Genomic DNA, 57,005 nt, shown 5'->3' with positions numbered 1-57,005 from the left:
GTTGCCAATGCCCAGGCGGCCGCCGCGGCCTTGAAGGGCGCCGACATGGTGGTCGGCCTGGCCAGCCACCGCACGGATGCCCTGCTGGATCTGGCCCATGTGCTGCTGCCCATGGCGCCCTTTACCGAGACCTCTGGCAGCTTTGTCAACGCTGACGGCACGCTGCAAAGCTTCGTCGGCGTGGTGCCCCCGCAAGGCGAGGCACGCCCTGGCTGGAAGGTCCTGCGCGTGCTCGGCAATCAGCTTGGGCTGCCCGGCTTTGACTTCGAATCCAGCGAGCAGGTTCGTGCGACGCTGAACCTCGAAGTCAAGCCGGCCGCTGCTGCGGCGCTCCAGGCGCCCGCGCAAGCCGACATGTCCTCGCTGGTGCGGCTGAACGAGCTGCCGCTCTACGCAAGCGACATGTTGGTGCGTCAGGCGGCAAGCCTGCAGAGCACCCGCGAGGCGCGAGAGTCCGCCACGGTGCAACTGCCGGCCGCACTCTTCGCCCAACTGGGTCTGAAGGACGGTGAGATGGTGCGCGTCAGCCAGGGGCAGGGTTCGGCCCTGCTGCCGGCCCGCTGCAATGCCCAGCTTGCCGAGGGCGTCGTGCGCATTGGCGGCGGCCTGGCCGAGACCATGACCCTGGGTGCCGGCTTCGCAGCCGTCGCCGTGGAGAAGGCCTGATGATCGACCAACTCTATGCACTGGGTACTCAGTACCTCGGCGGCTTCTGGCCGGTGGTCTGGAGCCTGCTGAAGATCGTCGCCGTGGTGGCGCCGCTAATGCTGTTCGTGGCCTATCTGACGCTGTGGGAGCGCAAGGGCATCGCGCTGTCGCAGCTGCGCCCAGGTCCGAACCGTGTGGGCCCCTACGGCCTGCTGACGCCGATCGCCGATGCGGTCAAGCTGATCTTCAAGGAGGTCATCCTCCCTGCCGCGTCGAACAAGGGCCTCTTCTTCCTCGGCCCCATCATGACCATCATGCCGGCGCTGGCTGCCTGGGCCGTGGTGCCCTTCGGGCCCGAGGCGGCGGTGGCCAATGTCAATGCCGGCCTGCTGTTCCTGATGGCCATCATGTCGATGGAGGTCTACGGCGTGATCATTGCCGGCTGGGCCTCGAACTCGAAGTACGCCTTCCTGGGTGCGATGCGCGCATCGGCGCAGATGGTGAGCTACGAGATCGCCATGGGCTTCGCCCTGGTGGTGGTGCTGATGGTCAGCGGCTCGCTGAACATGACCGACATTGTCATGGGCCAGGCCAAGGGCATGTTTGCCGAGAAAGGCCTGAACTTCCTGAGCTGGAACTGGCTCCCCCTGCTGCCGATCTTCATCGTCTACTTCATCTCCGGTCTGGCCGAAACCAACCGCCATCCCTTCGACGTGGTCGAAGGTGAGTCAGAGATCGTGGCCGGTCACATGATCGAGTACTCGGGCATGAGCTTCGCCATGTTCTTCCTGGCCGAGTACGCCAACATGATCCTGGTTTCGGTGCTAGCCGTGACCATGTTCCTGGGTGGCTGGGCAGCGCCCGTGAGCTGGAGCCTGTTCGGCCTGCAGACGCCGGAATTCATCCAGTCGACGATGGCCCTGTGGAACTGGTTGTGGCTGTTTGCCAAGACTTTCGTGGTGGTGACCTTCTTCCTCTGGGTGCGCGCTTCGTTCCCGCGCTTCCGTTACGACCAGATCATGCGTCTGGGCTGGAAGATCTTCATCCCGATCACCCTGGTCTGGCTCGTCGTGGTGGGGCTGTGGATCCAGTCCCCCTGGAACATCTGGAAATGAGGGCCTGAGCAGTGCGCGCACTCATCGATTTCATCAAGAGCTTCATGCTCATCGAGCTGTTCAAGGGCATGGCCCTGACCGGACGGCACTTCCTGGCTCCCAATATCACCATCCAGTTCCCGGAGGAAAAGACGCCGCTGAGCCCGCGCTTCCGGGGCCTGCATGCGCTGCGTCGCTACGAGAACGGTGAAGAGCGTTGCATTGCCTGCAAGCTCTGCGAAGCCGTTTGCCCGGCGATGGCCATCACGATCGAGAGCGATGTGCGCGCCGACGGCTCGCGCCGCACGACGCGCTACGACATCGACCTGACCAAGTGCATCTTCTGCGGCTTCTGCGAAGAGAGCTGCCCGGTGGACTCGATCGTCGAGACGCCGATCTTCGAGTACCACGGCGAAAAGCGCGGTGACCTGTACTTCACCAAAGAGATGCTGCTGGCCGTGGGCGACCGCTACGAGCCCCTGATCGCCAAGACCAAGGAGGCGGACGCCAAGTACCGCTGAGGTACGCAGGCGCACACACCATGAACACGACCACCGCGCTGTTCTATCTGTTCTCCGTCGTGCTGCTGGGCGCGAGCTTTCGCGTCATCACCGCGAAGTCCACCGTCCACGCCGCGCTGTTCCTCGTGCTGGCCTTCTTCAACGCCTCCTGCATCTGGATGCTGCTGAAGGCCGAGTTCCTGGCCATCACGCTGGTGCTCGTCTACGTCGGCGCCGTGATGGTGCTGTTCCTGTTCGTCGTCATGATGCTCGACGTGCACACCGACAAGGTGCGCACGGGCTTCTGGAAGCATCTGCCGCTGGCGGCCTTCATTGGCGTGCTCGTGGCGCTGGAGATGGCCGCCGTGCTGCTCGGCGGCTTCCAAGTGCAGGAGGCGGCTCCGCTCAGTGCCGAGGCCATCCGCCTGGGCAACTCGAAGATGCTCGGCATTGCCATCTACACCGACTACCTGTACCCGCTGCAGATCGCGGCCGTGCTGCTGCTTGTGGGCATCATCGCCGCCATCGCGCTGACCCTGCGTGAGCGCAAGGACTCGCGCTGGCAGGACCCGGGCCAGCAGGTGCGCGTCAAGGCGAAGGACCGGGTGCGCCTGGTCAAGATGGAGGCCGTCAAGCCCGCGCCGGCCCAAGAACCCCAAGGAGGCGCCTGATGGGTGCGCTGACTCTCGGCCATTTCCTGACGCTGGGCGGATTCCTGTTCGCCCTGTCGGTGATCGGCATCTTCATGAACCGCAAGAACCTGATCGTGCTGCTGATGGCCATCGAGCTGATGCTGCTGGCGGTCAACCTGAACTTCGTTGCCTTCTCGCATTACTTGGGCGACATGGCAGGGCAGGTGTTCGTGTTCTTCATCCTCACCGTCGCGGCGGCCGAATCGGCCATCGGCCTGGCCATCCTGGTCGTGCTGTTCCGCAATCGCAGCTCGATCCGCGTGGATGAGCTCGACGCCTTGAAGGGTTGACGGAATGACTCCGAGTTTGAACCCCAATCTGCTGCTCTGGGTGCCGCTGGCACCGCTGATCGGTTGCATCCTGGCTGGCTTGTTCGGCAAGAGCATCGGCCGCCGCGGCGCGCACATGGTCACCATCCTCGGCGTGGCCATCGCAGCCGTGATCTCGCTGATGACGCTGAAGGCCGTGGCCGTCGATGGTGCGCGCTTCAGCGGCACGATCTACGAATGGATGGTCGTCGGTGGCCTGAAGATGGAGATCGGCTTCCTGGTCGATGGCCTGACGGCCATGATGATGGTGGTCGTGACCTCGGTGTCGCTGATGGTGCACATCTACACCATCGGCTACATGCACGAGGACCCTGGCTATCAGCGCTTCTTCAGCTACATCTCGCTATTCACCTTCAGCATGCTGATGCTGGTGATGAGCAACAACCTGCTGCAGCTGTTCTTCGGCTGGGAAGCGGTGGGTCTGGTCTCGTACCTGCTGATCGGCTTCTGGTACACCAAGCCCACGGCGATCTTCGCCAACATGAAGGCCTTCCTGGTCAACCGCGTGGGTGACTTCGGCTTCATCCTGGGCATCGGCCTGCTGGTGGCGTACGCCGGTTCGCTGAACTACGCCGAGATCTTCGCCAAGAAGAACGAGCTGGCGCAGATCCAGTTCAGCATGCCGCTGTGGGGCGACCACTGGATGCTGATCACCGTGGCCTGCATCTGCCTGTTCATCGGTGCGATGGGCAAGAGCGCGCAGTTCCCGCTGCACGTCTGGCTGCCCGATTCGATGGAAGGCCCGACGCCGATTTCGGCGCTGATTCACGCCGCCACCATGGTGACGGCGGGCATCTTCATGGTGGCGCGCATGTCGCCGCTGTTCGAGCTCTCCGACACCGCGCTGAACGTGGTGCTGGTGGTCGGCTCGATCACCGCGCTGTTCATGGGCTTCCTGGGCATCATCCAAAACGACATCAAGCGCGTGGTTGCCTATTCCACGCTGAGTCAGCTCGGCTACATGACGGTGGCGCTGGGTGTGTCGGCTTACTCGGTGGCCGTGTTCCATCTGATGACCCATGCCTTCTTCAAGGCTCTGCTGTTCCTTGCCGCTGGCTCGGTCATCATCGGCATGCACCACGATCAGGACATCCGCAACATGGGTGGTCTGAAGAAGTACATGCCGATCACCTGGATCACCAGCCTGATCGGTTCGCTGGCCCTGATCGGCACGCCCTTCCTCTCGGGCTTCTACTCGAAGGACAGCATCATCCTGGCAGTCGGCGGCTCCAACCTGCCGGGCGCCACCTTCGCGCAGATCGCGGTCACCGTGGGCGTGTTCGTCACCGCCTTCTATTCCTTCCGCATGTACTTCCTGGTCTTCCACGGCCCGGAGCGTTTCGGCCAGGCCCACCATGGGCATGACGCTCACCACGCGGACGCTGACCACCACCATGGCCTGGCGCCGGGCGAGAAGCCGCACGAGACCCCCTGGGTGGTCTGGGTGCCTCTGGTGGCGCTCGCCATTCCCTCCCTGGTGGTGGGTGGCCTGACCCTGGTGCCGATGCTGCAGGGCGACTTCTTCAAGGACGCCATCACCATCAATGGCGAACTGCACAAGGGTCTGGCCCATGTGCTGCCGCATGTCGAGCATGGCGCCATCGCCATGGGCTTGCACGCCTTCGTCAGCCTGCCGTTCTGGCTGGCGGTGGCGGGCGTGGCGATGGCCTACTGGTTCTACATCCTGCAGCCGGCCATCCCGGCGGCGATCGCGCGCGCCCTGCGCCCGCTGATCACAGTGATGGAGAACAAGTACTACATGGACTGGATCAACGAGCAGATCTTTGCCCGCGCCGCGCGCGGTCTGGGTGTGGGTCTGTGGAAGGGCGGTGATGCCGGTCTGATCGACGGTGTCCTGATCAACGGCTCGGCCAAGCTGGTCGGCCTGCTGGCGCGAGTCATGCGCTTGGCGCAGAGCGGCCACCTGACGGCGTACGCCTTCGCCATGATCCTGGGCGTCGTGGGCCTGATGAGCTGGAAGCTCTGGCCCACGATCGAGCCCCAGCTGCGGGCCGTGATGTCCCAGCTGTCGGGCCAGTGAAGCCGGAGAACAAGAAATGCAATGGTTGAGTCTTTCGATCTGGCTGCCCGTGGTGTGCGGCGCCTTGCTGCTCACCTTGGGCAAGCCGCAGCAGGCTGGCCTGGTGCGCTGGCTGGCGCTGCTGGCGGCGCTGGTCAGCTTTGCGGTCACGCTGCCGCTGATCACGGGTTTTGACGTCGGCAGCGCCGCGCTGCAGTTCACCGAGAGTCATCTCTGGATCGAGCGCTTCAATGTGCGCTACGCCCTGGGCGTGGACGGCATCTCGGTCTGGTTCGTGCTGCTCACCGCCTTCATCACCATCATCGTGGTGGTGGCGGGCTGGGAAGTCATCGAGGAGCGCGTCAACCAGTACATGGGCGCCTTCCTGATCCTCTCCGGCCTGATGGTGGGCGTGTTCGCGGCTGTGGACGGCCTGCTGTTCTACGTGTTCTTCGAAGCCACGCTGATCCCGATGTACCTGATCATCGGCGTGTGGGGCGGGCCGCGGCGCGTGTACGCGGCCTTTAAGTTCTTCCTCTACACCCTGGCCGGCTCACTGCTGATGCTGCTGGCCCTGCTGTACCTGTACTTCCAAAGCGCCAAGGTCACCGGCGTGGGCAGCTTCGACATCCTGGCTTGGCACCAGCTGCCGCTGCCGATGAACGCGCAGACCCTGCTGTTCTTCGCCTTCTTCGCCGCCTTTGCGGTGAAGGTGCCGATGTGGCCGGTGCACACCTGGTTGCCGGATGCCCACGTCGAGGCGCCGACCGGTGGCTCCGTGGTGCTGGCCGCCATCATGCTGAAGCTGGGGGCGTACGGCTTCCTGCGCTTCTCGATGCCGATCACGCCGGATGCCGCGCATGCCTACGCACCCTTCGTCATTGCCCTGTCGCTGATCGCCGTGATCTACGTCGGCCTGGTGGCGATGGTGCAAAAGGACATGAAGAAGCTGGTGGCCTATTCATCAGTGGCCCATATGGGCTTCGTGACCCTGGGCTTCTTCATCTTCAACCCGCTGGGTGTGGCCGGCGGCCTGGTGCAGATGATTGCGCACGGCTTCGTCTCGGGCGCCATGTTCCTGTGCATCGGGGTGCTGTACGACCGCGTGCATTCGCGTGAGATCGCCGACTATGGCGGTGTCGTCAACACCATGCCGAAGTTCGCTGCCTTTGCCGTGCTGTTCGCCATGGCCAACTGCGGCTTGCCGGGCACCGCAGGCTTCATTGGCGAGTGGATGGTGATCCTGGGCGCGGTGCAGATGAACTTCTGGATCGGTGCTCTGGCGGCCACGGCCCTGATCTTCGGCGCCGCCTATTCGCTTTGGATGGTCAAGCGCGTGTACTTCGGCGCGGTGGCCAACGACAACGTGAAGCAACTGACCGACTTGAACTCGCGCGAGTTCTGGATGCTGGGCACGCTGGCCATCGCCGTCATCGCCATGGGCGTCTACCCCAAGCCGTTCACCGATGTGATGAACGCCTCGGTGGACCAGCTGCTGCGGCATGTGGCGGTCTCCAAACTGCAGTAAGCGGCCAAGGACAAGAAGATGACGTACATGAACTGGTCCGCCCTGACGCCCGAGCTGCTGCTGCTCGGCATGGCCTTGGTGGTTTCGATGGTCGACCTGTGGGTCAAGGATCCGGGCCGACGCCCGACCTACTGGCTCAGCCAGCTGACCCTGCTGATGGTGGCCGGCCTGCACCTGTGGAAGTTCCACAAGGGCTACAGCGTCGTGGCCATGCAGGGCCTGGTGGGAACCGACCCGCTCAGCCACCTGCTCGCCGGTCTGTCGGCGCTGGTCACCGCCGGCGTGCTGCTGCTGTCACGCCCCTATGCCCAGGCTCGCGAGATGCTGCGTGGGGAGCTGTTCACGCTCAGCCTCTTCATGCTGCTCGGCGTGTGCATCATGGTCTCGGCGCGTCACTTCCTGGTGATCTACCTCGGCCTGGAGCTGATGAGCCTGTCGCTTTACGCGCTGGTGGCGCTGCGGCGTGACCATGCCGTCAGCACCGAAGCTGCGATGAAGTACTTCGTGCTGGGCGCGCTGGCCTCGGGCTTCCTGCTGTACGGCCTGTCCATGATGTACGGCGCCACAGGTTCGCTCTCGATTCCGCAGGTCTATCTGGCGCTTTCCAGCGGCCAGGTGAACCAGGGCGTGCTGGTGTTCGGCCTGGTGTTCATCGTCGCCGGCCTGGCCTTCAAGCTCGGCGCCGCGCCCTTCCATATGTGGGTGCCCGACGTTTACCAGGGCGCGCCGACGGCGGTGACCCTGTTGATCGGTACTGCGCCCAAACTGGCCGCCTTCGCCATCACCCTGCGCCTGCTGGTCGAGGGACTGTTCACGCTGGCGGTGGATTGGCAACAGATGCTGCTGGTGCTGTCGGTGATGTCGATGATCGTCGGCAACGTCGTGGCGATTGCGCAGACCAACATCAAGCGCATGCTGGCCTACTCCACCATCGCTCAGATGGGCTTCATGCTGCTGGGTCTGGCCAGCGGTGTGGTCAAGGGCGACGCCCTGCCGGCCGCCAGCGCCTACAGCTCCTCGCTGTTCTACGCGGTGACCTATGTGTTCACCACCCTGGGCAGCTTCGGCATGGTGATGCTGCTGGCCCGCCAGGGCCACGAGGCTGAACAGCTGCAGGACTTCGCGGGCCTGTCCCAGCGCAGCCCCTGGTATGCGCTGGTGATGACGCTGCTGATCCTGTCGCTGGCCGGCATCCCGCCGACGGTGGGCTTCTACGCCAAGCTCTCGGTGCTGCAGGCCATGATCGCTACGCAGGAGCCGCTGTACTTCCAGCTGGCCGTTCTGGCGGTGCTGCTCTCGCTGGTGGGCGCCTACTACTACCTGCGCGTCATCAAGCTGATGTGGTTTGATGCCCCGGCCGAGCGCCAGGCCATCCAGGCACCCTGGGATGTGCGCGCACTGCTGAGCTTCAACGGTGCGGCCGTGCTGGCGCTGGGCATCCTGCCGGCGGGCCTGATGGAGGCCTGCAAGCAGGCCATCGTCGGCTCGCTCGCCTGAGGCCATGGGCCAAGGGGTGTGGGGCAGCGGCCTGCTGCTGCTCTTGCTGCTGGCCGCCAACGCCCCGTTCCTGAGCCCGCGCGTGCTGCTGCTCGGGCCGCTGCGCCCCACACGCGGCTTTGGGCTGCGCCTGCTGGAGCTGCTGTTGCTGGGTGCGGTGTGGCTGGTGGCTGCGTTAGCACTGGAGGCCTACCAGGGCCAGCGCCATCCGCAGGGCTGGACCTTCTACGCCGTGCTGCTGTGCCTGCTGCTGACCTTTGCGTTCCCAGGCTTTGTCTGGCGTTACTTGCGCCGCCAGCGCGATGCCAACGCCTGAGCTGACCGAGCACGAGCTGCGCAGCGAAACCGTCTATGCGGGCGGCTTTCTTCAGGTGCGGCGCGACCTCGTCCGTCTGCCCGATGGGCAGCAAGCGGCGCGCGAGTACATCGTGCACCCGGGTGCGGTGATGATCGTGCCGCTGCTCGACAACGGCCGCCTGCTGCTGGAGCGGCAGTTCCGCTACCCCTTGCGCCGCGTCATGCTGGAATTTCCGGCCGGCAAGCTCGATCCCGGCGAAGACCCGCTGCTGTGTGCCCGCCGCGAGCTGCGCGAAGAGACCGGCTACCGCGCTCGCGAGTGGGCCTATGCCGGCGTGCTGCACAACGCCATCGCCTACTCCACCGAAGGCATCGAGATCTTTTTCGCGCGGGGGCTGCAGGCTGGCGAACGAGACCTCGACGAGGGCGAGTTCTTGGAGCTCTGCGAGCTCAGCCCCGCCGAACTGGACCTGGCGTGCGCGCGGGGCGAAGTCACCGATGCCAAGACCCTGATCGGCATGCAATGGCTGCAACGCTGGCAGGCCGGCGCCTGGCCCCTGCACTGGAGTGGCGATGTGGGTGGCTGAGCTGGCCTGCCTTCATGGCCATGACTTCGAGGGCTGGTTCGGCTCGCGTGAGGACTTCGAGGCCCAGCGGGGCCGCGGCCTGGTGCAGTGCCCGACCTGTGGCAGCGCGCAGCTGCAGCGGCGGCTCAGTGCACCGCGGCTGAACTTGGGCGCCGTGGCCGCAGAGCCGGCACCGGCGCAGCCAGCGGTCGCCCCCAGCCCTGAAACCCTGCTGCGCGAACTGGTGGCGGCGGTGCGCGCCGCCAGCGAGGATGTGGGCGTCGGCTTTGCTGCGGAGGCCCGGCGCATCCACCAGGGCCGTGCCCCCGAGCGCGCCATCCGCGGCCAGGCCACAGCGGACGAATTCGTCGCTTTGCAGGACGAGGGCATCGCCGTTTGGCCCTTGCCGGCACTGGGCAGCGACGGCCCGGCGCACTGAACGTCTGGGGTCTGGTGGCCCCGCAAGGGCGGCATGCCCCCACCATTCGTCGCCGCTGGAAACGCTTCGCGGCGTGATTTCCTCAGCCCGTCCATGAGCTTCGGCGCGCTGCGGCCTGCGACGGTAAGCTGCCAGGCTTTCCGGTCCTCGCACCGCAACCTCCGCCTGATAAGCCCATGCCCATGTCGCTGCGCGCCCATCCCACCCTGGTCCTCACCACGCTTGCTCTGGCCGCCCTTTTGGGGCTCAGTGCCTGCCAGCGGCCGGAAGCCAAGAGCAAGGACAAGGCCGACGCCAAGCCGGCGCTGCTGATCGCTCCTGAGGACCTGCGTCAGGTGGGCTCCAGCGGCCTCGTCGGCGCCCCGGTGTTGACCGGCTCCGTGCAGGCCGCGCGCCGCGCCGACCTACGTGCCGAGGTGGCCGCCGTGGTGCTGCAAGTGGCCAAGGACAACGGCGAGCCGGTGCGCCAGGGCGACGTCATCGTGCGCCTGGACAGCACCGCCATCCGCGACAACCTCACCAGCGCCGAGGAGGCGCTGCGTGCCAGCACGCAGAGCTTCGAGCAGACCGAGCGTGTGTTGCAGCGCCAGAAGACCCTGAACCAGCAGGGCATGACCTCGATGCAGGCCCTCGAAGACGCCGAGCTGCGCCGCAATGCCGCGCAGTCCGATCTGGCCGCTGCCAAGGCGCGCGTCGTCAGCGCGCGCCAACAGCTCACCCGCACCGAGGTCCGGGCCCCCTTCGACGGCGTGGTCAGCGAGCGCAAGGTTTCGGTCGGCGACACGGTCCAGGTCGGTCGCGAGATCGTCAAGGTCATCGACCCACGCTCGATGCGTTTCGAGGGTCAGGTGAGTGCCGACCGCATGGGAGAGATCAAGGTGGGGCAGGCGGTGGCCCTGCGGGTCAACGGCGTGGCCGAGGGCGAATTCAAGGGCCGCATCGAGCGCATTGACGCGGCGGCCAATGCCACCACCCGCCAGGTGGAGGTGATCGCCCGCTTCGAAGACCCGGCCAGCGCACCCAAGGTCGCCGGCCTGTATGCCGAGGGCCGCGTCGATACCGGTCTGCAGACCGCGCTGGTGCTGCCCGAAGGCAGCATCGTGCGCCAGGGCGACGAGGCCCATGTCTGGCAGATCGATGGCACCAAGCTCAAGAAGACCGCTGTGCAGCTGGGCGAGCGCGATGCGCGCCGCGGCGAGGTGGTCATCAAGACGGGGCTGAAAGCCGGGGACCAGGTGCTGCGCAGTCCGGTGGGCAGTCTCAACGACGGTCAGCCCGTGCAGCGGGTGGCCGCCGGAGGCGCCGCCTCGGGTGTGCGCACCGCCGTGGTCAAGCCCTGATCGGACCGGGAGACCCTGATGTTCCTTTCCAACTTCAGTATCAAGAAGCCGGTCGCGACCATCGTGCTGATCATCGGCATGATGTTCCTGGGCCTGCTCGCGCTCTCGAAGCTGCGCGTCAACCAGTTCCCGGACATCGAACAGCCGCTGCTGGCCGTCAACATCACTTACCCCGGTGCCTCGCCGGACACCGCCGAGCGCGAGGTGCTGAACCGCATCGAGAAGGCGCTGAACGCCATCTCCGGTGTGGACCGCACCCAGGCCACGGCGTATGAGGGCGGCGCCCGCATCGTGATCTTCTTCGACTTCTCGAAGAACATGATCGAGGCGGCGGACGAGGTGCGTAACGCCATCGCCTCGGTGCGCCACAAGCTGCCAGTCGAGATTCGCGAACCCGTCATCACCCGCATCGACCCCGGTGCCCAGCCCATCCTGCAACTGGCGCTGACGAGCACCAGCCTGAGCCACGCCGAGCTCTCGCGCCTGGCCGAGGACAAGCTGGCCGAGCGCTTCCGCGGCATCGCCGGCGTGGCGGTGGTGAACGTGAACGGCGCGCTGCGGCGTGAACTCTCGGTGCTGTTGCGTGCCGAGAAGCTGCGCGAGTACGGCGTCTCCGTCACCGAGGTGGTGGCGGCCGTGCGCGCCCAGAACACCACCGCCCCGGTGGGCAAGGTGCGTGGCGAGCTGGAAGACCAGAGCATCCGCCTGGTGGGCCGCATCGAATCGCCGGCCGAGTTCGAGCAGATGGTCATCAAGCGCCGCGGTACTGAAGTGGTGCGCCTGGGCCAGGTGGCGGCGGTGCAGGACGGCTTTGCTGAGCTGACTGGCTTCAGCCTGCGCGATGGCAAGCCCAATGTCGGCCTCTCCATCACCCGCTCGCGCGAGGCCTCGACGGTGACGGTGGCCAACGAAGCGCGCAAGCTGGTGGCTGAGATCCAGAAGGAGTTGCCGGCCGGCACCCTGCTGGAAGTGACGCAGGACGGCGGCAAGGACGCCGAGAACAGCCTCAACAACGTCATCCACGCCCTCGTGTTCGGCGCCGGCCTGACGGTGTTCGTGGTCTACGTCTTCCTGAACAGCTGGCGCTCGACGTTGATTACCGCGCTTTCGTTGCCTACCTCGGTGCTGGCCGCCTTCATCGCGGTCTGGATCATGGGCTTCTCGCTCAACTTCATGAGCCTGCTGGGCCTCAGCCTGGCGATCGGTGTGCTGATCGACGACGCCATCGTGGTGCGGGAAAACATCGTGCGCCACATGGAACGGGGTTCGGACCGCATGACCTCGGCACGCGAGGGCACGGCAGAGATCGGCATGGCCGTTGCCGCCACCACCTTCGCCATCGTGGCGGTGTTCGTGCCCGTGGCCTTCATGGGCTCGGGCCCGGGCCAGTGGTTCAAGCCCTTCGCGCTCACCGTGGTGGCCTCGGTGCTGGTCTCGCTTCTGATCAGCTTCACGCTCGACCCGATGCTCTCGGCCTACTGGGGCGACCCCCCGGGCTACCACCATGCTCCCAAGAAGGGCATCTCGCGCCAGCTGCAGCGCTTCAATGACTGGTTCGACCGTGTGGCCGACGGCTACGGCCGTGTGATTGCCTGGGCGCTGCACCATCGCAAGTGGATGGCCGCGATCGCTTTCGCCAGTTTCGTCGGCGCGATTTTCCTGCAGGGCAAGTTTGGCGGCTCGTCCTTCCTGCCTGCGGGCGATGCCGGCTTCTTGGCCATCGACGTGCGCACGCCGGCTTCCAGCAGCCTGGAGTACGGCAAGCGCAAGCTGGAGGCGGCGGCCACGCTGGCGCGCGCCATGCCCGAAACCCAGCACACCAGCTCCTACCCGAATGCCACCGGCGGCCGCGTCTATGTGGACATCGGCAAGAGCACCGAGCGCAAGCGCAGCGCCGGTGACGTTGCAGCCGACCTGCGCGAGAAACTGACCCAGCTGGTGGGCGCCGAGTACGTGGTGCTGGACGACCTGAACAACGGCGCGCAAAAGCCCGTGCAGATCCGCTTCTACGGCACCGACACCCGCAAGCTGCAGGAAATCACCAGCGGCTTCATGCAGCAGATGCGCACCATCAAGGGCGCGGTGGACATCGGCTATTCCGAGCAGGACCCGCAGCAGGAGCTGCAGATCGAGCTGGACCGCGGCCTGGCCAACCAGCTCGGCATCTCGGTGGCGGATGCCGCCCAGGCGCTGCGCGTGGCTTTCGCCGGCGTGGAGGTGGGCGACTGGGTGGACCCGGCCGGCGAGACCCGTGACGTGGCCGTGCGCCTGCACCCCGAAGACCGTGTGGACGCCGCCAACATCGAGCGCCTGCCGATCGCCGTGGGCGGCAGCAACCGCATGGTGCCGCTGGACCAGATCGCCACCATCCGCATGGGCAAGGGCCCCTCGCAGATCCAGCACGCCGACGGCAAGCGCATGATCACCGTCAGCGCCAATGCCCAGGGCCGCTCGCCTGGCGAAATCACCGCCGAGGCCAAGAAGATGGCCGAGAAGATCGTCTTCCCGCCCGGCTTCGGCATCGAGCTCGCCGGTTCGGCACGCGACCAGCAAGTGGTGTTCACCGCGATGGTCACGGCGCTCTTCAGCGGCGTGGGCCTGATGTACTTCGTGCTGGTGATCCAGTTCAACAGCTTCACCGCACCGCTGGGTGTGATGCTCTCGCTGCCGCTGTCGCTCATCGGCGTGGTGATCGCGCTGCTGCTCACCAAGGGCACGCTGAACCTGATGAGCCTGATCGGCGTCATCATGCTGATGGGCCTGGTGGCCAAGAACGCCATCCTGCTGCTGGATGCCACACGCCAGGAGGAGCAGGCGGGCATCGACCGCGAGGAGGCGCTGATGCACGCCGGGCGCAAGCGCTTCCGGCCCATCCTGATGACCACCTTCGCGCTCATCGCCGGCATGCTGCCGGTGGCCATCGGCATCGGTGAGGGCGGCGAGTTTTACCGCCCGATGGCGGTGGCCATCATCGGCGGCACCATCACCTCCACGGTGCTGACCCTGCTGGTGGTGCCGAGCTTCTACGACAGCATCGAGATCGCGCGCGATCGCATGCTGGCCAAGTTCAAGCGCCGCGTGCCGCGCTGGACGGTGCTGGGCGCCTTCCTGATGACGCTGGTCGAAGCCGTGCTGACGCTGCTGCTGGTGCGCTTCGCCTGGCGCATGCTGGCCAAGCTGCTCGGCCTGGTGCTGCGCGGCCGCCGGCCGCGCGCTACAGAACCCGCCCTGGGTTGAGCCGGTTCGCCGGATCAAGCGCCTGCTTGATCCGGCGCATCAGGTCCAGCGCCAGCGGGTCCAGCCGCTGCGCCAGCTCGGCCCGGCGCAGCCGGCCGATGCCGTGCTCGGCGCTGAAGCTGCCGCCGAACTCGGCCACGCAATCGAACACCAGGGCGTTCAGTGCCGGTTCCTGTGCCTGGAAGTCGGCCAGGCTCTGGCCCGGGGGCGGGGCTACGTTGAAATGCAGGTTGCCGTCGCCCAGATGCCCGAACACCACCGGCCGGGCCCCCGCGAACGCGCGCGCGATGCGCGCCTCGCACGCGGCCACGAAATCGGCGATGCGATCGAGCGGCAGGGCAATGTCGTGCTTGAGGTTGCCGCCGGCGCGGGTCTGCGCGCCCGGAATGGCCTCGCGCAGGGCCCACAGGGCCTGCGCCTGCGCCTCGTTGTGGGCCAGCACGGCGTCCTGAGCCCAGCCCTCGGCCAGCGCAAGGGCCAGCCAGGCCTCGAACTCGGCCCGGGCCTCCGCTTCGGTGCGGTGGCTGGACAACTCCACCAGCAGCGCCCAGGGGCATGCGGGCAGGGGCAGGCTGTCCAGCAGCTGCTGGCTTGCCTGGCTCATGGCCTCGAAGCCGCTCAGGCCGTCGCCCAGCGCCATGCGGGCGCTTTGCAGCAATTGCATCGCCGCGGGCAAATCGGGCACCGCCAGCCAGGCCGCCAGCCGGCTGCGCGGCAGGGCTTGCAGCTTGATGACCGCCGCGGTGATGACACCCAGCGTGCCCTCACTGCCGATGAAGAGGTCGCGCAGGTTCAGGCCGCGATGGTCCTTGCGCAGGCCGTCCAGGTCGCTCCACAGGCCGCCGTCGGCCGTCACCACTTCCAGCCCGAGGCAGAGGTCGCGTGCATTGCCCCAGCGCAGCACCTGGGTGCCGCCGGCATTGGTGGCCAGATTGCCGCCCAAGGTGCAGCTGCCCTCGGCCGCCAGACTCAGCGGCAGCAGCAGGCCTTGCGCGGCGCAGGCCTGCTGCAAGGGCTGCAGCAGCGCGCCGGCCTCGGCGCACAGGGTGGCGTTGACGAGGCTGATGGCGCGGATGCGATCAAGCCGCCGCAGGCTCAGCACGAGCTCGCGGCCGCTGTCGTCGGGCGTCGAGCCTTCGACGAGGCCAGTGTTGCCCCCCTGGGGCACCAGGGCCAGGCCTTCGCGCGTGGCGGCGCGCAGCATGGCCTGCACCTCGGCCACCGAACGCGGGCGCAGCACCGCCAGGGCGCGGCCCGGGGCGCGGCGCCGCCAGTCGCATTCGAAGGGCGCAGCGTCCGCGCCGGCCAGCACCTGCTCGGTGCCGAACTCGCTCCGCAGCCGCGCCAACACCTCGGTCATGCGGACTTCGCGGCCTTCAGGCGCTGGCGGATCTGCACCGTGCAGGCGCTGAACAGCGCCACGGCCAGGGCCACTTCGGCCCAGCCCAGCCAGGCTTCGGCACCACGGCCGCTGGGGCCGCGCACCAGGCCCTCGGTGGCGTAGAGCCAGACCAGCAGGCTGGTCCAGCGGTAGGTGTAGAGGCGATAGCGCCACAGGCCGGGCAGGGCGGGCAGCAGGGGCAGGGCCTTGAGCGCCAGCCAGCCCTGGCCGGTGGGCTGCAGCCACAGCTCCCAGGCCAGGCACAGGCCGATGAGCAGGACGCAGAACAGCAGGGCGGCGGCTCGGCTGGCCCGCTCGGCGGGGCTCGGAAGGGTGCGCGGGGTGGACATCCCGCCAGTGTAGGGAGGGCCATCACTACACTCGGCCCCCCTATGCAGCTGAGCCCTTCTTTTGCCGCCCTGCGCCGCCATGCCTGGCTGCGCATGCTGCTGAGCAGCTGGCGCGATCTGCGCCGCTGGCCCTGGCGTGAATCGGCCGCCGGCCTGCAGGCACGCTTCACCGAGCTGCGCCTTGGCGTCACGGCCGGCAGCCTGACCTTCACCACGCTGATCTCGCTGGTGCCGCTGCTGGTGCTGATGCTGGCCCTGTTCACCGCCTTCCCGATGTTCTCGGGCTTCCAGAAGGCGCTGGAGCAGTACTTCCTGGCCAATCTGGTGCCCGACACCATCGCCCGCCCGGTGCTGCGCACGCTCACGCAGTTCGCCAGCAAGGCCAAGGGCCTGGGCACCGTGGGGGCGGGCGTGCTGGGGCTCACCGCCATCGCCCTGATGCTGACCATCGACCGCACGCTCAACGCCATCTGGCGCGTGCGGCGTCCGCGGCCCATTGCGCAGCGCGTGCTCGTCTACTGGGCCACGCTGACGCTGGGGCCGCTGGCCCTGGGTGCCAGCCTGACGCTGACCAGCTACGCCCTCTCGGCCAGCCAGGGCCTGGTGGAGCGCCTGCCGGGTGGGTTCGAGACCCTGCTGGACTTCATCCAGTTCGGCGTGCTCACGGCCGCCGTGGCCGGCCTGTTCCATTTCGTGCCCAACACCCATGTGCGCTGGCGCCATGCGTTGCTGGGGGCGCTGTTCGTGGCCGGCGCCTTCAGCGTGGCCAAGCTGGGCCTGGCCTGGTGGATCAAGCAGGTGCCCACCTATGCCACTCTGTACGGGGCCTTTGCCACGCTGCCGATCTTTCTGATCTGGATGTACCTGGGCTGGGTGATCGTGCTGCTGGGGGCGCTGATTGCTGCGAACGCGCCGGGCCTGACGCAAGGCCTGATGCAGCGCGCACCGGCGCCCGGCCTGGAGTTGGAGCTGGCACTGCGCGTGCTGGGCGAACTGTGGCTGCGCCAGCGCCGCGGTGCGGCCGGCGCCAGCAAGCTCGCGCTGGCCCAGGGCCTGCGCATCGAACCCCTGCAACTGGAACCGGTGCTGGAGACCCTGCTGCGCCTGGATTGGATCGGCCGCCTGGAAGAGGAGGGCGCGCAGCGCCTGGTGCTGCTGCGCAACCCGCAGGAAACCCTGGCCGCACCGTTGCTGCAGGCCCTGCTGGTGGGGCGCAGCCCGGCCACGCTGGGGCTTTGGCGGGCCAGCGGCTGGGAAGAGCTGAGCGTGGCGCAACTGCTGGCCGGGAACGCGCCGCGCTGAGGCATGGCGAACGGCGCGGGTGGGGGCGCACGGCTCTAATGCCACGGCCCTGGAGCCCGCCGATGACCACCACTGCCTTCGTTCCCGCCGACCAACTGCCCGCCACCGCCTTGCACGAGGCCTTCGGCCAGGCCTTTTCCGACTACCTGATCGGGCCCTTCCAGCTCAGCCTGGCGCAATGGCCGGGCTTTCTGGCCCGCCAGGCGGTGGATCTGAGCCTGAGCCGGGTGGCATTGGACGCCGCGGGCCAGCCGCTCGCCTTTGCCTTCGTGGCGCCGCGCAGCGGGCGCTGGCGCCTGGCCACCATGGGTGCCACGCCGGCCGCCCGCGGCACGGGCGCCGCACCGGCGCTGCTGGACGACTTCATCCAGCGCGCCCGCGCCGCCGGCCTGCAGGCCGTGGAGTTGGAAGTGTTTGCGCAGAACGAGCGCGCCGTGCGCCTGTACCAGTCGCGCGGGTTCGAGACGGTGCACGAACTGCTCGGCTTCGAGCGCGCCGCATCCGGCGCGGCGGCACAGGCCTCCGGCTTCGATGCCCTGTCGCGCGAGCAGGCCCTGCAGTGGCTGCGCACGCATGAGCCCGCCGACTTGCCCTTGCAGGTCAGCGCCACGGTGCTGGAACGCCACCCGAGCGCCTGGACGGCCTGGCAGACGGGCCAGGCCCAGCTGGTGTGGGCCGAGGCGGGCGAACGCCTGCAAATCCTCAGCCTGGTGGACCTGGACCCCGCTCAGGCCGATGCCGAGCGCCTGGTGGCGGCCCTGGCCGCGGCCGAGCCGGCGCGAGCCTTGTTCGTGCCGCAGTTGCAGCGGATGGACCTGGGCGGCGCGGCCTTGCGGCGGCTGGGTTTCGAGAGCCCGGCGCTCTGCCAATGGCTGATGCGCCGGCCGCTGGGCGATTGAGCCCTGAGCCCGCCTATTCCGCCTATTCCTCCAGGTAGCGCTGGTAGATCGCCCGCAGCCGCCCGCTGGTGCGCAGCTGCTTCAGGCCGGCATTGAAGTCGTCGCGGATCTTGGGGTCGCGGAAGACCGGGCGGTAGTCATCGGCCTTTGGGGTGGTGAAGCGGTGCTCGTCCACCGGCAGCACGGCCTGACCCTGCTTGCGCACCTGCAGGCTGAAGTACCGAAAGATGTGCCGGTCGCTCAGCACCACATCCACGCGGCCGGCCATCAGCATGCGCACCTGGGTGGCCTGGTCGTTGACCTCGCGGTACAGCCCGGCCTGCTGCACCGGCCCCAACCATTCCGGAAAGCGCTTCGCGGCGCCCTGGAAGGACACCACGCTGAGGCCCTTCAGATCGGCGGGCGTGCGGATCTTGCGTTGCAGCTGGCGGAGCGTGAAGAACACGTTGTCGTAGACCACCGCGGTGTCGCCGTAGTGGCCACCGAAGGGGCGCAGGTCTTCGCCCAGATCGGTCATGGCGGCGTCCACCTCGCCGCTCTTGAAGGCCATGGGCACTCGGGCGAAGGCGTAGTACACGGGCTTGAGCTGGTGGCCGCGCAGGGCCAGGGCCTCGCGGTAGGTTTCGATCTCGATGCCGGAGTCGGTGGAGGGGAAGCTGAAGGGCGGGATCTTTTCACCGAAGGCCATGCGCAGCTCGGCCGCCGCCGCGGGGCCGGCCGGGCCGAGGAGGGCGCTCAGCAGCAAGGCGAGCAGGGACAGGCGTTGGAGCATGGCGCGAGGCTAACGCAGTGCCGCCGACAGGGTACTCAGGGCTCCAATTCGGCCACCAGCGGGCAGTGGTCCGAGAGCCCCAGCTCCACCTGGCCCTGGGCGTTCGGCCGGGTTTCGCCAGCGGCGCCCAGCGCCAGCTTGTGCGCGCCGTCACCCTTCAGCGCACCCGCCACGACGATGTGATCGAGCCCCACCGGGTTGCGGCAGCCCAGGGTGGCGCGGAGCTGGCCGTATTCCTGCCGGTCCAGCAAGCGGGTCTTGGCCAGGGCGCAGGCGGGCTGGCCCGTGCATTCGGCCGACAGCAGGCGCAAGGCCTGGGGCTGGCCGTCGTTCAGTTCGCGCCACAGATTGCGCACCTTCACATCAGGCCCATGCGGCGCCGCGGCGCTGCCGCCGGCGCTGCGGGCCGGCAGCTCGGCGGCCTCGCTGGCCTCATGGCCGAGGTTGCGGTTGAAGTCGCCCAGCAGCACCAGGCCGTCCGTACCCTGGCTCTGGCGTTCCAGCCAGGCTTCCAGTGGCGCCACCTGCTCCTGCAGGCTCTGGCAATGGGGGTTGGGGCCGTCCAGCTGGCCACGCGCCTCGCTGGCCGCGGCCGGGAACAGCGGGTTGTTCGCGTCCAGCGCGGACACGCAGGAGGACTTCAGGTGCACGGTCAGGAAGCGCAGGGTCTTGCCGCCGGTCTGCAGGCTCAGGGCGAGCCCGGGGCGCACCTGATCGGCCATGGTGCGCTGTGGCAGGGCCAGGCTCCAATCCACCTCGCAACGCCCCGTGCCAAGCTTGCGCTTCCAGGCAAAGGCCAGGCGCTGCACCTTGTGGCCCTCGTAGCTGCAGACCTCGTAGGCCTCGCCCACCAGCTCGCGCACGGCCGCTGCGCCGCTCACTTCCTGAAAGGCGATCACATCGGCGTCCAGCTTCTCGGCCAGCACGGTGCGCAGGCGCTCGCGGCGCTGTTCGTCCTGCTCCGACGTGACGGCGACGGCCTGGCGGTTGTGCTGGTAGGTGTCGCAAGGGGGCAGGGCGCCGATGTCCCAGTCGATCGGTGCATTGCGGCCCCAGGGCAGCTTCCAGCCCGGTTGGGTGTCGGCGCCGGCCGCGGCAGCGGGCTTCCAGCGGCCACCTTCCAGCTTGAAGGGGGCGGAGCAGGCGGCGCGCCACTGGACGGCGAGCTCGCGATCCAGGTGCCAGCCCAGGTTCCAGGTGGCCACTTTCAGGGGGGCGGCCTGGGCCGTGTGGGCGGTAGTAGCCAGCAGCAGGGTGGAGATCAGGAGTCGCATCAGTCGGTCTTCAGCAGGTCGTAAAGGGTGCGGGCCACCACCTGGGTGGCTCGGCGCAGGTCGTTCAGGTCCAGATGTTCGTCGGCGCGCTTGGCATTGCTTTCCAGCACGGTGCGCGGGCCGGCGCCGTAGATGACGGCGGGCACGCCCGCGGCGCCGTACAGGCGCACATCGGTGTAGAGCGGTGTGCCGCATTCGGGGATGTCTTCGCCCAGCACCTCTCGGCCATGGCGCTGGATGGCCTGCACCAGCGGGGCATTGCGGGCATCGGGCTGCAGGCTGTGCGCCAGCAGCAGGCGGCGGATGCTCAGCTTGATCTTGGGATGGTGGGTGCGCACATTGGTCTCGATCAGATGGCGCAGCCCCTTCTCGACCTCGGTCGGGTCTTCCTCGGGGATCATGCGGCGATCCAGCTTGAGCGTGACCTTGCCGGGCACCACATTGGTGTTCGTGCCGCCCTCGATGCGCCCTACGTTCAGGTAGGGATGGGTGATGCCTGGGACCTCGGAGCGGATCAGCTTGAGCGAGGCGTTGTCGGCGTACAGCGCGTGCAGCAGGTCGGTGGCGGCCTGCAGGGCGTCGATGCCGGTGTGCGGGTAGGCCGCGTGGCTGGCCAGGCCGGTGAGCGTCACCTCCAGCTGCAGGCAGCCGTTGTGGGCAGTGACGACCTGGTAGCTGAAGCCGGCGGCGATCAGGTAGTCGGGCTTCGTCAGACCCTGGCGCAACAGCCAGCCGGGGCCGAGCTCGCCGCCGAACTCCTCGTCATAGGTGAAATGCAGCTCCGCGCCGCCCCGCAGCGGCAGGCCCAGGGCTTCGAGCGCGCGCAAGGCGAAGGTGTAGGTGGCGAAGTCGCTCTTGCTGACAGCGGCGGCACGGCCGAAGAGCTGGCCGTCCACCACCGCGCCGCCGTAGGGGTCCTGGCTCCAGCCCTCGCCGGGCGGTACCACGTCGCCATGCGCATTCAGGGCCACCACCGGGCCGCTGGCGTTGAAACGCCGCCGCACGATCAGGTTGGTGATGCTCTGCAAGCCCTGCGCCTGCACCTCGGCCGCGGGCACGGGGTGGGCCTCGCAGGGCAGGCCCATGGCGGTCAGCAGCTCGGCGGTGCGCTCGGCGTGCGGGGCGTTGTTCCCTGGCGGTGTGTCGGTCGGCACGCGCACCAGCTCCTGCAGGAATCGCACCTGCTCGTCGAAATGCGCGGCAATCCAGGCGTCCAGCCTTGCGTAGGCCGTCATAGGTTCTCCAGCAGGTGCTGCAGGGCGTCCACGGCCAGTTGGGCGTCGTGGGCGGTGATGGTTTCGAGCGGGTTGTGGCTGATGCCGGCGTTGCCGCCGCGCACGAACAGCATGGCCTGGGGCAGCAGCTCGTGCATCTTCATGGCGTCGTGCCCGGCGCCGCTGGGCAGGCGGAACACCGGCAGGCCCAGCGCGGCCACGGCGGCTTCCCAGCGGGCCATCCAGTCGGGGTGGCTGGGGGCGGCGTCGGCGCTCAGCGTGGGGCGCAGGGTGTACTGCAGGCCGCGGCGCTGGCAATTGGCGTCCAGGGCCTGCAGCACCTCGTCGCGCAGGCGGTCGCGCACGGCGTCGCGCGGCGCGCGCAGGTCCAGGCTGAAGCGGCAGCGCCCCGGCACCACGTTGATGGAGCCGGCGGGCACTTCGAGCTGGCCCACGGTGCCCACAGCCTCGGGCAGGGCGGCGGCGATGCGTTCGACCTGCAGCACCAGCTCGGCCACGGCCACCGCGGCATCGCGGCGTGCCGCGCCCATGGGCGTGGTGCCCGCGTGGCTGGCCACGCCCAGCACCTCGCCGGTGTAGCGGTGGCTGCCGTTGATGGAGCTCACCACACCGAGCGGCAGGTTCATGGCGTCGAGCACCGGGCCTTGCTCGATGTGGATCTCGACGAAGCCCAGGTACTGCGCCGGCTCACGCCGCAGGGCCTCAATCGAAGCCAGGGTGCCAGGCAGACCGGCCGCCTGCATGGCCTGGCGCAGCGTCAGGCCCGCGGCGTCCTGCTGCTCCAGCCAGCCCGGCTCGAAGCGGCCGACCAGCGCGCTGCTGGCCAGGAAGGTGGCGGGAAAGCGCTGACCTTCTTCCTCGGCAAAGCCCACCACCTCCAGCCCATGGCGCGGGCGCCAGCCCTTGGCCGCCCAGGCCTGAACCAGGGCCATGGGGGCCAGGATGCCGAGGCGGCCGTCGTAGCGGCCGCCGTTGCGCACGGTGTCGTAGTGGCTGCCGGTCAGCACGCGCGGGGCGCTGCGGTCCTGCCCGTGATAGACCCCGACCACATTGCCCACGGCATCCAGGCTCACTTCGTCAAAGCCGGTGGCGCGCATCCAGTCCTGCAGGTCCTGCGCGCAGGCGCGGTGCGCGGGGGTCAGGTAGGTGACGGTCAGTGCATCGGGGGCATCGCTGTGGCGGGCCAGGGCCTCGGCCCAGTCCCATACCTGCTCGCCGGCGGGCAGTGCTTCGTGGAACTTCTCGGCCAGACGCAGTTCGGCAATGCGGTGGATCTGGCGCAAGCACTCGTGGAACTCGTCCTCGGCGTGCGCATGCAGGCGGCGCTCGAAGGTGTCGATGATCTGGCGGCGCGTCAGGCCGGTGCCGCGCGGCCCGCGCACGGCCAGGATGAAGGGCCAGCCGAAGCGCTGGTTGTAATCGGCGTTGAGGCGCTGCAGGGTGTCGAACTCTGCCGGGCTGCAATGCGTCAGTCCGGCGCGCGCCTGTTCGCCGGTGCTCTCGGCCGTGAGCGCGCCGGCCACCATGGCCTTGCCGGCCAGCTCGGGGTGGGCACGAATCAGGCCCCGCTGCGCCTCGCGGCTGGCGGCGGCGAGCACTTCGGCGCAGGCGCGCTTGAAGGCGGCGAGGCTGACGAAGGGGCGGCGCTGCAGGGCTTGCTCGACGATCCAGGGCGAGTGCTCGTACAGCCCGCCCAGCTGCGCCAGCAGCTCGGGAAGCGGCGCCTGGTTCAGGGTGTTCAGGTCCATGTGAAGGCCTTGCTGGCGTCGAAGGGGTGCTGCTGCTTCCAATGCCGTGCGATGTCGATGCGGCGCGCGATCCACACCTGCTCGTGTGCCTGCACATGGTCCAGAAAGCGCTGCAGCGCGCGCATGCGGCCCGGGCGGCCGAGCAGCCGGCAATGCAGGCCCACGCTCATCATGGAAGGCTGCTCGGCGCCTTCGGCGTAGTGCACATCGAAGGCGTCGCGCAGGTATTGGAAAAAGGGCTCGCCGTGGCTGAAGCCCTGGGGCAGGGCGAAGCGCATGTCGTTGCAGTCCAGCGTGTAGGGCACCACCAGATGCGGCGTCAGCTCGCCGCTGGACTTGCGCACCTGCAGCCAGAAGGGCAGGTCGTCGCCGTAGTAGTCGCTGTCGTATTCGAAGCCGCCATGCTCCACCACCAGGCGGCGGGTGTTGGGGCTGTCGCGCCCGGTGTACCAGCCGGCGGGGGGCTGGCCGGTCAGGCGCGTGATGGCCTCCACCGCCTGCAGCAGGTGGGCGCGCTCGGTGGCCTCGTCGATGCCCTGGTAGTGGATCCAGCGCCAGCCGTGCGAGGCGATCTCGTGCCCCAGTTCGACGAAGGCGGCGGTCACCTCCGGGCAGCGCTCCAGCGCCATGCCGACGCCGAAGACGGTGAGCGGCAGGCCGCGCCGCTCGAACTCGCGCAGGATGCGCCAGACGCCCACGCGCGCGCCGTACTCGTAGATGCCCTCCATGCTCAGGTGGCGCGCCGGGTAGGCGGCCGGGTTGAACAGCTCGGAGAGGAACTGCTCGCTGCCGGCATCGCCATGCAGCACCGAGTTCTCGCCGCCTTCCTCGAAGTTCAGCACGAACTGCAGGGCCACGCGGGCCTGGTTGGGCCAGTGCGGGTGGGGTGGGGTGCGGCCGTAGCCGCGCAGGTCACGCGGGTAGCTCATGGTGGCGTTCAGGCAGCGATGCGCAGGGCGGTGGCCAAGTCCACGGTGCGCGGGTGCAGTTGCAGGTTGCGCTCCACATTGCCCAGGTGCTCCTGCATCAGGCGCGTGGCGGTCTTGGCGTCGCCTTGCTCGATGGCGTCGACGATGGCCACATGTTCCTCGGCGGAATGCTCCGCCGAGTGCGAGCTCTGGTACATCAGCGCGATCAAGGAGCAGCGCGCCAGCAGGTCGGCCAGCAGGTCCGCCAGCACCTCGTTGCCGAGCAGGCGCGCCATCAGCACGTGGAACTCGGCGAGCAGGCGGGTGCGGCCCGTCACATCGCCGCGCGCCAGGGCCTCGGCCTCGCGGCGCAGGTGTTCACGCAGGGCCTGCACCTGAGCGGGCGCGATGGATTTGCAGAGCTGCCGCACCAGCTGCAGCTCGATCATCTGCCGCACCTCGAAGACCTGGCGGGCTTCGTCCACGCTGGGCTCGGCCACAAAGGCGCCACGGGCGGGTTGCAGCTTCACCAGATGGTCGCGGCTGAGCTGGTTCAAGGCCTGACGCACCAGGGTGCGCGAGACCTGGAACAGGTCGGCGAGCTGCTGTTCCACCAGCTTGGTGCCCGGCATCAGGCGGCGCTCGACGATGGCGGCGGTGATGGCGTCAACGATGCGCTGGGTGGCGCTGGCCGGTTCGGACATGGCGGGCGGGACTGTGCGTGTATGCTTGAGTGTATACAGTTTGCACGAACCGTCATGGGCCACCTTTCCACCCACGTGCTCGACACCGCCCACGGCTGCCCGGCTGCCGGCATGGCGGTGACGCTGCAGCGCATCCTGCCTGAGGGCGGGGTCGAGACCTGCCAGCGTTTTCACCTGAATGCCGATGGCCGGGCCGACGGCCCGCTGCTCAGCGGCGAGGCCCTGCAGGCCGGGCGCTGGCGTCTGTGCTTCGAGGTGGCGGCCTACTTCCGCGCCCGCGGCGTGGCGCTCCCAGAGCCGCCTTTCATCGATGTGGTGAACCTCGACTTCGGCATCGCCGATGTGCAGTCCAAGTACCACGTCCCCTTGCTGGTGAGCCCCTGGTCCTATTCCACCTACCGGGGCAGCTGATGGATTGGGCATACCTGCTCGACTGGGCCAATCTGCTGCTGCGCTGGGCCCATGTCATCACCGCCATCGCCTGGATCGGCTCGTCCTTCTACTTCGTCTTCCTGGACTCCAGCCTGACCAAGCCGACGGCGCCCGATCTGCAGGCCAAGGGCGTGGACGGCGAGATCTGGGCCGTGCACGGCGGCGGCTTCTACAACCCGCAGAAGTACCTGGTGGCGCCCAAGGCCCTGCCCGAGAAGCTGCACTGGTTCTTCTGGGAAAGCTACTCCACCTGGCTGACCGGTTTTGCGCTGTTCACGGTGCTCTATCTGTTCAACGCCAGCAGCTTCCTGATCGACCCGCGCGTGCATGCCTGGGGCAGTCCCGGCCTGGCGGTGGGCGCGGCGCTGGGTTTCCTGTTCGCGTTCTGGCTGATCTACGACTTGCTGTGCCGCTGGCTGGGCGAACAGGACGGCAAGGTGGGCGGCGACCTGAAGGTGGGCGTGGCGCTCTTCGCGGTGGTGGTGGCGGCCAGCTGGGCGGCCTGCCAGCTGTTTGCGGGACGGGCGGCCTTTCTGATCGTCGGCGCCATGCTGGCCACGGCCATGAGTGCCAATGTGCTGGTCTGGATCATTCCCGGCCAGCGCAAGGTGATTGCGCAGATGAAGGCCGGAGAAAAGGTCGACCCGCTGCACGGCCAGCGCGCCAAGCAGCGCAGCGTGCACAACACCTACTTCACGCTGCCGGTGCTGGTGGCCATGCTCAGCAACCACTACGGCTTCCTCTACCAGGGCGCGCAGAACTGGTTGGTGCTGGTGGCGCTGATGCTGGCGGGCGCCTTGATCCGCCACAGCTTCGTGGCGCGCCACAAGGCCCTGGTGGAAGGGCGCCGCGTGCCCTGGGAGCAGGCTGGGGTGGGTGTGGCATTGCTGCTGGGTCTGGCCATCTGGCTGGCGCCCGCCGCGCGGCCGGTGGCCACGGCGCCGGCGCCGGCGGCCGTCAGCCTGGCCCAGGTGCAGGCGGTGCTGCAGCAACGCTGCGTGCTCTGCCATGGCGAGACGGTGCAGAACAAGGGCGTGGCCCTGCACACGCCTGCGCTGATTCACCAGCATGCGCAAGGGGTCTATCAACAGGCGGTGGTGGCGCGGGCGATGCCGCTCAACAATGCCACCCAGATGACGGATGAGGAACGGGCGCTGATCCAGCGCTGGTTCGAGGCGGGGGCGAAATGACGATGCAGCAACCCGTGGCGCGACCGGTGCGCTTCTGGCACCGCGGCCAGACCGTGGCGGTGCAGCCCTCCAGCAGCACCCGCACCGTGCTGGAGTGGCTGCGTGAAGACATCCGCTGCACCGGCACCAAGGAAGGTTGCGCCGAGGGCGATTGCGGGGCCTGCACCGTGGTGCTTGGGGAGCTGGACAGCGCGGGCAAGCTGCAGCTCAAGCCCGTCAACGCCTGCATCCAGTTCCTGCCCACGCTGGATGGCAAGGCGCTGTTCACGGTGGAAGACCTTGGCGGTGCCCACCCCGTTCAGAAGGCAATGGTGGATTGCCATAGCTCGCAGTGCGGCTTCTGCACGCCGGGCATCGTGATGTCCTTGTGGAACGTCTGGGAGGCGATGCCAGACCGAAAGCCCAGCCGCCAGGACTTGAGCGATGCGCTGGCCGGCAATCTGTGCCGCTGCACCGGCTACCGCTCGATCCTGGACGCTGGCGAGCGCAGCTTTGAGGGGCCGGCGCCGCGCCTGGACCGTGCGCCGATCGAAGCCGCGCTGCAGGCGCTGGCGCAGGAGCCCGCCTTGGTGAACGGCGGCTTCCACGCCCCGCGCAGCGTCTCCGAGCTGGCTGCCCTGCGCACGGCCAAGCCGCAGGCGCGTCTGCTGGCGGGCAGTACCGATGTGGGCTTGTGGGTCACCAAGCAGTTCAAGGACTTGGGCGAGGTGATCTACCTGGGTCAGGTGTCGGAGTTGAAGACGGTGCTGACCCACATGGGCAGACTGCACATCGGTGCCGGGGTGTCTCTGGACGACGCCTGGGCCGCCTTGGCGGCGCGCTGGCCGCAGCTCAAGGAGATGGGCCTGCGCTTTGCCTCGCCGCCGATCCGCTCGGTGGGCACCCTGGGCGGCAACGTGGCCAACGGCTCGCCCATCGGCGATGGCGCCCCGGTGTTGATGGCCCTGGATGCCACCGTTGCACTGCAACAGGGCGAGGTGGTGCGAGACCTGCCGCTGCGCGAGTTCTACCTGGACTACATGAAGAACGCGCTGCAGCCGGGCGAGTTCCTGCGCGCGCTTTCGGTGCCTCTGGAGCAGCCCGAGCATCTGCGCGCCTACAAGATCAGCAAGCGCTTTGACAGCGACATCTCCTCGGTCTGCGGCGCGTTCGCCTTGCAACTGGACGGCGAGCGCGTGTCCGCGGTGCGTCTGGCCTGGGGCGGGCTGGCCGCCACCGTCAAGCGCGCGGCCGCGGCCGAGGCCGCGCTGCGGGGCCAGCCCTGGAACGAAGCGTCCCTGCAGGCCGCGCAGGCCGCGCTGGCGCAGGACTTCAAGCCGCTGAGCGACATGCGGGCCTCCGCCGGCTACCGCCTGCAGGTGGCGCAAAACCTGCTGCGCCGCTTCTGGCTGGAGACCCGCGCGCAGGACCCGCTGCCGGCTGCGCAACTGTCTGTGTGGAGCCCGCGATGAACAAGCCCGTCGAGGCAATCCCGCAGGCGCTGGTGGGCAGCGCCCGCGCGCACGAGTCGGCGCACCTGCATGTGGCTGGCGCGGCGCCCTATACCGATGACATTCCCGAGCGCGCCGGCACCCTGCACGCCGCGCTGGGTCTCTCGCCGCTGGCGCATGGCCGGCTGCTGAGAGTGGACCTGACGGCCATCCGCGCGCTGCCCGGCGTGGTGGACGCCTTTGCCGCCGCCGACCTGCCCGGCGTGAACGACTGCGGGCCGCTCTTGAAGGACGACCCGATCCTGGCCGAGGGCGAACTGCGCTACCGCGGCCAGCCGGTGTTCGCCGTGGTGGCGCGCACCCGCGACGCCGCCCGCCGCGCGGCGGCCCGCGCCAAAGAGTTCATCGAGGCCGAGCCGCTGCCCGCGCTGCTGACGGCCCTGGAGGCCCATGCGGCGGGCCAGTACGTGATCCCGCCGATGCACCTGGCGCGGGGCGACGCGCGCGCGGCCATCGCGCAGGCCCCGCACCACATCCAGCTGCAGTTCGAGCTGGGCGGGCAGGAGCAGTTCTACCTGGAGGGCCAGATCAGCTACGCCGTGCCGGAAGAGGACGGTGGCATGACCCTGTTCTGCTCCACCCAGCACCCGAGCGAGATGCAGCACCTGGTGGCGCACGCGCTGCACCGCCCCTCGCACGCAGTGCAGGTGGTGTGCCGCCGCATGGGCGGCGGCTTCGGCGGCAAGGAGTCGCAGTCCGCGCTGTTTGCCTGTGTCGCGGCGGTGGCGGCGCACCGAAGCAAGGCGCCGGTCAAGCTGCGGCTGGACCGGGACGACGATTTCCTCATCACCGGCCGCCGCCACGGTTTCTGGTTCGAGGTGGAGGCGGGGTTTGACGACGCCGGCCGCATCCTTGGCGTGGAAGCCACGCTGCTGTCCAACGCCGGCCATTCGGCGGACCTCTCCGGCCCGGTGCTGACGCGCGCGCTCTGCCATTTCGACAACGCCTACTGGTTGCCGGCGGTCAGCCTGCACGGGTTTGCGGCCAAGACGAACACGCAGAGCAACACCGCGTTTCGCGGCTTTGGCGGCCCGCAGGGCGCGTTTGCCGTGGAGATGTTGATCGACGCCATCGCGCGCCGGCTGCACCAGGACGCGCTGGCCGTGCGCCGCGCCAACCTCTACACCGAAGGCCAGTGCACCCCCTACGGCCAGCCGGTGGAGGACTTCTGCCTGCCTGAGCTGATCGGCGAGCTGGAGCAAACCAGCGCCTATGCCGAGCGCCGCGCGGCCGTGGATGCCTTCAACGCCGCCAGCCCGGTGCTGAAGAAAGGCCTGGCGCTCACGCCGTGCAAGTTCGGCATCTCCTTCAACGTGGTGCACCTGAACCAGGCCGGCGCCCTGGTGCACGTCTACAGCGACGGCTCGGTGCTGGTGAACCACGGCGGCACCGAGATGGGCCAGGGCCTGAACACCAAGGTCGCCATGGTGGTGGCGCAGGAACTCGGCCTGCCGCTGGAGCGTGTGCGCTGCAGCGCCACCGACACCCAGAAGATTGCCAACACCTCGGCCACGGCCGCCAGCACGGGTTCGGACCTGAACGGCAAGGCCGCCCAGGCCGCCGCACGCACGGTGCGCGAGCGCCTGGCGCAGCTGGCGGCGGACGGCTGGGGCTGCGCCCCCGGCGCGGTCGAGTTCGCGCAGGGTCAGGTGCGCGCGGCCGGCCAGTCCATCGCCTGGGAGGCCCTGGTGCAACAGGCCTACCACGCCCGCGTGCAGCTGTGGAGCGACGGCTTCTACGCCACCCCCGGCCTGTCCTGGGACCGCGCCAGGCTGCAGGGCAAGCCGTTCTACTACTTCGCCCACGGCGCGGCGGTGGCCGAGGTGCTGGTGGACACGCTGACCGGCGAGTACCGCCTGCTGCGCGCCGACCTGTTGCACGACGTCGGCCAGTCCCTCAACCCGGCGCTGGACATCGGCCAGGTCGAGGGGGCCTTCATCCAGGGCATGGGCTGGCTGACGATGGAAGAGCTGGTCTGGCAGCCGATGGATGGCTCGCCCAAGGCGGGTCTGCTGATGACCCACGCCCCCAGCACCTACAAGATCCCGACCGCCAACGACTGCCCGCCCGCGTTTCACACCCGGCTGTTCGGCCGCCCGAACGCCAAGGACAGCATCCACCGCAGCAAGGCGGTGGGCGAGCCGCCGCTGCTGCTGCCGTTCTCGGTGTTCTTCGCCATCAAGGACGCCGTGGCCGCCGCCACCGGACGCGAGCCGCCGCTGATGGCACCGGCCACGCCCGAAGCCGTGCTGAAGGCCCTGAACAGCCCATGACCCTGCCGCTGGCGCTGCAAGCCGCTGCCCTGCAGTGGCGGGACCAAGGCCGCGCCGGCATGGTGGTGGAAGTGCAGTCACACCAGGGCTCGGTGCCGCGCGAGGCCGGCACGCGCATGCTGGTGGCAGCGGATGCCGTGCTGGGCACCATCGGCGGCGGGCACCTGGAGCTGCAGGCCATTGAGCGGGCGCGCCAGCTGCTGGCGCAAGGGCAGCGCGCTGAACAGCGCCTGGCATTGGGGCCCAGCTTGGGCCAGTGTTGCGGCGGGGCGCTGGTGCTGAGTTATCAGCCGTTGGCGCAGAGCGCGCCCGAGACCTGGTCGCTGCCCGCGCCGCGCTTCCTGCTCGACCTGTACGGCGCCGGCCATGTGGGGCGTGCCATCGTGCGCCTGCTGGCCGGCATCGATTGCCGGGTGCGCTGGCTGGACGAGCGCGCGTCGGAGTTCCCCGCCGAGCCACTGCCGCCCCACATCACCCCGCTGTGCAGCGAGGGCCTGCCGCACGAGCTGGCCGCCACGCCCGCCGGTGCCGGCGTGCTGATCCTGACCCACAGCCATGACCTCGACCTGGCCCTCACCGAGGCGGCGCTGGCCCGCGACGACCTGCCCTGGGTCGGCCTGATCGGTTCCGCCACCAAGCGCGCCCGCTTCCTGCACCGACTCGAAAGCAAGGGCTTGCGCCCCGAACAGCTGGCGCGGTTGTGCTGCCCCATCGGCCTGCCCGGCATCGCCGGCAAGGAACCCGAGGTGATCGCCGTCGCCGTCGTCGCCCAACTTCTGCAACTCTCGTCCACCGGAGACCTCAATGGACATCTTTGACTACGACAACATCCAGCTGCTGCCGCGCCAGTGCCGGGTGAACAGCCGCAGCGAGTGCGACCCCTCGATCGAGTTCGGTCCGCGCCGCTTCAAGATCCCGGCCGTGCCGGCGAACATGAAGACGGTCATCGACGAGCCGATCGCGCGCTATCTGGCGGCGAACGAGTACTTCTACGTCATGCACCGCTTCGACCTGGACACCGTGGCCTTCGCGCGCCGCATGCGCGAAGCCGGGCTCTACGTCTCCATCAGCCTGGGCGTGCAGAAGGCGGACGACGCCATCGTCGAGCAGCTCGCGGCCGAGGGCCTGGGCGCCGACTACATCACCATCGACATCGCCCATGGCCACAGCGACGCCGTGCAGCGCCAGATCGCCCACATCAAGCAGCGCCTGCCGCAGGCCTTCGTGATTGCTGGCAATGTGGGCACGCCCGAGGCCGTGCTGGACCTGGAGCGCTGGGGCGCGGACGCCACCAAGGTCGGCATCGGCCCCGGCAAGGTCTGCATCACGCGCATGAAGACGGGCTTCGGCACCGGTGGTTGGCAGCTCAGCGCGGTGAAGTGGTGCGCGCGCGTGGCGAGCAAGCCCATCGTGGCCGATGGCGGCATCCGCCACCATGGCGACATCGCCAAGAGCATCCGCTTCGGCGCCAGCATGGTGATGATCGGCTCGCTGTTTGCCGGGCACGAGGAAAGCCCGGGCGAGACGGTGATCGAGGGTGGCCAGCGCTACAAGGCGTACTTCGGCTCGGCCTCGGACTTCAACAAGGGCGAGCGCCGCCATGTGGAGGGCAAGCGCATCCTCGAACCCATCAAGGGCCACCTGGCCGACACCCTGGTGGAGATGCGCGAGGACCTGCAGAGCTCCATCAGCTACGCGGGCGGCAAGAGCCTGATGGACCTGCGCAAGGTCAACTACGTCATCCTGGGTGGCAACAACGCCGGCGAGCACCTGTTCATGTAGAGCCGGCGCGCCAGTGGCCCGTTCGAGCCATGGCGCAAGCGGGGGAAGCTGACTAAGCTGCGGCAGCGCGCTGGTGCCGCGCGCTGTCGGAGAACCCCATGCGATTGCCCGCCGTGCTTGCGCTGTGTTGGTGCCTGGCCTTGGCTGGGCCCGCCCGTGCCGATGCCCGCCTGAGCGAGGCCGAGCGCCTGCGCGAGGCCGGCGCCCTGATCCAGGCCGAAGGCCTGCTGCGCGAGACGCCTCCTACCGATCCCAGTCTGCTGCGCCGTTGGCGCCTGAGCCAGGCTTTGGTGGCCTTGCAGCTGCGCCGCGCGGACGAAGCCGAGGCGCTGCTGGACCCTTTGCTCACCGAGGCCCGCGGCGACGAGCGCGCACTGCTGCTGTTGGCCCAGGGGCAGCTGGCCGAGCAGCGCGGCCAGCGGGACGCCGCGCTGGAAAGCTACGGCGCCGTGGAGCTGATTCCCGGCGCCGGCGTGGCCCTGCAGCAGCGTGCCTGGCTGCACAAGGCGCGGCTCAGCGGCAAGAGCGAAGAGGTGCTGGATGGGCTCGCGGCGCTGGAGCCGCAACTGAACGAGCCGGGTCTGCAGCTGGAGCTCGGCCGCCTGGCCCAGCGCTTCGGCCTGGAGCCCATGGCCTACCGGGCCTTCGAGCGCAGCCTGATGCAGAGCCAAGACCCACGCCTGCGCGCGGCGGCGCTGGACGGCCAGGCCGGCCTGTACGAAGCCGCCGGGCGCCGCGACGAAGCCCGCACGCTGACCCTGCACGCGCTGGAACAGCTCAAGGACCTGGATGCCGCCCAGAGCGCGGAGATGGGCGTGCGCCTGCAGTTCCGCCTGGCCCGGCTGAACAAGGAAAACCCTGCGGCCGCCCTGGCGGCCTACCAGCGCGCCGTCAGCCAGCTGGAGGCGCTGCGCGCTGACTGGCCGCTGGAAGAGGCCGACGGTCAATCCAGCCAGCTCACGCTGTTCCAGCCGCTCTACCTGGGCCTGGTGGACGGCCTGCTGCAGCAGGCCCGCGCGCGCCAGCAAGACCAGGACCTGCTGCGCCGCGCCCGAGACGCGCTGGAGCAGCTGCGCCAGGCCGAGATCCAGGACTACCTGGGCGATCGCTGCGAGGTCGACGCGCTCAAGGGTGGCCAATCCCAGGCCCTGCCCAGCGGCAGTGCGGCCATCTACCCCGTGCTGCTGGATGACCGCCTGGAGCTGCTGGTCGAGGACAGCCGCGGCCTGGCCTTGTTCCGCAGCACGGTGCCGCCGGGCGAGGTGCGCCAGGCCGCCACCCTGCTGGCGCGCCAGCTGCGGGAGCGCACGCCGGGCTTCGAACCCGCAGCGCGCCGGCTCTACCAGGCCCTGCTGCAGCCCCTGGAAGGCTGGCTGGCTGAGCGGGGCGTGGGCAGCCTCGTCTGGGTCAGCGACGGACCCTTGCGCCTCATCCCCATGGGGGTTCTTCACGACGGCCAGCGCTTCGCGCTGGAGCGCTGGACGCACGCCAGCACCCTGGGCCTGAGCATGACCAACACCCAGGCGCCGGGGCTGCACACGCGGCCCGGTGCCCTGCTGGCGGGCACGTCCGAGTTCGGGCCGGTGGTGCAGCGCCTGGCCGGCGAGGCCTGGGCGCAATCGATGACGCGCGCCCTGGTGCCCGCCGGTCAGGCCCCGGAAACCGTGTCTCGCGAACTGCAGGAGCGCCGCCTAGCCGACGCGCTGCGCCTGCCTGGTGTGGGTGTGGAGCTGGACCGACTGGGCGACCTGGTGGGCGGCCGCACGCTGCGCGAAGCCGCCTTCACCGTGCAGGGCTTCGGCACGGCCATGCAGGCCGGCAGCCCGCGCGTGGTGCACCTGGCCTCGCACGGGCTGTTCGGCGGTTCGGCCGCCACCAGCTACCTGCTCGCTTACGACGACCTGCTGACCCTTGGCAACCTGCAGACCCTGCTGCAGGGCGAGAACCAGCGCCGTCAGCCCATCGAGCTGTTGAGCCTTTCGGCCTGCCAGACCGCCGAAGGCAACGAGCGCGCCCCGCTCGGCATCGCCGGCGCGGCCATCAAGGCCCGTGCCCGCGCCGTGCTGGGCAGCCTGTGGCCGGTGGACGACGCCGCCACCGTGCGCCTGATGACGGGTTTCTACGCCGCCTGGCTGCAGAACGGCCAGGGCAAGGCCGCCGCCCTGCGCGAGGCGCAGCTGCAGTTGCTGCGCGATCCCGCCACCCGCCACCCCTTCTACTGGGCCTCGTTCGCCCTGATCGGAAACTGGCTATGACCCGCTGCCCCTTCCGAACCCTGGCGCTCTGCGCCGCTCTGACCCTGGCCTGGCCCGTGGCTGCGCAGGCGCAGATCGCTCCCATCCGCACCGACGGCAGTGCCGGCCCGGCGGTGGACATCCGCGGCCCGCTGCTGCTGATCCCGGAAAGCCTGGGCAAGCTGCAGGGCGCCAACCTGTTCCACAGCTTCCAGCACTTCAACATCCCGACCGGCGAGACGGCGCGCTTCACGGTGCAGAGCCCCGGCGTGGCGCATGTGATCAGCCGTGTCACGGGTGGCCTGCCTTCCTTCCTGGACGGCAGCCTGGAGCTCAAGGCTGCGCAGGGCAGCCCGGCCTTCTACTTCATCAACCCGGCCGGCGTGGTGTTCGGCAGCGAGGCCCGCATCGACGTGCCGGCGGGCTTCCACGTCAGCACCGCGCCACAGTTGCAGCTGGCCGATGGCAGCCAATGGGCCACCACGGGCGGCAGCAGCTTCAGCGCAGCCGCGCCGGAGGCCTTTGGGTTCCTGGGGGGTGCAAGGGCGGCGCCGATCGCGCTGTTGCCGGGGGCGGTGCTGGCGCCGCCCCGGGGTGAACCTGTGCTGCTGGCGGCGGGGGATATCGAGATTCGCGGTGGCCAGCTGGCTGGCAGCGGTGCGCTGCGGCTCGCAGCGACGGGAGATGCCGCCACCAGCGTGCGCTTTGGGGTCAGCCCGCCCGAAGGGCTGAATGGCGAGCTGCGCCTGGGCGAAGGCAGCTTCCTTTTCGCGGCCGCCATCCGCGAGAACGCCGCCGGGCCAATCGAACTGAGTGCTGGCTCGATTGCCCTGAGCGGCAATTCCGCCATCAGTGCCACCACCTGGCAGGGCGGCACCGGCCCCAGCGGCGCCGTGTCGCTGCGTGCCTTGGACTCGATTGCACTGTCGGAGGGCAGCTACATCACCACCGGCAGCACGAATCGGGCGGCAGCCGGCGACGTGAGCCTGCAGGCGCGGCGCATCGAGCTGTCGGGCGGCAGCTACGTGCAGACCCTGGCCGAGGCCGAGGGGTCCAGCGGTTCGGTCCAACTCATGGCCAGCCAGGAGCTGGTGCTGCGCGATGGCGGGAAGGTACTTAGCAATGCCTTCGCAGCTGGCAATTCGGGCGATCTGCTGCTGCAGGCGCCGCGGCTGCTGCTCGACTCGGGGGCTCAGGTCATCACATCCTCCTACGCCAGCGGCAATGCAGGCGGCATCCAACTCGTGGGGACCGAGCAGCTGCGGCTGGCCAATGGGGGCGAGGTGCAGTCCTTCGGCCTGAGCACGGGCAGCACCGGGCTGGTGTGGCTGCAGGGCGGCACGGTGTTGCTGGAGCCGGGCGCCTACGTCAACAGCAACGCATCCGGCGTGGGGAACCGCACGGGCGACGTGCTGATCCAGGCGAGCGGCCTGCTGCTGATGAACCAGGCCAATGTGTGGACCTTCGGGCTCGAAGGCGCCACCAGCGCGGACGTGCTCTTGACCGGGCAGGACATCCGCCTGCAAGGCAAGAGCAGCGTGATCGCGAGCTCGCTCGACGGCCAGGGCCGCCCCGGCAGCATCGGCCTGAGTGCGACGGGCAAAGTCGAAGTGCTCGGTGAGTCCTCGGTGTCCTCAACAACCTTCAGCCCCTTCGAGGGCGGCACGCTGCTGATGGAGGGCACCCATATCCGCATCGATGAGGGCTCGCGGGTCGAGAGCTCGACCTACGCGGCAGGCAACGCCGGGCGCATCGTGCTGGCCGCTACCGAGTCCCTGCTGATCAACGACAAGAGCTCGGTGCAGAGCGCCACCGGCGGCAAGGGCAACTCGGGTCAGATCGGGCTGCTGGCCAAGAACATCACCATCAACAACCAGGCCATGGTGTTCTCCAGCGCCAGCACCGGCGATACCGGCAAGGCCGGCGACGTGCTGGTGCAGGCCGAAGACACCCTTCGCATGGCGGGACGCGCCTACATCGACACGAGCAGCTACGGGCTCAGCTCCGAGGGCGGCAATGTGCTGCTTCAGGCCGGCTCGTTGGTCGAGATCGGCAATGCCTCGGTGCTCAGCACCACCTTTTCATCCGGCCGCGCCGGGCGGGTGGCACTGATCTCCGATGGCCTGGTCCAGTTGAATCCGGCCGCCATCATCTCGACGGAGACTGGAGGCAAAGGCTCGGGTGGGGACATTGCCTTCATTGCCAAAGACATGAAGGCCACGGGTGCGATCGTGTACAGCCGGGCGGCGCTGGGGTCGAGCGGCAATGCGGGCTCGGTCAGCGGCTTGGTGGGCGGTGAGCTTCGGATCGAGGGCTCGCATTTCAGCAGCGGCACGTACGGCGCGGGGGGCGGCGGCTCGGTCGACCTCGGGGCGGTGCATCTGGTGCTGGATGGCGGCAGCCGCATCGACGCGCGTGCCGAGGTTGGCTCGTCAGGCCAAACCGGCAACCTCAACCTGGTCGGCACGGAGTCGCTTTCGATCCAGGGCGGCAGCGATGTGGCTATCACCAACCTGGCCCATGTGGCGTCACCCGGCAGCATCTCGACAACCAAGATCAGCCTGGCGGCGCCCTCGCTGCGCATCGATCAGGGGGAGGTGTCGGCCGCTTCGACCCGCAACATCGCCGCCAGCGAGATCGAGCTCGTCGGTGTCAACAGCCTCAACCTGAACCAGGCCCTGGTGAGCACCTCGGCCCAGGACGGCAATGGCGGGCGCGTGAGCCTGCGCAGCGAAGGCCTGATGCACCTCAACCGCGCCGCCGTGACGACCTCTGTGCTGGGCCAGCAGGGCAACGGTGGCGACATCGGCGTCACCGCCCAGATCCTCTGGCTCGACAACGGCTTCGTGCAAGCCAACAGCGCCGCCCAGGGCGGGCAGGGCGGGGTGGTGAATTTGGACGTGGGCGCGGTGGTGGCCAGCGGCAACCGCGTCACCCTGGGCGGCCAGGTGCCGCTGGTGTTTGAGCAACCGCGCCAGGCCTACAACGCCATCCAGGCCGTGGCGCCGGACGGCGTGAACGGCAGCATCCAACTGGCCAATCCCCTGCAAGACCTGAGCGCCAGCCTGGCCCTGCTGGACGCCCGCCTGCCCGACCCGGCCCGCCTGGGCCAAAGCCCCTGCGACCGGCGCAGCGGCAGCAGCCTGGCGCTGAGCGGCCGTGGTGGCCTGGCCGGGCAGGCCTTGCCCGGAGGGCCGCCCGGGCGGCCCGCCCAGGTGCTGGCTGGGAGCTGCCCATGAAGGCGCTGCGTGTGAGCTGGCTGCTGCTGCCCCTGCTGGCCGCCGCGCAGGAACGCTTGCCGCCCGTCCCGCCGACGGTGCTGGCGGCCAGCCCGGCGCGGCTGATCGAGCGGCTGGAGCTGCAGGGGGTGCAAGCCCTGCCGCTGGACCTGTTCGAGAGCGCCGCCAAGCCGTGGCTGGGGCGGCCGCTGGATGAGGGCGAGATCGAAGCGCTGCGCCAGCGGCTGACGCGCGTCTATGTGGAGCATGGCTTCGTGAACTCCGGCCTGCTGCTGGCGCAGGAACAGGGCAGTGGCACGGTGTTGCGCCTGCGAGCCATCGAGGGGCGCCTGACCCAGGTGCAGCTGCGCGGGTTGGCAGGGCTGAACCCCGCGCATGTGCAGGCGCGGCTGGGCAGTACCGAAGGCGCACTGAACATGGACGCGCTGCGCGAGCGCTTCCAGCTGCTGCTGAACGACCCGCTGCTGGCCCGTGTGCAGGCGCGCCTGCTGCCCGGCGAGCGCCTGGGCGAGGCGGTGCTGGACATCGAGGTGGAGCGCGCGCGGCCCTGGAAGCTCAGCGCCTTCGCCAACAACCACCGCCCGGTCTCGGTGGGCGAGGGGGCGCTGGGCCTGCGCGGTCAGCTCAGCAACCTCAGCGGTCAGGGCGATCAACTCGATGCCCTGCTGCTGTGGCCGCTGGAAGGCGAGGGCTCTCGCAAGGGCCAGCAGCGGCTGGACTGGCGCACGCCGCTGACCGCCTGGGGCGCGCCGTTCACGCAGGTCCATGTGGCGGCCGAGCGCAGCGACTCCGCCATCGTGGAGGAACCGGTGCGCGAGCTCGACATCCGCAGCGCCACGCGCGGCTGGGAGCTGGGTGTGAGCCAGCTCTGGAGCGAAAGCAGCGCGCGCCGCCACAGCAGCGGCTTGCAGGCGCAGGCGCGGCGCCAGCGCAGCACGCTGCTGGGGGAGGCCTACTCCTTCACCGCTGGTGTGCCCGACGGCCGCGTGCGCGAAACCGTCTGGCGGCTGTGGCATGAAACCCAGTGGCGCAGCCCGCAGCAGGTGCTGGTGCTGCGCGGCAACTTCAACTGGGGTCACAACAACGTGCAGCGCGAAGCGGCCGTGCCCGGCCTGGAAGGCGCGCCCGCGCCACGCTTCCAGTACGCCACGCTGCAGGCGCAGTGGCTGCGCAAGCTGGGGCCTGAGGGCCTGAGCCTGAGCGCACGCCTGCTGGCCCAGGCCAGCCGGGACCGGCTGCTGCCCAGCAGCGGCATCGCGCTGGGCGGAGTGAACAGCGTGCGCGGCCAGCGCGAGAACCAGGCGGTGCGCGACGAAGGCTGGGTGGCCAACCTGGGCCTGCCCTGGGTCTGGAAAGACGGGCAGGGCGGTGGCCTGCGGGTGGAACTCGAACCCTTCTACGACCACGGGCGCGTGCGCAACCGCGGCCAGGCCTGGGTGGAGCTGGCCTCGGCCGGCCTGGCGCTGAAGCTGGGCTGGCGCGGTGCGCTGCTGGAGATCGTCGCCGCCGAGCGGGTGCGCGGTGATGCGGCCTCCACGCAGAAGGACAGCCTGCAGGACCGTGGCCTTCACGTGCAGGCCAGTTACGCCTTTTGAATCGGGTGCGCTTTAGCGGGGTTTGAGCTCGTAGCGAAAAGCCGGCTGGGTGGCGCTGCCGTCGGTGGGGGCATCCGCCGGCAGCCAGCTGCGCAGGTATTCCACCGTCGCCCGCTCGGGCTCCACGGTGACGCGCAGGCGGCCGGAGTTGGGCAGCTTGTCGCCGCTGCGGTAGCGATCGAAGAAGTAGGGCGTGTAGTTCGGGTCGGCCGGCTCGGGTACGGTCTGGTAGGTCACGCCGTCCAGCTCCTGGCGCACGAAGACATGGTCGTGGCCCTGGAAGAAGCCGGTGACACCGTGCTTCACAAAGAGGCCGTGAATGGGCAGCGGCCAGCCGGGGCGCCGCTGGGCGAATTCGTCGCGGCCGCGCGGGTCCTTGCCGCCCCACTCGTACAGGCCGGCCATCTCCACGCCGCCACGGCCGGTGCCCAGCACATGGTGGGCGAACACGAACTTGAAGCGGGCCTTGCTGGTGGCCAGGGTCTCAGCCAGCCAGCGGTACTGGGCCTCGCCCAGGGTGATGGCCCAGAGGTCGCGCTTGGGTTTGGCCTCGGCCTTGCCATCGCCTTCATCGCGCCCGCCGCCCTTGTCTCGTTTGTCGCGCGAGCCCAGCTGGTTGTCCACCGCCTCGGGGCTGTGCCAGTAGGGGTCGATGATGACGAACAGCGCATCGCCCCAGGTCCACGCGTGGTAGTCCCGCAGCAGGCCGATGTGCTCCACCGGCGTGGGGTTGCCGCTGTAGAAGTGATTGGGCGTGGGCAGCGGGAAGAGGCGGTTGCGTGCGGTCTGCGCCCACACGGCCACGTTGTTCGGCGTGCCGTCCAGGTTGGCGCGGGCGGCCTGCTCGTGGTTGCCGTTCACCAGGAACAGCGGCGCCGTCTGCCCCACCAGGGCCAGGAAGGGGCGCTGCAGCTGGTAGCGCTGGGCCACGCTGGTGGGGTTCAGTTCGTGCAGGGTGTCGACGCTGAAGTCGTCGCCCAGGGTCAGGTAGAAATCCGGGCGGTCGGCCGCGGCGGCGCGCAGGGTCTGGGCGTAGAGCGCGGGGTCAAACTGGTGGGCGCGTTCGGGGTGGGAATCGCCTTGCAGTTCGAACACGAAGCGGCTGCCCGGCGCGCGCTGGGTGTGGAAGCCCTGCTCGGGCTGGGCGGCATGGCCGGCTTCGCCGGGGCGGCGCAGCAGCACGCGGTAGCGGTAGGCCTGGTTGGGCTGCAGGCCTTGCAGTTCGGTCTCCAGGGGCGTGCCGGGCTGCAGGCGCAGCCAGGGGCCGCGTTGCCAGTCTGTGGCGGTGGCGGCGCGGTACTCCACTTGCGCGTCCAGCCCCTCAGCGGCGAGCAGGCTGAGCGCCACGCTGCGCTCGGTGGGGCGGCCCAGCAGCACGGAGAAGCGCTCGAGCGCGGCCACGTCAGGGGCCACTTCGGCGGGCAGGGTCAGGGCGTGGCGCGGCGGGCCTTTGCGGCGCGGGCGTTCGCTGCGTTCATCCTGGGCGGGGGTGGCCAGGCTCAGCAGCAGGGCCAGGGCGGCGGATAGGGCTTGCGTGCCATTCATGGGGTGCGAGCGGGAACGGTGAATTGGTGCAGCACCTGGCCCGGGCGGGCGGCGCTGAGGTAGTCGACCTGCAGGCGCTCGGGCGTCACCGCCACGCGCAGGATGCCGGCGTCGCCCCGGATGACGCCCTGGCGGTAGCCATAGGCCGCGCCCTCGTGGCGGTCGCCGGGGTGGCCGGGCTGGGGCACTTCCTGGTAGACGATGCCCTCGTGCGACTGGTGGGCGTAGAGGTGGTCGTGGCCATGGAAGACCACGCTCACGCCGGTGCGCTTGAGCAGCGCGTGGATCGGTTCTTCCCAGCCGGGCCGCTGGGCCGCCAGGCCCGGGCTGTCGTCGGCATTCAGGCCGCCCCATTCGCCGTAGGGCACGGCCTCGGCGCCCCCGCGGCCCTGACGGTCGGCCCCACCCACCAGCTGGTGCACGAACACGAGCTTGTGGCGGGCGCGGCTGCCCTCCAGGGTCTGGCGCAGCCAGCGGTATTGCGCCTCGCCCAGCGTCAGCTCCCAGCGCTCCGCGCCCCGCCGGGCGCTGCCGTGCCAGTAGGGGTTGAGCACCACGAACAAGGCGTCGCCCCAGGTCCAGGCGTAGTGGTCCTGCAGCGGGCCGGCGTGCAGGTCGGGCATGGCGTTGCCGCTGTAGAAGCCGTCGGGCTCGGGGTTGGGGAAGTGGCGCTTGCGCTGCTGGTTGGCCCACACGGCCAGGCTGTCCGCCCCGCCGCGCTGCAGCTTGCGGTCTTCGCCGTCGTGGTTGCCCAGCACCAGGAAGAGCGGCACGCCAAGCTGGCCGAAGTAGTGGCGCTGCTGCAGGTATTGCGCGGCGGCGGGCTCGCGAGCGGCGTGTTTGTCCACCATGAAGGTGTCGCCCAGGTCGATGTGGAAATGCGGCTGCGCCGCCCGCGCCTGGGCCAGCGCCTGCTGGTAGAGGGCGGGGTCGGTGTTCTGGTCCAGGTGCGAATCGGCGCTGAGCGTGAAGCTGAAGGCGCTGCCCGGCGCCGGCTGGGTGTGGAAGCGTCCGCTCGCCAGCTCGGCGCCGGTGGCGTCCTTCACCACGTAGCGGTGGGCGCGGGCGGTGGCCAAGTTTTGCAGGGTGAACTGCTCTGGCTCGCCCGGGCGCAGGGTCAGCGTGCGGCTGCTGGCCGCAGCGCCCTCGGGTTGAAGCTGCCACTGCACCGCGCGCTCCTGCCAGTGCGAGAGCAACGAGACCGTCACTCCCTGCGCGGTGGGCCGGCCCAGGATCACGTCCACGCCCGGCTGCGCGGTGAAGGGCGCGCTCTGGTGCGGCGGGCCCTGGCGGCGGCGCGGCTCGGGCTCGGCCGGCTGGGCCAGTGCGGCCCAGGCCAGGGCCGCGCCCAGGGCGGCCAGACCGGCGCTCAAGCGACGGCGTGTCAGGGTGCGGAAAGCGTCCATCGGTCGTCCACCTGGGCGTTGCGACGGGTGGCAGTTTCCTGCGTCGGCAGCCAGGCGCGCACGTATTCGCTGGTCACGCCGCCCGGGCCCACGCTGATGCGCAGATGGCCCGAGCTGCTCTGCACGGTGCCGGTGTTGTAGTGGTAGTCCCGCGCCAGGGTGGCGCCGTTGCTGAAGTTCGCCGCGCTGGGCTGCGGCACGGCCTGGTAGACCACGCCGTCCAGCGCCTGCTTCACGTACAGGTGATCGTGCCCGTGGAACACGGCCGAGACCTTGTGCTGCACCAGCAGGCTGTGGATGGGCAGGCCCCAGCCCGGGCGGTGGCTGGCGAAGCCCTCGCTGCCGTCGGTGTTCTTGCCGCCCCACTCGTAGAAGGGCGCGGCCTCGACGCCGCCGCGCATCTGCCCGTCCAGCCCGCCCACCAGGTTGTGGACGAAGACGAACTTGAACTTCGCGCTGCTGCCGGCCAGGGTGTCGGCCAGCCAGCGGTACTGGCGCTCGCCCAGGCTCAGGTTCCAGGCGTCCTTGCTGGCCTGGGCGCGGCTGTTCCAGTAGGGGTCCAGCACCACGAACAGGGCATCGCCCCAGGTCCAGGCGTACCAGGCGGCGCGGGCGCCCACCAAAGGGTCTGGCAGGGTGTCGCCGCGGTAGAAGATGCCCGGCTGCGGGTTGGCGAAGTAGCGCTGGCGCGCCTGGGTGGCCCACACGGGCAGGTTGCTGGGGCTGTTGCTCGGGTTCAGCCAGCCCAGCTCGCCTTCGTGGTTGCCGTTCACCAGGAACAGCGGCACCGAGTGGCTGATGGCGCCGAAGTTGCCCCGCTCGTACACGTAGCGGCGGTTCACCACCTCGGGGCTGTCGGCGTCGTCCACCAGCGCCACCAGTGGGTCGCTGTGCTTCTCGGTCATGAAGGTGTCGCCCAGGTCGATGTGGAAGTCCGGGCGGTCGGCCAGCACGTTGGCCAGCGTGCGCTGGTAGACGGGCAGGCTGGAGTTCTCATCCAGGTGCGAATCGGCCTGGATCGTGAACACAAACGCATTGCCGGCAAGCCGCGCGGTTTGGAAGCGCGCCAAGGGCCCCGGCGTGGCGGCCGTGGCACCGGTGGCCAGCAGGTGCACGCGGTACTGGTACTCGGTATTGGGCGTCAGTCCAGAGAGCGTGAGTTCCAGCGGCTGCCCTGCTTGCAGCGCCACAGCGGCCGTTTGCTGTGTGGCCCCACCTGCGCTCGGCCCGTAGGCGATGCTGACCTGTCCAGACTGAGCGGCCGAGAGCAGTTTCAACACGATGGTGCTGCCCGTAGGGGCGCCGAGGAGCACAGTGCCGTCGAAGGCAGGGGACGGTGCCGGTGCGGGAGCCGGTGCGGGAGCCGGTGCGGGAGCCGGTGCGGGAGCCGGTGCGGGAGCCGGTGCGGGAGCCGGTGCGGGAGCCGGTGCGGGAGCCGGTGCGGGAGCCGGTGCGGGAGCCGGTGCAGGAGCCGGTGCAGGAGCCGGTGCGGGAGCCGGTGCAGGAGCCGGTGCTCCGCCACCACCGCCACAGGCCAGCAGTGCCAACAAGGAGGTGGTGGCGCCCAGGGCGCGCAGGGGGTGAGAAGGCGTCATGGCAGGCGGTAGCTGAAGACGGTGGATCCATGCACGCGGGTGGCGCTCTCGTCGCGCTGCAGCAGGCTGCGCACGTAGTCCACCTGCACGCCCTCGGGGGCTACACGCACGCGGGTGTAGCCGCTGTTGGGGAACTTGTCGCCGCTCTGGAAGGCGTCGGCATTCCAGAGCGTGTAGTTCGGGTCGGCGGGCTCGGAGACGGTCTGGTAGGTCACCCCGTCCAGCTTCTGCCGCACCCAGATGTGGTCGTGGCCCTGGAAGAAGATGGTCACGCCGGTGCGCGCCATCAGGCGGTGGAGGGGCTCCGTCCAGTTCGGGCGTTTGACCGGGAAGTCGAACTGCCCGCCGGCGCTTTCGCCGCCCCATTCCCACAGCTTGGCCAGTTCCACGCCGCCGCGGCCGGTGCCCATCACGTGGTGGGCGAACACGAACTTGTAGCGGGCCGTGCTGCCCTCCAGCGTGCGCTTGAGCCATTGGTACTGCGCGTCGCCATGGGTCACGTCCCATAGATTGCTGCGCTTGGTCCCGTCGCCCAGCACGTTGTCCACCGCCACGGGGGAGTGCCAGTAGGGGTCGATGACCACGAACAGCGCGTCCCCCCAGCTCCAGGCGAAGTAGTTGCGCAGCAGGCCGATGTGCGGCACCGGCGTGGGGTTGCCGCTGTAGAAGCCGTCCGGCGCCGGCTGCGCGTACAGGCTGTTGCGTGCGTTCTGCGCCCACACCGCCACGTTGTTGGGCGTGCCGTCCAGCAGGTAGCCGGCGGCCTGTTCGTGGTTGCCGTTCACCAGGAACAGCGGCGCCTGCTTGCCGATCAGCCCCAGGTAGGGCCGCTGCAGCGTGTAGCGCTCCAGCACCTTGGGCTGGGTGATGGTGAGCGGGTCCAGCGTGTCCACGCTGAAGTCGTCGCCCATCAGCACGTAGAAGTCCGGCTGGTCCGCCGCGGCGGTGAGCAGGGTGCGGGTGTAGAGGTCCGGGTCGAACTGGCTTCTGAGCCGCTCGGGGTGGGAGTCGCCCTGCAACGCGAAGGTGAAGCTGCTGCCAGGCGGTCGCGCGGTCATGAAGCTGGCTTCGTCCCCCGGCGCACCGGCCGTGCCGCTGCTGGGCTGGAAGTAGAGGCGGTAGTAGTGCCGCGTGTTGGGCGCCAGGCCCTCCAGCGCGATCTCCAGCGGCTGCCCGGCCACCAGGGCGCGGGCCGGCGTCTGCGTGCCCAGCTGGCCCGAGCGCGTGCCATAGACCAGCCACACCGTGCCGGCCTGGTCCGGCGCAAACACATTGAGCTTGATGCTGCTGCCCGTGGGCGAGCCCAGCACCACATTGCCGCGGAAGCTGCTGGTGCCGGGGGGCGGGGCGGGTGTTGGGGCTGGCGCGGGGGGCGGCGCAGGCGTGGGAGCGGGTGCAGGAGCAGGCGCGGGAGCAGGCGCGGGAGCAGGCGCGGGAGCAGGCGCGGGGGCAGGAGCAGGCGCGGGGGCAGGAGCAGGCGCGGGGGCAGGAGCAGGCGCGGGTGCAGGAGCAGGCGCGGGAGCAGGCGCGGGAGCAGGCGCGGGGGCAGGAGCAGGCGCGGGGGCAGGAGCAGGCGCGGGTGCAGGAGCAGGCGCGGGTGCAGGAGCGGGTGCCAGGCTACCGCTCGCCCCGCCGCCGCCGCAGCCGTTCAGCACCGCCAGCGCGGCGGCCAGCACCATCGCATGCGTACGGGTCCGCGGCGTCCGGGCGGGGAAGGTGGGAACTTGGGAGGATGCAGAAGACGGGCGCGGCATGGACTTCCTTGAGGGCCCTGTGGGGCACCAAATCGAAGCCGATGCTAGGAATCCCGCCCGGTTGCCCCATGACAAGCGCGTCATGCAGCGGTTGGGTGACAGCGCTGTCATCCATCGCCGTGTGCGGTGGGCTGCAATGGCACCAGCACCCGCCCGCTCATCGATACCGGAGACTGACCATGACTTGTTTGCGCCACCCCGCACGCCCTCTGCGGGCCGGTCCGGCCGCCCTTGCCCTGGCTGCCCTGCTGCTGACCGTCAGCAGCCCCGGCAGCGCCAAGAGTGCGGACCCTGCCGTGGTAGCCGCCCGCCAGCAACTGGAAGCTGACAAGGCCCGCCTGCGTGCTGACAAGGCCGCTGGCAACAAGGCCGCCCTGGCTGCCGACCGCGCGGCGCTGCAGGCCGACAAGCAGCGTCTGGAGGCCGACAAGCAGCGTCTGGAGGCCGCCAAGGCCAGTGCCCAGGCCCAGCGCCCCACCAAGGCGCGCGGGCCCCGGGCTCCGGCCAGCGGCACGCCCTGAACCTCCAGACGCCAGCCTTCGGCTGAGCGCTTGTGGCCTCGCCTGCGTGGGAGGCCCGGGCCCGGGCCCATACGCCTGCCATGGCGCCGTGCAAGGGGTCCCGGCTCCGTCGCTCCTTGCGCACGAATGGCGTGCGCGTCGCGTATCGCTCGGCGCCGGGTGTCGGTCGCGCGATCGGCCGATCGCTACCCTGCGCCGCGCTGGCTGGCCTCAGTGCGCCGTGCCCAGCAGGGGCTGCCCTCAGGGCGCGAAGCCACAAGCCATCGTGCCGCAGCGCCGGCTCTTCTCCAGTGCGCACGCTCGGCCCGGCTGCGCCTGGATCCGAGCGAGGCGCTCACTTTCACTCACTCGAAGGCCGCCAGGCCACCGGCCGCAGGCCGGCAGGCAGGTACAGCGGGTGTCCAGGGTGACCGTCCGTGGTGAGTCGCAGGTAATGCAGTTGCGGCAGCAGGGCGCGTACGGCGGTGTGCCGGTCACGGTGGGTGCCCCGCGTGCCCCACGCGGCGACCACCACGCCTGCCTCGGTCGCCAGTCGCCGCAGGTAGGCGTCGTTCTCGGGCCCCACCGGGTCCTCCTGCGCCAGCATGTCCGCTGGCCGGGTGGCGCGGAAGGCAAAGAGGTTCGCCATGCACAGCGCGCCATAGCCCCAGGCCCGCGCAAACGCGATGCAGCGCCGGATGGTCGGGTCGTCGACCGTCTCGTCAGCAGTGCTCGGATTCAAGCCCACGAACATCGCGTGCGGTCCGTCTCCCCAGCGTCGCCACAGGGCGTACCGGTAGCGGCGGCAAGGGCTCAGATGGGCGCCGCGCTGCATCGCATGGCTGCCTGCGCTGGCGATCCGGTCCTTGGAGGCGCTCGGCCCCGCAGGTGTGTGTGCGTTTTCGAACAAGGGCTTGGGGTCCATGTGTCTCAGCTCTCGCGTTGCCTAGGCATTCTTTGGCAAAGCGGACCAGCCCTGTCGGGGTTCGCCTCCGTTCGATCGCCCCCTTGAAAGCGCAATGCGGGCGCCAACGTTCAACGCCCGTCAAAAAAGCCCTGCGTGCGCTCCGCCTCCGCCAAGCCCGCCGCATCCAGCGGCGCCGCGTACAGGAATGGCCCCGTGGGGTCGCGCGGGTCGTGGGGGCTGCGCTCGCGCAGTTGGATCAGTGCGCTGCGCTGCGCCGGGCTCAGGCTCTGGCCCACCTGGGCGAAGGCCTGGGCATAGAGGAAGGCCAGGTCGCCGTCCAGCTCGCCGTAGCGGCGGGAGAGCGCCTGGATCTGCGCGGCGTCGGGTTTCTCACCGGTCAGGAAGCGGCGCAGCTCGGTGGCGATCTGGCGGCGCAGCTGGGCGATCTCCTGCAGCTGCGGGCGCTGCAGGTCGGGCAGGGCCTCGATGAGGGCGCGCTGGGTGGGGTTGAGCAGGGTCAGGAAGTCGGCGCCGGCGTCGCCGGTCAGGGCGGTGCTGATGGCGAAGTCCTGCTTGCCCAGGGCGGGCGCGGTCTTGAGGCCGAAGCCGCCGAAGTACATGGCGTGGCGCTCGGGGCAGAAGTAGGTGTCGGCGTCCAGGCCGCCGCCCTGCCAGGCAAAGAGCTCGCTGGCGTGGGTCATCAGGGCCACGTCGATGTCGTGCGGCAGGCTGCGGCGCTCGGGTGGCTCGAAGGCGTCGGGCCAGGTGCGGGAGTCGCCGAACTTCAGGCGGGCCAGCTGCGCGCGCTGCTCGGCGTTCAGGCCGCGCAGCACGCGGGCCATGGCCTCGGCGCGCTTGGTGGCGATGCGGCCGTCCAGTTCGTACAGCGCGGCGGAATGCGCGCGCACGGCGGCGCGGTTCAGCGGCGCCTTGGCCGCCGGGCCGCTGCGCTCCAGGGTCTGGCGGAAGGCCTTGATGAGGGGCAGGCGCAGCAGCGCGAAGCGGCGCACGTCCGCCTGCTGGGCCTGGGCGGCCTGGATGAGTTCGGCGCGCTGGGCGGGGTTCAGGATGGCCAGGGTGTTGAAGGCGATGCGGGTCAGGAAGGCCGGGCTGTGGCCGCCCTGCACGGCGTCGGTGTCGCGCAGGGATTGGAAGCCGAAGTAGTCGGACACCTTGCCGGGCGGCAGGAAGGTGTCGGCGGCGAAATCGCCCGTGAGGAAGGCCAGACCGCTGAAGGCGATGGTGTGGAGCTGGGCGCGGTCGGACATGGCTTGCTGCAGCGAGTAGCGCTGCGCGCCAGGGCGGGGTGGGCGCTGGGTGTCGTCGCGGCGATCGGGACGATCCGGTCGATCGCGGCGGTCCGTGCGCTCGGGGCGCTCCGGTCGATCCGGCGGCGGGGGCTCGGTGGCCCCCACGGTGCTGGCGAGGGCACTGGCAAGCAGGAGGGCGGGCAGGGTTTTTCGCATGGGGATCGGTCTCGGGAGCAATCTCGGGAGCCGTCGGGGCTCAGAAGCGGAAGCGGGCCGGGCCCTCTTCAGGGCGCACCCAGCGCTGCTGGGGTTGGTAGTGCACCACCAGCAGGCGCGGCAGTTCGGGGGGGAGCTGCAGGCTCAGCGGCTCCAGCGGGCTTGGGGCCAGCCACTCGGCCTGGACCTCCAGGGCCTCGCCGTGGGCGTGTTCGTCCGGGGCCACCACGGCCTGCATGAGCTGCTGCTGCACCTGCGCCTGCACCTGGGCGGCCGTGGGCCATTGCCACTGGCTGGCGGGGTGCCAGCGGCCGTCCGCACCGGCCAGGCGGGTGCCCTGCTGCACCCGGGCCTGCGCGCGCTGCCACTGGGCCGCGAAGGCGGCGGGCTCCAGGCTGGCCATCTGCAGGGCGAATTCGGCGGCCGGCTGCTGCGGGGCCAGGCTGCGGTGCAGCAGGGCCACCAGGTTGAGCTGAAAGCGCAGGCTCAGGTGCTGGGGCTGGCGCAGCACCAGGGTCAGCCGGTCGGCTTCCAGCTCATGCGCGTGGGCTGCAGGGGAGAGACCCAGGGTCAGGGTGCAGGCCAGCAGCAGGGCCAGGGTGAGCGGGCGCATTCAGCGGCAGTAGGTGATCGGCGGCTGGGTGCTGGCCCCGGTGCCACTGGTGAACTGGAAGTTCCAGCAGGCGGACTTGCTGCGGTTGGCGGTCTGCGCCAGCAGCGCGTCCAGCGCCGCGCCGGTCACGCGCTGGTAGCGGATGCGGTAGGTGCCGGGGGCGTTGGCGTAGCTGTCGCTGCCGGTTTCGGTGGTGGTGAAGCTGCGGGCGCTGGTGAACTGCAGCACCTGGTAGCCGTCGGCGGCGTCGGTGCGCAGGGTCATGGCGGAAATCGCGAAGGGCGTGACGGGCGGCTGGCGCATGGGGCTGAACTTGGCGCTCTGGCCGGCCAGGTCGGGGCTGGGCGTGCCGCGGAAGCAGGACAGCACGTAGGGCGAGGCCTCGGTGACGTGGTAGCTGTAGCCGGCCGGGCCGTTGATCACCGGGCTGGTGTTGCCGCCGCAAATGCCATCGCGCGGGGCGGGGCTGCCGTCGGCGTTGTTGGTGCCGTAGATGGCAAAGCCATCCAGCGCCCAGCCGAGCGGGTGGGTGTCCCAGTAGCTGGCGGGCTTGGTGGCCATCAGGCAGACCGGGGCGGCGTGGTAGTGGTAATCGTCCGCCCGGCCGGCGTGGCCATTGCAGACGTCCAGCTCGCCCAGCACCTTGGTGTCGCCGTTCTGGCAGCCGCCCTGCTTGCAGGGGTTGAAGATGGGCACGCCGTTGATGGCCATGCCGATCGGGCCGTCCACCGCCGAGGTGGTGCTGGCGGCCAGGGCCGGGTTGAGCGGAATGCGCCAAGCCTTGCTGCCGTAGAAGTTCTGTGCAATGGGCACCTGCAGGTTGGTGGCGGTGATGCCGTCCATCATCGTGTGGGTGGTCAGGCCGTCGGAGCCGATGTAGGCGTAGCTGCTGTCGCAGCCCACCGTGGGCCGCCCGGTGGTGGAGACGGCCACCGAGTTGCGCACCAGCATGCAGGGCGCCGAGCTGCCGCTGGCGCTGGCGGTGCGGGCGTAGCTGAGGTTGAGCACCGCCTTGCCCAGGGTGAGCGGTGCGATGGCGGCCTGCAGGGCCTCGCCGGTGACCGGGCTGGTGCTGAGCACCGGCGCGCCGGAGAGCGCGTAGAGCGTGAAGGTGTAGGTCTTGGCGCCGGGGCCTTGCGAGCAGGGCGGTTGGTAGGCGGCCATCGGGCCGTCGCTGCCCACGCCCAGGGTGCCGGCGCCGAAGGCGTCGCGCGCCAGGGCGCTGCGGCTGGCGCTCAGGTTGTAGAGCACCCAGTTGTACTTGGTGCTGCCGTCGCCCGGCAGGGTGCTCATCAGCAGGGCGAATTCCTTGGTGCCGGCGGGCGGGTTGGCCCAGGCCAACGGCGGGCTGGAGCCGGGGCCGTCGCAGCTGTAATCCGCCGGCATGGCGCTGCCCTCGGCGCCCAGGCTGCTGGTGAGGCTGAAGCTGCTGGTGGGCGGCGGCGCCACGGGGGTCACGCTCACGGCGGCGGAAGCCGGGCTGCTGCCCACGGCATTGCGCGCCACCACGCTGCACTGGTAGGCGCTGCCGTTGCTGAGCCCACTCACGCTGAGCGGGCTGGCGCTGCCGCTGGCGCTGGCGCTGGCCGTGCCGGTGCTGCAGGTGGCGGTGTAGCCGGTCAGGGGCGAGCCGCCATCGCTGGCCGGCGCGCTGAAGCTGAGCTGGGCGCTGGCGTTGCCCGGGGTGGCGGTCAGGTTCCGCGGGGCGCTGGGCACGCTGGAGGCCGGGGGCGCGGCGCTGCAGGCCACCGGCAGGGCGCTCTGCAGCTCCAGGCGGATGCTGGGGCTGGTGCCGAGGGTGCGCAGGGTGACGTCATGGCAGCTGTCGGCCCCGTTGCCGCTGACCACCAGGCCCGGCAGGCTGAGCAGGCCGCTGGCGCCCTCGTAGCGGCCGGCGCCCTGCGCGGCGCAGCCCATCGGCGTGGCGCTGACCACCTCGACCTGGACGGGCGCCAGGTTGAGGGTGCGCAGGCTGACATCGAAGCAGCCGGACTCGGCGCCGTTGCTGACGGTGAGCGAAGGCAGCGTCAGCATGCCGCTCGGGCCTTCATAGCGGGCCAGCCCGCCGGCGGACGCCGCCAGGGCCAAGGCCTTGGTGCCGGGGCTGAGGCTGGCCAGGCCGCCAACGGCGGCCGATTCGGACGCGGCGGCGCTGATGCGCACGCCCTCCAGCGTCGGCCCCTCGGCGCCGCCGCCGCAGGCGCTCAAGGCCAAGGCCAGCGCCACGCTGGCTGCGGGCCGGTGGGGGCGGGGGAGGCGGGTGCAGACCATGGTGGGGCTCGGCGGCATGGGCCCACGGGTGGGCGACGGCACGATGCTAGGAAGGGGTGGGCGCGGGTGCATGACAAGGCAGTCATTCGGCACACGCGCCGGGCTCCGCGCGCTGGATTTGGGTTGGGTCAAGGCGCACGCGCCGCGGCCCGGGGAGCATGCGGGGATGAAACCCGAAACCCCTGCCCAGACCCTGGACCGCAAACTGCACGTGCTGGCGGCGCCCTTCACCGCCTCGCTGTCCCCGGTGTCCCTGGCGCTGGCCTGGGCGGACTGGGCCTGGCACCTGGCCGGCTCGCCGGGGCGGCAGATCGAGCTGGCCGGGCGCGCGGCCGAGCTGGGCGTGCAGACCCTGAGCTGCGCGCTGGGGCAGGGCAGCTGCGAGTTGCCCGCCGGCGCGACGGACGACGACCCGCGCTTTCGGGCCGCCGAATGGGCGCAGTGGCCCTTCAACCTGCTGCGCCAGGGCTTTCGCCAGCAGGAGCAGTTCTGGCACGAGGCCGCCAGCCTGCCTGGCATGAGCCCGCACCATGTGCAGATGGCGCGCTTCTTCGCCCGCCAGTGGCTGGGCATGCTGACGCCGGCCAATGGCCTGCTGACCAACCCGGTGGTCTTGAAGGACGCGCTCAGCAGCGGGGGCGCCCACCTGCTGCAGGGGGCACAGCACTGGCTGCAGGACCTCAGCGGCGCCCACGAACCCGCCCCGCAGGGTGCCTTCCAGGTGGGCCGCGACGTGGCGGTGACGCCGGGCCAGGTGGTGATGCGCAACCACCTGGTGGAGCTGCTGCGCTATGCCCCGCAGACCCCGCAGGTGCACCCGGAGCCGGTGCTCATCGTGCCGTCCTGGATCATGAAGTACTACATCCTGGATCTGTCGCCGCACAACTCCATGGTGCGCTGGCTGGTGGGGCAGGGGCACACCGTGTACATGCTGTCCTGGCGCAACCCGGGGGCCGAGGACGCCGGGCTCAGCATGGACGACTACCTGGAGCAGGGCGTGTTCGAGCCGCTGCGCTGGCTGGGCCAGCACCATCGCGCGGGCGTTCATCTGGCCGGCTACTGCCTGGGCGGCACGCTGGCCGCCATTGCCGCCGCGGCGGCCACGCGTGGATTGGGCGGGGCGCTGCCCAGCCTGGCCTCGCTGACGCTGTTCGCCGCGCAGACCGACTTCTCCGAGCCCGGCGAGCTGGGGCTGTTCATCGACGAGAGCCAGGTCGGCTTCCTGGACAGCCTCACACGCGAGCAGGGCTACCTGAGTGGGGAGCAGATGGCGGGCTCGTTCCAGTTCCTGCACTCGCGCGAGCTGGTGTGGACGCGGCGCATGCGCGAGTACCTGATGGGCGAGCGCGAGCAGCCCTCCGACCTGATGGCCTGGAACGCCGACACCACGCGGCTGCCGGCGCGCATGCACCACCAATACCTCACCGCGCTGTACCTGCGCAACGCGCTGGCCATCGGGCGCTACCGGGTGCAGGGCCAGCCGATCTCCTTGAGCGACCTGCGGCTGCCGCTGTTCCTGGTCGGCACCGAGCGCGACCACATCTCGCCCTGGCCCTCGGTCTACAAACTGCACCACCTGTGCGAGGCCGACGCCACCTTCGTGCTCGCCGCCGGCGGGCACAACGCGGGCATCGTCAGCGAGCCCGGTCACGCCCACCGGCACTACCGCATCGCCCACCGCGCGCCGGGCGCCGCCTGGGTGGCCGCCGAGGCCTGGCCGGCCCAGGCCGAGCTGAAGGAGGGCAGCTGGTGGCCGGCCTGGCAGGCGTGGCTGCAGGCGCGCTCCGGCAAGCCGCACCGCGCGCGGGCGCTGCCCGCCAGCAAGCTGGGGCCGGCGCCGGGGGAGTACGTGCTGCAGGCCTGACGGTCACGACGCCGTCAGCTGCCCGATCACGAAACGCGGCCGCTTGCCGCTGGGAGCAGCCGGCGCGTGCCGGAAGTGGGCGTGCAGCTCAAGCGCCACCGTGCGGGCCCCCTGCTCGGCCAAGTACTGGTGCAAAGCCTCGGCCGCGCGCTGCGGGTCGCGCGCGGCATAGACGTCCAGGCGCAGCCGGCGCGGCCCCTGCTGCGTGAGCTGAAAGTCGAACACGCCGCCGCGTTCCTCCAGCACCGTCTCCAGGGCCAAGGAGGCGATGGGCAGCGGCTGGCCCTGGTCATCCTGGAGGGTCAAAAGGGCGCTGCTGCGGCCTTGCACCTCCAACGGCGGCAAGGGGCTGCCGCAGGCGCAGGAACCGGCCGGCAGCAGGCGCACGCGGTCCATCAGGCGGTAGCGGATCAGTGGCTGCACGGTGTTGATCAGGTTGGTCAGCAGCGCGTGGTGGCCCCATTGCCCGTCCGGCACCGGGCGGTCCTGGGCGTCCACCGGCTCCAGCACCACCCAGTCGGCGTTCAGGTGCAGATGGCCGTGTTCGCACGAGTGGGCCAGCGTGAAGCACTCGCTGGCGCCGTAGGCATCGTGGACCGGCGCGCCGAACCGTTCTTGCAACGCGGCCCGGCAGGCGGGCGTCAGGGTCTCGCCGCCGGTCCAAACGGCCTGCAGCGGCAGTGCCCTGGGCGGCAGGTCTTGCGCCAGCCGGTGCGCCATGCTGGGGTAGGCGGCCAGCACCGTGGGCTGGAAGTCCTGCAGGGCGCGCAGCAGCTCGGCATGCGGGAGCAGGAAGTCGAAGGCGCAGGTGCGCGCACGCAGCCAGGGGTTCAGGGTGCGCAGGCGCTCGAAGCTCTGCACCGCAGCGAAGCGGCCTTGCGTGGCCGCGACCAGGGCGACGCGCGGGCCGCCGCGCCACCAGACGCTCGGCGGCAGCCAGCGCGCCGGGCCGCGAGCCGCTTCGAGCGCGTCGTACACCGCCAGCGCGTAGCCGTCCTGCACGAAGCAGGCCGGCGTGCCGCTGCTGCCGGAGCTTTCCCACACCAGGTAGCGGCCCCGCAGGGCGCTGCCGGGGGGCTGGCTGCGAAAGGCCGCCAGCTCGGCACTGCTCAGCCCGGGGTCGGTGCAGCCGGCCGCGAAGTCCGCCTGCAGTTCGGCCTTGTCCACTGGGGCGATCTGTTGCAGCGCCTGCTCGTCGCGCAGGGCCAGGCCGGCCAGACGCGCCCGGTAGAGCGGCGCGCGCGGCGCCACCTCCTGCAGCAGACGCAGCAGGCGGGCCCGGCGCCGCTGCTGCCACAGCAGGGCCGGGCCGCGCTGGGTGATCAGCGCATCGGCCAGCGCCCAGGCGCTGGTCCAGGGGTCGAAGGGGGTGGGGGTCACGGGCGTCCTTGGCAGGAAGCTCCCAGGGTGCCCGGCCACGCTGCGCCGGGTCTTGAGCCAGATCAGTGAGCCGTCGGATGCGGCAGGCGCACGCGCAGGGCCACCCGGTCGGCAGCGCTGTCCAGCAGCAGCAGCTCGCCGCCATGGGCGCGGGCGATCTCGCGCGCCAGGCTCAGGCCCAGGCCGGTGCCATCCACCTGGCGGCCATGCGCGGCGTCGGCGCGGTAGAAGCGCTCGAAGAAGCGCGCCCGCTGCTCGGGGCCCAGGGGCGCGCAGGCGTTGCGGAAGTCCACCTCCACGGCGCCCGGCACGGCGCGGGCCTCGATCTCCAGCGCCCCATGCGGCAGGCCGTGGCGCAGTGCGTTGCTGAGCAGGTTGTTGAACAGCTGGCGCAGCAGCAGGGCGTCGCCGCTCAGGCGCAGGCCTGGCTGAAGGTCGGCATGCACCGGGCGGTCCTCGGCCAGCATCTGGGCGTCGGCCACCAAGTCGCCCAGCAAGACGCTGAGGTCCAGATCCTCGCGGTGCAGGTCCAGCCGCCCGGCGTCGGCGCGCGAGAGCAGCAGCAGCTTGCGCGCAATGCCCGAGAGGCGGTTCACCTCTTCCAGAATGGCCCCGAGCTCGGCCTGCACCGCCCGGCCCTCGGTGGCGCCGATGGCGCGCTCCAGCCGGCCCTGCAGGATGGTCAGCGGGGTGCGCAGTTCGTGCGCCGCGTCGGCGGAGAAGCGTGAGGCCTGGTGGAAGCTTGCCTCCAAGCGCGCCAGCATGGTGTTGTAGGCGTCAATCAGCTCGCGGAACTCGCGCGGCTCTCCCCGGGTGGCCAGGCGTTCGCTGAGCACCTGCGGGGTGAGGCGGCGCATGGCCTCCCGCAGGCGCTGGACCGGGCGCATCATGAGCTGGGCCAGCAGCCACGCGCTGGCGGCTGCGCCCAGCAGGGCCAGCGGCAGCAGCACGGGCAGGGTGCGCTGCCAGACGGCCTGCAACTCGGCGTCCAGTGCCGTGGTCTGGGCTGCCAGCAGCGCGGTGCCTCCGCGCGTGTGCACCCGCACCAGCCGCCACTCGGCCTCAGGCGTGGCAGCGCCGCTGCGCTCGCAGCGCCCGCGCGGGTCGCTGCGCCCCCCAGCCTCTCCGCGGGCCCGGGCAGCTTGCCAATCCGCTTGGAAGTCCGGACCGAACCAGTCCTTCAGCGCGGCATCCGCGGGCGCCGACGCGCCCAGCCAGCGCATGCGCAGCTGGTCCGGTGCGTCCAGGCGCAGCTTGCGCTGCATGTCCTCGGCCATGCGGCGGTCCCCCTCGCCTTCGCGCTGGGGGTTGCCCAGTCGGCGGGCTTCCATGCACAGGCGCTCGTCCAGTTGCTCCACCTCCTGCTGGCGCAGCTCGCGTCCACCGATGAAGAACAGGGCGGCGGTGGTCAGCAGGACGAGCGCACCGGCCTGTAGGAAGAGGCGCCACTGCAGCGACATCAGCCGGGTCTGCGGAAGCGGTAACCGACCCCGCGTACCGACTCGATCAAGGGCTGCGGGGCCTCTTCGTGTTGCACATCGGCCAGGCGCGCGCGGATGCGTTTGACGCACACGTCCACCACGTTGGTGGCGGGGTCAAAGTCATAGCCCCACACGGCCTCCAAGAGCTGGGCGCGGCTGAAGACCTCGCCGGGCGAGCGCATCAGGTATTCAAGCAGGCTGAACTCGCGCCCGGTCAGCTCCACGGCGCGGCCCTGCAGCTTCACCGTGCGGCCGATGCGATCCAGCAGCAGGCCGCCCACCTGGAGCTCGGACTGCCGCTCGCCCTTGGCGCGCCGCAGCACGGTCTGCAGGCGTGCGGCCAGTTCCTCGACGAAGAAGGGCTTGGCCATGTAGTCGTCCGCGCCAAGTTGCAGACCGCCCAGACGGTCACCCAGCTCGTTGCGGGCGGTGAGCAAGATGACTGGGGTGCCAATGCCGCGCTGGCGCAGGTCGGCCAGGATGTCCAGACCGTCACGCCCGGGCAGCATCAGATCGAGCACGATGGCGTCCCAGTCCGGTTTGAGCGCCTGCGCATGGCCGGCACGGCCGTCGGATTCGGCGTGCACGCTGATGCCGCGCGCGCCCAGCCCACCCACCACGAAGTCGGCGATGGCGGCTTCGTCCTCGATCAGCAGCACCTTCATGGCCGGCATTGGGCCTGGGGCTGCCGCGGTCTTCATGACAGGCCTGTCATCAAGGGTGGATGACCACCAGCAGCCCCACCGCGAGCTCCTTGCTGGTGTTTCGGATGGCGTGCGGCTGATCGGTTGCGTAGCGTCCGGTCTCACCCAGTTGCAGGAGTTGCGTGTCCGGTCCGGCTTCCACCTGCAGGCTGCCGCTGAGCACGCTCAGGTGTTCACGCGACCCGGGTTCATGCGCCTGCGAGGCCAGCACGCCGCCGGGCTGCACGATCAGTTCGTACCACTCGAACTGGCCGGCCAGCTCGATCGGTCCCAGGATGCGCAGGCGGGCCAAGCCATCCGGGCTGGCCAGCGAGGGGGTGGCGTGTGCGGCCACCTTGTCGATCCCGGTCGCGACGGGGCGGGCGCCTTCGAGGAGTTCAGAGAGTTCCACCCCCAGCGCATGCGCCAGCCGCCACACCACGGCCACCGTGGGGTTGGCCTGGTTGCGCTCAATCTGCGAAAGCATGGACTTGGACACCCCGGCGCGCCGGCTCAGCTCGTCCAGCGTCAGCTGCCGCTTGGCG

Annotated in this window: 46 protein-coding genes (2 of these 46 running past the window's edge); 26 read left to right on the top strand and 20 right to left on the bottom strand. The window is 70.0% G+C overall.

The window, feature by feature from the left end; all coding sequences use genetic code 11:
• The 13 genes from nuoG to I7X39_RS02180 all read left to right on the top strand — a co-directional run.
• Positions 1-666, top strand: partial view of an NADH-quinone oxidoreductase subunit NuoG gene (nuoG, locus tag I7X39_RS02240; RefSeq protein WP_198109314.1) — the end only. It extends 1,653 nt beyond the left edge of the window; 666 of the gene's 2,319 nt are visible here — the last part of the coding sequence; its start codon lies beyond the left edge, outside the window; its stop codon occupies positions 664-666.
• The gene (gene nuoH / locus I7X39_RS02235; RefSeq protein ID WP_198109313.1) at positions 666-1,763 is read left to right on the top strand and encodes an NADH-quinone oxidoreductase subunit NuoH; all 1,098 of its coding nucleotides are present in this window, start codon (positions 666-668) and stop codon (positions 1,761-1,763) included. Before nuoG ends, nuoH begins: the two co-directional genes overlap by 1 nt.
• 11 nt (positions 1,764-1,774) lie before the next feature.
• Positions 1,775-2,263 (top strand): NADH-quinone oxidoreductase subunit NuoI, encoded by a 489-nt coding sequence (gene nuoI, locus I7X39_RS02230; protein ID WP_310739832.1) that lies wholly within the window; start codon positions 1,775-1,777, stop codon positions 2,261-2,263.
• A 20-nt stretch (positions 2,264-2,283) separates the two neighbouring features.
• The gene (locus I7X39_RS02225) at positions 2,284-2,913 is read left to right on the top strand and encodes an NADH-quinone oxidoreductase subunit J (RefSeq protein WP_198109312.1); all 630 of its coding nucleotides are present in this window, start codon (positions 2,284-2,286) and stop codon (positions 2,911-2,913) included.
• Positions 2,913-3,224 carry an NADH-quinone oxidoreductase subunit NuoK gene (gene nuoK, locus I7X39_RS02220; protein WP_198109311.1) on the top strand — a complete coding sequence of 104 codons (312 nt, stop codon included), beginning with the start codon at positions 2,913-2,915 and terminating at the stop codon, positions 3,222-3,224. The genes I7X39_RS02225 and nuoK overlap by 1 nt, the downstream gene beginning before the upstream one ends.
• Positions 3,225-3,228: 4 nt before the next feature.
• Positions 3,229-5,304: an NADH-quinone oxidoreductase subunit L gene (gene nuoL / locus I7X39_RS02215; RefSeq protein ID WP_198109310.1), complete on the top strand. Its 2,076-nt coding sequence runs from the start codon at positions 3,229-3,231 to the stop codon at positions 5,302-5,304.
• Between the two features lie 16 nt (positions 5,305-5,320).
• A complete protein-coding gene (locus tag I7X39_RS02210) occupies positions 5,321-6,811 on the top strand; it encodes an NADH-quinone oxidoreductase subunit M (RefSeq protein ID WP_198109309.1) in 1,491 nt (496 codons plus the stop codon).
• Between the two features lie 18 nt (positions 6,812-6,829).
• Positions 6,830-8,308: an NADH-quinone oxidoreductase subunit NuoN gene (nuoN, locus tag I7X39_RS02205; protein ID WP_198109308.1), complete on the top strand. Its 1,479-nt coding sequence runs from the start codon at positions 6,830-6,832 to the stop codon at positions 8,306-8,308.
• Between the two features lie 4 nt (positions 8,309-8,312).
• Complete coding sequence (locus I7X39_RS02200) at positions 8,313-8,624, top strand: DUF2818 family protein (RefSeq protein ID WP_198109307.1); 312 nt, start codon at positions 8,313-8,315, stop codon at positions 8,622-8,624.
• Positions 8,611-9,192: an NUDIX domain-containing protein gene (locus I7X39_RS02195; RefSeq protein ID WP_198109306.1), complete on the top strand. Its 582-nt coding sequence runs from the start codon at positions 8,611-8,613 to the stop codon at positions 9,190-9,192. Before I7X39_RS02200 ends, I7X39_RS02195 begins: the two co-directional genes overlap by 14 nt.
• Positions 9,179-9,610: a DUF1178 family protein gene (locus I7X39_RS02190; RefSeq protein ID WP_198109305.1), complete on the top strand. Its 432-nt coding sequence runs from the start codon at positions 9,179-9,181 to the stop codon at positions 9,608-9,610. Before I7X39_RS02195 ends, I7X39_RS02190 begins: the two co-directional genes overlap by 14 nt.
• 176 nt (positions 9,611-9,786) lie before the next feature.
• Positions 9,787-10,950, top strand: coding sequence for an efflux RND transporter periplasmic adaptor subunit (locus tag I7X39_RS02185; RefSeq protein WP_232351637.1), 1,164 nt, complete (start codon positions 9,787-9,789; stop codon positions 10,948-10,950).
• 18 nt (positions 10,951-10,968) lie between these two features.
• On the top strand, positions 10,969-14,187 hold the full coding sequence (locus tag I7X39_RS02180; RefSeq protein ID WP_198109304.1) for an efflux RND transporter permease subunit: 3,219 nt from the start codon (positions 10,969-10,971) through the stop codon (positions 14,185-14,187).
• Here the strand turns inward: I7X39_RS02180 and I7X39_RS02175 are convergent.
• The gene (locus I7X39_RS02175) at positions 14,165-15,547 is read right to left on the bottom strand and encodes an FAD-binding oxidoreductase (protein WP_198109303.1); all 1,383 of its coding nucleotides are present in this window, start codon (positions 15,545-15,547) and stop codon (positions 14,165-14,167) included. The genes I7X39_RS02180 and I7X39_RS02175 overlap by 23 nt on opposite strands.
• Complete coding sequence (locus I7X39_RS02170) at positions 15,544-15,918, bottom strand: DUF2069 domain-containing protein (protein WP_198109302.1); 375 nt, start codon at positions 15,916-15,918, stop codon at positions 15,544-15,546. The genes I7X39_RS02175 and I7X39_RS02170 overlap by 4 nt, the downstream gene beginning before the upstream one ends.
• Before the next feature lie 42 nt (positions 15,919-15,960).
• On the opposite strand from I7X39_RS02170, the gene I7X39_RS02165 reads away from it, so the two are divergent.
• Complete coding sequence (locus I7X39_RS02165) at positions 15,961-17,220, top strand: YihY family inner membrane protein (protein ID WP_198109301.1); 1,260 nt, start codon at positions 15,961-15,963, stop codon at positions 17,218-17,220.
• 62 nt (positions 17,221-17,282) lie between these two features.
• Positions 17,283-18,119, top strand: a complete 837-nt coding sequence (locus I7X39_RS02160) for a GNAT family N-acetyltransferase (protein WP_198109300.1) — start codon at positions 17,283-17,285, stop codon at positions 18,117-18,119.
• 22 nt (positions 18,120-18,141) lie between these two features.
• Here I7X39_RS02160 and I7X39_RS02155 read toward each other — a convergent pair whose 3' ends face one another.
• From I7X39_RS02155 to I7X39_RS02130, 6 genes are read right to left on the bottom strand one after another with little or no spacing between them, the layout of a single operon-like run.
• Positions 18,142-18,891 carry a substrate-binding periplasmic protein gene (locus tag I7X39_RS02155; RefSeq protein WP_198109299.1) on the bottom strand — a complete coding sequence of 250 codons (750 nt, stop codon included), beginning with the start codon at positions 18,889-18,891 and terminating at the stop codon, positions 18,142-18,144.
• 35 nt (positions 18,892-18,926) lie between these two features.
• A complete protein-coding gene (locus tag I7X39_RS02150; RefSeq protein ID WP_198109298.1) occupies positions 18,927-20,165 on the bottom strand; it encodes an endonuclease/exonuclease/phosphatase family protein in 1,239 nt (412 codons plus the stop codon).
• Entirely contained in the window at positions 20,165-21,400 is a 1,236-nt protein-coding gene (locus I7X39_RS02145) for a M20/M25/M40 family metallo-hydrolase (protein WP_198109297.1), read from the bottom strand. The genes I7X39_RS02150 and I7X39_RS02145 overlap by 1 nt, the downstream gene beginning before the upstream one ends.
• Positions 21,397-23,148, bottom strand: coding sequence for a 2-oxo-4-hydroxy-4-carboxy-5-ureidoimidazoline decarboxylase (gene uraD, locus I7X39_RS02140; protein WP_198109296.1), 1,752 nt, complete (start codon positions 23,146-23,148; stop codon positions 21,397-21,399). Before uraD ends, I7X39_RS02145 begins: the two co-directional genes overlap by 4 nt.
• Complete coding sequence (puuE, locus tag I7X39_RS02135) at positions 23,139-24,077, bottom strand: allantoinase PuuE (RefSeq protein WP_198109295.1); 939 nt, start codon at positions 24,075-24,077, stop codon at positions 23,139-23,141. Before puuE ends, uraD begins: the two co-directional genes overlap by 10 nt.
• Positions 24,078-24,085: 8 nt before the next feature.
• On the bottom strand, positions 24,086-24,760 hold the full coding sequence (locus I7X39_RS02130) for a GntR family transcriptional regulator (protein WP_198109294.1): 675 nt from the start codon (positions 24,758-24,760) through the stop codon (positions 24,086-24,088).
• A 54-nt stretch (positions 24,761-24,814) separates the two neighbouring features.
• Between I7X39_RS02130 and uraH the strand changes: the two genes are divergently transcribed.
• The 9 genes from uraH (at position 24,815) to I7X39_RS02085 (ending at position 38,995) form a co-directional block, all read left to right on the top strand.
• A complete protein-coding gene (gene uraH / locus I7X39_RS02125) occupies positions 24,815-25,171 on the top strand; it encodes a hydroxyisourate hydrolase (protein ID WP_198109293.1) in 357 nt (118 codons plus the stop codon).
• Positions 25,171-26,382: a urate hydroxylase PuuD gene (locus tag I7X39_RS02120; protein ID WP_198109292.1), complete on the top strand. Its 1,212-nt coding sequence runs from the start codon at positions 25,171-25,173 to the stop codon at positions 26,380-26,382. The genes uraH and I7X39_RS02120 overlap by 1 nt, the downstream gene beginning before the upstream one ends.
• Positions 26,379-27,833, top strand: coding sequence for a xanthine dehydrogenase small subunit (gene xdhA, locus I7X39_RS02115; RefSeq protein WP_198109291.1), 1,455 nt, complete (start codon positions 26,379-26,381; stop codon positions 27,831-27,833). The genes I7X39_RS02120 and xdhA overlap by 4 nt, the downstream gene beginning before the upstream one ends.
• Positions 27,830-30,145 (top strand): xanthine dehydrogenase molybdopterin binding subunit, encoded by a 2,316-nt coding sequence (xdhB, locus tag I7X39_RS02110; protein ID WP_198109290.1) that lies wholly within the window; start codon positions 27,830-27,832, stop codon positions 30,143-30,145. The genes xdhA and xdhB overlap by 4 nt, the downstream gene beginning before the upstream one ends.
• Entirely contained in the window at positions 30,142-30,963 is an 822-nt protein-coding gene (gene xdhC / locus I7X39_RS02105; RefSeq protein ID WP_198109289.1) for a xanthine dehydrogenase accessory protein XdhC, read from the top strand. The genes xdhB and xdhC overlap by 4 nt, the downstream gene beginning before the upstream one ends.
• Positions 30,950-31,927: a GMP reductase gene (locus I7X39_RS02100; protein WP_198109288.1), complete on the top strand. Its 978-nt coding sequence runs from the start codon at positions 30,950-30,952 to the stop codon at positions 31,925-31,927. Before xdhC ends, I7X39_RS02100 begins: the two co-directional genes overlap by 14 nt.
• Before the next feature lie 98 nt (positions 31,928-32,025).
• Positions 32,026-34,182, top strand: coding sequence for a CHAT domain-containing protein (locus tag I7X39_RS02095; RefSeq protein ID WP_198109287.1), 2,157 nt, complete (start codon positions 32,026-32,028; stop codon positions 34,180-34,182).
• Positions 34,179-37,400 carry a two-partner secretion domain-containing protein gene (locus tag I7X39_RS02090; protein ID WP_198109286.1) on the top strand — a complete coding sequence of 1,074 codons (3,222 nt, stop codon included), beginning with the start codon at positions 34,179-34,181 and terminating at the stop codon, positions 37,398-37,400. The genes I7X39_RS02095 and I7X39_RS02090 overlap by 4 nt, the downstream gene beginning before the upstream one ends.
• Complete coding sequence (locus I7X39_RS02085) at positions 37,397-38,995, top strand: ShlB/FhaC/HecB family hemolysin secretion/activation protein (RefSeq protein ID WP_198109285.1); 1,599 nt, start codon at positions 37,397-37,399, stop codon at positions 38,993-38,995. Before I7X39_RS02090 ends, I7X39_RS02085 begins: the two co-directional genes overlap by 4 nt.
• Before the next feature lie 12 nt (positions 38,996-39,007).
• Here the strand turns inward: I7X39_RS02085 and I7X39_RS02080 are convergent, their stop codons facing one another.
• The 4 genes from I7X39_RS02080 to I7X39_RS02065 form a co-directional block, all read right to left on the bottom strand.
• Positions 39,008-40,540, bottom strand: coding sequence for a metallophosphoesterase family protein (locus tag I7X39_RS02080; RefSeq protein WP_198109284.1), 1,533 nt, complete (start codon positions 40,538-40,540; stop codon positions 39,008-39,010).
• On the bottom strand, positions 40,537-41,946 hold the full coding sequence (locus I7X39_RS02075) for a metallophosphoesterase family protein (protein WP_198109283.1): 1,410 nt from the start codon (positions 41,944-41,946) through the stop codon (positions 40,537-40,539). Before I7X39_RS02075 ends, I7X39_RS02080 begins: the two co-directional genes overlap by 4 nt.
• Positions 41,925-43,136, bottom strand: coding sequence for a metallophosphoesterase family protein (locus tag I7X39_RS02070; protein WP_198109282.1), 1,212 nt, complete (start codon positions 43,134-43,136; stop codon positions 41,925-41,927). The genes I7X39_RS02075 and I7X39_RS02070 overlap by 22 nt, the downstream gene beginning before the upstream one ends.
• Before the next feature lie 401 nt (positions 43,137-43,537).
• Positions 43,538-44,851 (bottom strand): metallophosphoesterase family protein, encoded by a 1,314-nt coding sequence (locus I7X39_RS02065; RefSeq protein ID WP_198109281.1) that lies wholly within the window; start codon positions 44,849-44,851, stop codon positions 43,538-43,540.
• 623 nt (positions 44,852-45,474) lie between these two features.
• Between I7X39_RS02065 and I7X39_RS02060 the strand changes: the two genes are divergently transcribed.
• Positions 45,475-45,816, top strand: coding sequence for a hypothetical protein (locus tag I7X39_RS02060; RefSeq protein ID WP_198109280.1), 342 nt, complete (start codon positions 45,475-45,477; stop codon positions 45,814-45,816).
• A gap of 340 nt (positions 45,817-46,156) precedes the next feature.
• Here I7X39_RS02060 and I7X39_RS02055 read toward each other — a convergent pair whose 3' ends face one another.
• The 4 genes from I7X39_RS02055 to I7X39_RS02040 form a co-directional block, all read right to left on the bottom strand.
• The gene (locus tag I7X39_RS02055; protein WP_198109279.1) at positions 46,157-46,720 is read right to left on the bottom strand and encodes a DUF1643 domain-containing protein; all 564 of its coding nucleotides are present in this window, start codon (positions 46,718-46,720) and stop codon (positions 46,157-46,159) included.
• Between the two features lie 110 nt (positions 46,721-46,830).
• Entirely contained in the window at positions 46,831-48,168 is a 1,338-nt protein-coding gene (locus I7X39_RS02050; protein ID WP_198109278.1) for a Spy/CpxP family protein refolding chaperone, read from the bottom strand.
• A gap of 40 nt (positions 48,169-48,208) precedes the next feature.
• Positions 48,209-48,781 carry a hypothetical protein gene (locus tag I7X39_RS02045; protein WP_198109277.1) on the bottom strand — a complete coding sequence of 191 codons (573 nt, stop codon included), beginning with the start codon at positions 48,779-48,781 and terminating at the stop codon, positions 48,209-48,211.
• Complete coding sequence (locus tag I7X39_RS02040; protein WP_198109276.1) at positions 48,782-51,070, bottom strand: YHYH protein; 2,289 nt, start codon at positions 51,068-51,070, stop codon at positions 48,782-48,784. It lies immediately after the preceding gene.
• A gap of 148 nt (positions 51,071-51,218) precedes the next feature.
• Between I7X39_RS02040 and I7X39_RS02035 the strand changes: the two genes are divergently transcribed.
• Positions 51,219-52,916, top strand: a complete 1,698-nt coding sequence (locus I7X39_RS02035; protein ID WP_198109275.1) for a PHA/PHB synthase family protein — start codon at positions 51,219-51,221, stop codon at positions 52,914-52,916.
• Positions 52,917-52,919: 3 nt separating this feature from the next.
• On the opposite strand, the gene I7X39_RS23570 is transcribed toward I7X39_RS02035, so the two are convergent.
• From I7X39_RS23570 to I7X39_RS02015, 4 genes are all read right to left on the bottom strand, one after another.
• The gene (locus I7X39_RS23570; RefSeq protein WP_198109274.1) at positions 52,920-54,296 is read right to left on the bottom strand and encodes an AMP-binding protein; all 1,377 of its coding nucleotides are present in this window, start codon (positions 54,294-54,296) and stop codon (positions 52,920-52,922) included.
• A gap of 62 nt (positions 54,297-54,358) precedes the next feature.
• Positions 54,359-55,756 (bottom strand): ATP-binding protein, encoded by a 1,398-nt coding sequence (locus tag I7X39_RS02025; protein WP_198109273.1) that lies wholly within the window; start codon positions 55,754-55,756, stop codon positions 54,359-54,361.
• Positions 55,756-56,442: a response regulator transcription factor gene (locus I7X39_RS02020; protein ID WP_198109272.1), complete on the bottom strand. Its 687-nt coding sequence runs from the start codon at positions 56,440-56,442 to the stop codon at positions 55,756-55,758. Before I7X39_RS02020 ends, I7X39_RS02025 begins: the two co-directional genes overlap by 1 nt.
• Before the next feature lie 49 nt (positions 56,443-56,491).
• A protein-coding gene (locus tag I7X39_RS02015) for a helix-turn-helix domain-containing protein (protein WP_198109271.1) crosses the window boundary here: on the bottom strand, positions 56,492-57,005 show its 3' portion. Its footprint extends 59 nt past the window's final position; only the last 514 of its 573 coding nucleotides appear in the window; its start codon lies beyond the right edge, outside the window — the gene reads right to left on this strand; the stop codon is at positions 56,492-56,494.

Source organism: Inhella proteolytica (assembly GCF_016093275.1).
Classification (GTDB): domain Bacteria; phylum Pseudomonadota; class Gammaproteobacteria; order Burkholderiales; family Burkholderiaceae_C; genus Inhella; species Inhella proteolytica.
Note: the sequence above shows the minus strand (reverse complement) of the source record. Positions and strands in the feature narration are given on the sequence as shown.

Bases quoted from the DNA above. Each gene is read 5' to 3' on its own strand.
- nuoH (WP_198109313.1), top strand. From the start codon at position 666: ATGATCGACCAACTCTATGCACTGGGTACTCAGTACCTCGGCGGCTTC.
- I7X39_RS02225 (WP_198109312.1), top strand. From the start codon at position 2,284: ATGAACACGACCACCGCGCTGTTCTATCTGTTCTCCGTCGTGCTGCTG.
- nuoK (WP_198109311.1), top strand. From the start codon at position 2,913: ATGGGTGCGCTGACTCTCGGCCATTTCCTGACGCTGGGCGGATTCCTG.
- nuoL (WP_198109310.1), top strand. From the start codon at position 3,229: ATGACTCCGAGTTTGAACCCCAATCTGCTGCTCTGGGTGCCGCTGGCA.
- I7X39_RS02210 (WP_198109309.1), top strand. From the start codon at position 5,321: ATGCAATGGTTGAGTCTTTCGATCTGGCTGCCCGTGGTGTGCGGCGCC.
- nuoN (WP_198109308.1), top strand. From the start codon at position 6,830: ATGACGTACATGAACTGGTCCGCCCTGACGCCCGAGCTGCTGCTGCTC.
- I7X39_RS02200 (WP_198109307.1), top strand. From the start codon at position 8,313: ATGGGCCAAGGGGTGTGGGGCAGCGGCCTGCTGCTGCTCTTGCTGCTG.
- I7X39_RS02195 (WP_198109306.1), top strand. From the start codon at position 8,611: ATGCCAACGCCTGAGCTGACCGAGCACGAGCTGCGCAGCGAAACCGTC.
- I7X39_RS02190 (WP_198109305.1), top strand. From the start codon at position 9,179: ATGTGGGTGGCTGAGCTGGCCTGCCTTCATGGCCATGACTTCGAGGGC.
- I7X39_RS02185 (WP_232351637.1), top strand. From the start codon at position 9,787: ATGCCCATGTCGCTGCGCGCCCATCCCACCCTGGTCCTCACCACGCTT.
- I7X39_RS02180 (WP_198109304.1), top strand. From the start codon at position 10,969: ATGTTCCTTTCCAACTTCAGTATCAAGAAGCCGGTCGCGACCATCGTG.
- I7X39_RS02175 (WP_198109303.1), bottom strand. From the start codon at position 15,547: ATGACCGAGGTGTTGGCGCGGCTGCGGAGCGAGTTCGGCACCGAGCAG.
- I7X39_RS02170 (WP_198109302.1), bottom strand. From the start codon at position 15,918: ATGTCCACCCCGCGCACCCTTCCGAGCCCCGCCGAGCGGGCCAGCCGA.
- I7X39_RS02165 (WP_198109301.1), top strand. From the start codon at position 15,961: ATGCAGCTGAGCCCTTCTTTTGCCGCCCTGCGCCGCCATGCCTGGCTG.
- I7X39_RS02160 (WP_198109300.1), top strand. From the start codon at position 17,283: ATGACCACCACTGCCTTCGTTCCCGCCGACCAACTGCCCGCCACCGCC.
- I7X39_RS02155 (WP_198109299.1), bottom strand. From the start codon at position 18,891: ATGCTCCAACGCCTGTCCCTGCTCGCCTTGCTGCTGAGCGCCCTCCTC.
- I7X39_RS02150 (WP_198109298.1), bottom strand. From the start codon at position 20,165: ATGCGACTCCTGATCTCCACCCTGCTGCTGGCTACTACCGCCCACACG.
- I7X39_RS02145 (WP_198109297.1), bottom strand. From the start codon at position 21,400: ATGACGGCCTACGCAAGGCTGGACGCCTGGATTGCCGCGCATTTCGAC.
- uraD (WP_198109296.1), bottom strand. From the start codon at position 23,148: ATGGACCTGAACACCCTGAACCAGGCGCCGCTTCCCGAGCTGCTGGCG.
- puuE (WP_198109295.1), bottom strand. From the start codon at position 24,077: ATGAGCTACCCGCGTGACCTGCGCGGCTACGGCCGCACCCCACCCCAC.
- I7X39_RS02130 (WP_198109294.1), bottom strand. From the start codon at position 24,760: ATGTCCGAACCGGCCAGCGCCACCCAGCGCATCGTTGACGCCATCACC.
- uraH (WP_198109293.1), top strand. From the start codon at position 24,815: ATGGGCCACCTTTCCACCCACGTGCTCGACACCGCCCACGGCTGCCCG.
- I7X39_RS02120 (WP_198109292.1), top strand. From the start codon at position 25,171: ATGGATTGGGCATACCTGCTCGACTGGGCCAATCTGCTGCTGCGCTGG.
- xdhA (WP_198109291.1), top strand. From the start codon at position 26,379: ATGACGATGCAGCAACCCGTGGCGCGACCGGTGCGCTTCTGGCACCGC.
- xdhB (WP_198109290.1), top strand. From the start codon at position 27,830: ATGAACAAGCCCGTCGAGGCAATCCCGCAGGCGCTGGTGGGCAGCGCC.
- xdhC (WP_198109289.1), top strand. From the start codon at position 30,142: ATGACCCTGCCGCTGGCGCTGCAAGCCGCTGCCCTGCAGTGGCGGGAC.
- I7X39_RS02100 (WP_198109288.1), top strand. From the start codon at position 30,950: ATGGACATCTTTGACTACGACAACATCCAGCTGCTGCCGCGCCAGTGC.
- I7X39_RS02095 (WP_198109287.1), top strand. From the start codon at position 32,026: ATGCGATTGCCCGCCGTGCTTGCGCTGTGTTGGTGCCTGGCCTTGGCT.
- I7X39_RS02090 (WP_198109286.1), top strand. From the start codon at position 34,179: ATGACCCGCTGCCCCTTCCGAACCCTGGCGCTCTGCGCCGCTCTGACC.
- I7X39_RS02085 (WP_198109285.1), top strand. From the start codon at position 37,397: ATGAAGGCGCTGCGTGTGAGCTGGCTGCTGCTGCCCCTGCTGGCCGCC.
- I7X39_RS02080 (WP_198109284.1), bottom strand. From the start codon at position 40,540: ATGAATGGCACGCAAGCCCTATCCGCCGCCCTGGCCCTGCTGCTGAGC.
- I7X39_RS02075 (WP_198109283.1), bottom strand. From the start codon at position 41,946: ATGGACGCTTTCCGCACCCTGACACGCCGTCGCTTGAGCGCCGGTCTG.
- I7X39_RS02060 (WP_198109280.1), top strand. From the start codon at position 45,475: ATGACTTGTTTGCGCCACCCCGCACGCCCTCTGCGGGCCGGTCCGGCC.
- I7X39_RS02055 (WP_198109279.1), bottom strand. From the start codon at position 46,720: ATGGACCCCAAGCCCTTGTTCGAAAACGCACACACACCTGCGGGGCCG.
- I7X39_RS02050 (WP_198109278.1), bottom strand. From the start codon at position 48,168: ATGCGAAAAACCCTGCCCGCCCTCCTGCTTGCCAGTGCCCTCGCCAGC.
- I7X39_RS02045 (WP_198109277.1), bottom strand. From the start codon at position 48,781: ATGCGCCCGCTCACCCTGGCCCTGCTGCTGGCCTGCACCCTGACCCTG.
- I7X39_RS02040 (WP_198109276.1), bottom strand. From the start codon at position 51,070: ATGCCGCCGAGCCCCACCATGGTCTGCACCCGCCTCCCCCGCCCCCAC.
- I7X39_RS02035 (WP_198109275.1), top strand. From the start codon at position 51,219: ATGAAACCCGAAACCCCTGCCCAGACCCTGGACCGCAAACTGCACGTG.
- I7X39_RS02025 (WP_198109273.1), bottom strand. From the start codon at position 55,756: ATGTCGCTGCAGTGGCGCCTCTTCCTACAGGCCGGTGCGCTCGTCCTG.
- I7X39_RS02020 (WP_198109272.1), bottom strand. From the start codon at position 56,442: ATGAAGGTGCTGCTGATCGAGGACGAAGCCGCCATCGCCGACTTCGTG.